Consider the following 56,981-nt stretch of genomic DNA (forward strand, 5'->3'; position numbering starts at 1 on the left):
CCTCTACGGCCGCGTCGATGTCGGGGCCAAGGTGATCGTGCTGATGCAGGGGGCGGCGCTCTACAAGGGCGTGTGACGCAGGTGCATGTGGCACAAGCGCATGTGACACAAGGGTTTGTGACGTGGCGCACCGGGAAACGTGGACATGAGCCTGGCGGACTGACCGCCACAGCGAAAAGAGAGGACGTGTCGGGGATGGATGCAAGGGGGATCACATTCGGCTGGCTGGTGCTGGCCTCGGCGGGTTTGCTCGGCGGCTGCCAGTCGTCGACGCCGGCGCCGCAGGACATGGCGCGGACCAGCCTCGGCACGGCGCCCGCCGACCTGCAACTGATGTGCGCCAGCGCCGCAGCCGGGCCATCCGGCGTCGACAGCAGCAGGATCCTGCCCACGAACTCGAGCCAGCTCGACGCGACCAACTACCGCGTCGATCTCGATGCGGCCGGCAGCAGGTTCACCTGCCTCATCGACAGCAGCGGTTCGGTGAGGTCGGTCGCGCCCGCAACGGCCGCGGCCACGGGGGCGGCGCCGGCTCCGGCCGAAGCAGGCTAGCGGCTCCACATCAAGGGCGGGAGCCGCCCGGCCGGGGCAACTGATGCGAGGGGGCTTCGATGGGCGCCACGTTTTGTGGTGTTTTGCCGGGCCTTCCGCGGCAACCTGGCTTGGCAGGCGCGCGTCCGTCGATATCGCTGATTGAAATAGTTACAGTTTTGTCACATACTTCCTCTCGTCGTTTCACGATCAGGGAGGAGAGTGCGATGACAACCTTGGTGTATCATTTCGCATGGTTCGACCTGGCGATCCTGAGCGTGATCGCCGCGCTGATCTTGGCGAGCCTGTATGGCGAAGGAAGGGCCCGGTAGATCGCCTCTCGGGCGACTGCCGAGCGATGAAGGCGCCGCCGGCGGCTGCTGGCGGAGCTGTTTCGTGCGCCATGCCGTTTGGCTGCGCTTCCGGACGGCGCTTCGATCGCTGATCGGCGGCGAGGTGTCTGTTCGCCGGTGCCATTGGGACTGTCTTCCGCTTGCCGAGCTGTTCCCGCGTTTTCCTATGGAAATTGAGCGTGTCGATGCCCGAAAGGGAATCGATTCAACGTCTTGTCCGCAAGAGTTGAAGTCTTGCAGCGCCCTCCGCGATGCGGCCGGGCGCTGCGAGAAACTGCTTTGTCGCGTCCTGATCTGCTACTTCGCCGGGACGACCAGCTTGCGATAGAGATGCCAGGTGGCGTGGCCGAGGATCGGCATCATCACGGCGAGGCCGGCGAAGACCGGTATCGATCCGATCATCATGCAGACCGCGACGATGAAGCCCCAGAAGGCGACCGGAACGGGATTGGCGATCGTTGCCCTGAGCGAGGTCTCGACGGCGGAGACGGCGCCGACGTCGCGGTCGAGCAGGAGCGGGAAGGCGACGACGGTCGTCGCCAGGACCACGGCTGCGAAGCAGAAGCCGATGGCATGGCCCGCGATGATCAGCGTCCAGCCGGCCCGCGTTCCGAGCACCTGCTGGATAAAGCTCGAAAACGACTGCGGCTGCTCGGGACCGAAGAGGCTGACATAGAGCCGGTCGGCGACGAGAAGCCAGGCGACGAACAGCGTCAGGAGCATGAGGCCGACCACGATGATCGCCGGCAGGGCCGGAGAGTGGCGCACTTCGAAGGCGTGGCGCCAGGAGGTGTCGAGCCCTGCCTCGCGCCGGCGGCTGATCTCGTACAGGCCGACGGCGAGCAGGGGACCGAGCAGCGCGAAACCCGCCGTCAGCGGAAACATGATCGGCATGAGATTGGCGCCCGAGCTCCAGATCATCAGGATGATGCCGGAGAGCGGAAACAGCAGGCAGAGGAATACGTAGTGCGAGGGCTGTTCGCGAAAGTCGTCGATGCCCAGGAGAAAGGCGTCCCAGACCTGGCCGATGGTGATCTTGTTGATCTGGGGATGGGCGACCGCGTGCTCGGCGTCCGACATCACGTGAAATGTGGCCATGCTCAGTCCTCCTTGCCGGTTGGAACCGAAAGGGCCGTCGAGGGCAGGACCTTGAACCACCGCACGGCGGTACCCTGGATCGGCTGAAGATAGCATCGTTGCGGGCGATTGTCCTGCCTTTCGACGCGATCCTCGGCGGTGGCCCTTGACACGGCGCATCGGCGAACGCACATCGCCTCACCATGAAAGCATCCGAAGCAGAGATCCTGATCGTCCCCGGCTACACCAATTCCGGCCCCGACCACTGGCAGACCCGCTGGCAGTCGAAGCTTTCGAGCGCGCGGCGCGTCGAGCAGGCGGAATGGTCGAAGCCGGTGCGCGAGGACTGGGTCGACCGCCTGGTCGAAGAGGTCGAGGCGGCAACGAAGCCGGTCGTCATCGTCGCCCATTCGCTCGGCGTGGCGACGGCCATCCATGCCGTGCCGATCGTCGGGCACAGGATCGCCGGCGCCTTCCTGGTGGCGCCCCCCGACGTCGCCAATCCGGATATCCGGCCGAAGCACCTGATGACCTTCGGCCCCTATCCGCGCGACCCGCTGCCGTTTCCGTCGCTGGTGGTGGCCAGCCGGAACGATCCGTTTGGGTCCTACGACCACGCCGACGACATCGCCAACGCCTGGGGCTCGTTGATCGTCGATGCGGGCGAATCCGGCCATATCAACGCCGATTCCGGACACGGCCCCTGGCCGGAAGGCGGCATGGTGTTCGCCCAGTTCCTGAGCCGGCTGAAGCCCTGATCCGGCTATGCCGGGCGCCGGATCTGGCGATGTGCCGACGCGGCACGACCGGCATTAATTGGAACTTCATCGAATTCCCATATACGGTTGGCCTGAGTTAGTGCGAGTAGGCGACGCGTCTATGGGGCCATCCCGATCTGCGAACACGATATCCGCCGCCGACCTTCCGGAAGAGACGGCCTTCCGCCATTCGCCGTTCGGCATGGGAACGATCGACGCCGGCTTGCGGTTCGTGTCGGCCAACCCTGCGCTGCTCCGCATGTTCGCCGCCGCCGGTGTCGAAGACCTCCCGCCGCTGGACCGGATCGCCTTTGACGACGTCGCCCTTGCGCTGCCGGAGGCCAGCCCGACGGGCGACATCGAAAAGCCCCGCGAGATGCGGATCCGGCGGCTGGACGGCAGCGCCCTCTGGTGTCTCCTGTCGATCCTCGACGTCGGCCGCGCCGATGCGCCCGCCTTCCTGCTGCAGATTGTCGACATCGACGAGCGCAAGCGCCGGGAACTCGACCTTGCCGATCGCGAGAGCCGCTGGAACCATGCGCTGGAGAGCGCGGGGCAGGGGGTGTGGGACCACGACTTTGCCAGGGGCGAACTGTTCTACTCCCGCCAGTGGAAGGCCATCCGCGGCATGGCGCCGGACGAGGCGGTGGACGGGACGCTGGAGACATGGATCCAGAACGTCCATCCCGACGATCGCGCGCGTGTGCTTGTCGAGATCGAGCGGCAGGAATCGGCGGAAGCGGTCTTCAACGTCTTTTCCTACCGCGAGCGCCATCGCGACGGGCACTGGGTCTGGATCGAAAGCCGCGGCGCTGTCGTCGAATACGGTCCCGACGGCAGGCCGTCGCGCATTGCCGGCACCGACACCGACATCACCGGGCGCCGGAAGGCCGAGGAGAGGATGGCGCAGCTGTCCCGGCGGCTGGAACTGGCACTCGACATCTCGCGCATCGGCGTGTTCGAATCGAACCTGCACGACAAGACCGTCGCCTGGGACGAGCGCATTCGCCAGATCTACGGCAAGACGACGGGCGCGATCGGGCGGACGGACTGGGAGGATTCCATCCACCCGGCCGATCGCGACCACGCAAGTGCGGTGGTCGCAAAGGCGATCGAAAGCGGCGCGGAATACAGCCAGGCCTTCCGCATCGTCCGCGGCGAGGACGAGATCCGCCACATCCGTTCGCGCGGGGTCACCTTCGTCGATGCCGACGGGGTGCCGCGGCTGGTGGGCGCCAATTGGGACGTGACCGAGGACGTGCTGCTGCAGCAGGAACTGCAGCGTGCCAAGGACCTCGCAGAGGCCCGCAGCGCTGCGCTCGAAGAAGCGCAGGCGCGGCTTCAGCACAACGCCCTGCACGATCACCTGACGCAGCTTCCCAACCGTCGCTATCTCGACGTGGCGCTGGAGGAGCGGTCGATCCGCGCGGCAGCGACCGGCACGCGCCTGTCGATCCTCCACATCGACCTCGACCGCTTCAAGGAGATCAACGACACGCTCGGCCACAGTGCCGGCGACGGCATGCTGACGCATGCGGCGCGCGTGCTTCGGGCGCATATGGGGCCGCAGGATTTCGTCGCCCGCATCGGTGGCGACGAGTTCGTGTTCCTGGTCTGCGGGCCGGAAAAGCGCAATCTCGGCGACCTTGCCGAGCGGATCGTCACGGCAATGCGCCAGCCCGTCACCTTCGAGGGCCATGTATGCCGCTTCGGCGCGAGCATCGGCATCGCCAGCGCGGCGGGACCCCTGATCGACGGCCGGCAGCTCCTGATCAATGCGGACCTCGCGCTCTACCGCGCCAAGAACAAGGGGCGAAGCCGCCACGAGTTCTTCACCAGTGAGTTCCAGGCGCAGATCATCGTCAGCAAGAAGACGGCCGACGAGATCATGGCAAGCCTCGAGCAGCGCCGCTTCCTGCCCTACTACCAGCCGCAATTCTGCGCCCGGACGCTGGAGGTGGCCGGTATCGAGACGCTGGCGCGCTGGGACCATCCCGAACGGGGCATTCTGGCGCCGGCCGCGTTCCTGCCGATTGCCGAGGACATCAACGCCGTCGGCGCGATCGACCGGCAGATCCTGGAGCGGGCGCTGTTCGACCTCGCCGCCTGGGACATGCAGGGCGTCGTCGTGCCGAAGCTCTCGGTCAACGTCTCCTCGCGGCGGCTGCAGGACCCCGATCTCTGCGCCTCGCTGCGGGCGCTGCCGCTGCAGGCCGGACGGCTGTCGTTCGAACTGCTGGAATCGATCTTCCTGGACGACTGCGACCCGAAGATCCTCGAAAGCCTGGCGGAGATCCGCAAGCTCGGCATCGATATCGAGGTCGACGACTTCGGTACGGGACATGCCTCGATCGTCAGCCTGATGAAGCTCCTGCCGCGCCGGCTGAAGATCGACCGCCAACTGGTCAAGCCGATCGTGCGGTCGCAGGCGCAGCGGCGCCTCGTCGGCACGATCATCGAGATCGGCCGCTCGCTGGACATCACCGTGACGGCGGAAGGGGTCGAGACGGCGGCGCATGTGCGGCTGCTGCAGGAGATGGGCTGCGACCTGCTCCAGGGCTACGCGCTGGCGCGACCGATGCCGGCGCTGGAGATCGTCGATTTCATCCGCTCCGAGCGCTGGCGCGAGGTGCAGGAGGCGGCGCCGGACCTGCCGGAACGGCTGACGCGCTCGTGGTAGGGGCGGGGCCATCTTGCAATGGACCGGGGATCGGAAGGTTCTGCTTGCCGCACCGGGCCGGCGGTGGTACGGCCTGCGCGGGGAGAAGGAATTTAGGTCAGTAACGTTGACTTAAATTGGCCGGCGTGTTCCTCTCCCGAACTACAAAATTCCGAGGAAACCCCCATGCTGAATTGGGAAGATATCTTTGCCACGCGTTCATCCCGGATGAAGGCGTCGGAAATCCGCGAACTGCTGAAACTCCTGGACCGCCCGGACATCATATCGTTTGCCGGCGGCATTCCCGATCCGGCGCTGTTTCCCGACCAGGACTTCAAGGCGGCCTACGCTGACATCTTCTCCGGCGCAGCCGTGAGCGCGGCCCTGCAGTATTCGGTCAGCGAGGGCTACAAGCCGCTGCGCGAATGGCTCGTGGCCGAGATGGGCAAGCTCGGCGTCGCCTGCACCGCCGACAACGTCTTCATCGTGTCCGGCTCGCAGCAGGGACTGGACTATCTCGGCAAGCTGTTCCTGTCGCCGGGCGACACCGCGCTCGTGACGTGGCCGACCTATCTCGGTGCGCTGCAGGCCTTCAATGCCTACGAGCCGACCTACGACCAGCTGACACTCTCGGGCAACCGCACGCCGGATTCCTATCGCAAGGCGGCGCAGGCGGCGGGCGGCAAGGTGAAATTCGCCTATCTCTCGGCCGATTTCTGCAATCCGACCGGCGAAACCGTCGACCGGGCCGGGCGCGAGAAGCTGATCGACCTTGCCGACGAGCTCGACATTGCCATCATCGAGGATGCCGCCTACCAGTCGCTGCGCTATGACGGCGAGCCGATCCCGCCGATCCTGGCGCTGGAACTGGCCCGCAAGGGCGGCGACATCAACCACACCCGCACCATCTATTGCGGCAGCTTCTCCAAGACGCTGGCGCCGGGCCTGCGGGTCGGCTTCGTCGTCGCCAATCACGACATCATCCGCAAGCTGGTGCTGATGAAGCAGGCCGCCGACCTGCACTCCTCGACGATCAACCAGATGGCGATCGCCCACGTTGCCGAGCGCGGCTTCGAGGCGCAGGTGGCGAAGATCAAGTCGGCCTACAGCAAGCGCCGCGATGCGATGCTGCAGGCGCTGGCCAGGTACATGCCCGAGGGCGTGCGCTGGACCAGGCCGGAAGGCGGGATGTTCATCTGGGTGACGCTGCCGGAGGGGCAGGACGGCGCGAGCCTGCTTGCGAAGGCGATCGAGAAGAAGAAGGTCGCCTTCGTGCCCGGCAAGGCGTTCCACGCCGACGGCAGCGGCGCCAACACCTTCCGCATCTCGTTCTCCTGCGCCGACGAGAAGACGATCGACGAGGGCATCTCCCGCCTCGGCGCGCTGATCCGCGAGGAGACCGGCGCCGCCTGAGGCGAAACCGGACCGGCGCCCCCGCCGGAAGGCGGTTCAGCGACGAACTCCGGCAGGGGCCGCCGATCGCGGCGCCTGTCACATCTCTGTTAAGCGACATGACTAAAGCCTCGGCACATTCCAACAGGGGATGTTCCGATGAAGACGCTTGTTTCCACCCTCGCAGCGCTCGCCGCCGCCACCTTCCTCGCCACGACGGCAAACGCCGCCGATCTCGTGCTCTATACCAGCCAGCCGAACGAGGACGCACAGGCGACCGTCGACGCCTTCAAGGCCAAGAACCCGGGCATCGAGGTCGAGTGGGTCCGCGACGGCACCACCAAGCTGATGGCCAAGCTGATGGCGGAGATCGAGGCCGGCAACCCGGTGGCCGACGTGCTCCTCATCGCCGACACGGTGACGCTGCAGCGGATGAAGGAAGCCGGCCAGCTTCTCGCCTACAAGTCCCCGGAAGCCGCCCATTTCGACGCGACGCTCTACGATGCGGACGGCGCCTACTATTCGACCAAGCTGATCACCACCGGCATCGTCTACAACACCGGCGCCGGCATGAAGCCGGAAGGCTGGAAGGACCTGACGAAGGCGGAGGCGAAGAACCTCGTCATGATGCCGAGCCCGCTCACCTCGGGTGCGGCGCTGATCCATGCGCAGGTGCTGACCGGCCTCGACGGCTACGGCTGGGACTACTACAAGGCGCTGCAGCAGAACGGGGCTGCGGCATCCGGCGGCAATGGCGGCGTGCTGAAGGCCGTCGCCACCGGCGAGAAGGTCTATGGCATGCTGGTCGACTACATGGCGATTCGCGAGAAGGCCAAGGGCGCGCCGATCGCGTTCGTCTTCCCCGCCGAAGGCGTCTCCGCCGTCACCGAGCCGGTGGCGATCCTTGGCGGTACGAAGAACGAGGAGAACGCGAAGAAGTTCGTCGACTTCGTTCTCTCCGAGGACGGCCAGCAGGTCTCGACCAGGCTCGGCTACATCCCCGCCCGCAACGGCGTCGCCATGCCGGAGGGCTTCCCGGCGCGCGAAACGATCAAGGTGCTGCCGCTCGATGCTGCCGCGGCGCTGAAGACCAGCGAAAGCGACATCAAGTCGTTCTCGGACATCTTCGGCACCAACTGATCCTGGATGCGCCGCCTGCCGCATGCGAACAGCCAGCCCGGCTGGCTGTTCGCCTCAGTCTTCCTCGTCATCCTTCTCCTGAGTGCCGTACCGCTCGGCCGGCTGGCCTATGCGGGGCTGGCCGCCACGTTCAGGAGCGGCCTGCCGCCGGTGCTTCTGGAGACCGGCACCTGGCGGGCCTTCGCCAACACGCTTTCCACCTCCGTGCTCGGCATGTTCGTTTCGGTCGCCCTCGGTGCCGCCTTTGCGCTTGCGACGTCGCTTTCCGACATCCGGCGAAAGCGCCTGCTCGGCTTCTGCTTCATGCTGCCGATGATGGTGCCGCCGCAAATCACCGCCCTTGCCTGGGTCGAGATGTCGGGGCCGGCGAGCCCGCTCCTGAAGACGCTCGGCATCGCCCCGCCGCTCGGCACGCCGCAGCCGCTCTATTCGATCGGGGGGATCGCGCTGCTTCTGGGCGTCCAGCACGCGCCGCTGGTGTTTCTGGCGATGCAGGCGGGGCTTGCCGCCATCCCGCGCGACGTCGTCGAGGCGGCGCGGCTGTCCGGGGCGGCACCTCGCCGGGTGCTGCGCGACATCGTGCTGCCGCTGGCGCTGCCGGGGCTGATCGCCGGCGCCTCGATCGCCTTCGTCTCCGGGGTCGGCAATTTCGGCATCCCGGCGATCCTCGGCATTCCCGCCTCGATCCTGACGCTGCCGACGCTCGTCTACAGCCGGCTGGCAAGCTTCGGCTCGCAGACCTTCGCCGATCTCGCCGCACTGTCGCTGCTGATGGCTGCGATCTGCGCCGTCGGGCTCGCCGTCCAGCAGCGGGCGCTGTCGGGGCGGGACTATCGCACGATCGGGCTTTCGGGCGCCTCGCCGGTCTTTTCGCTCGGCCCCTGGCGCACGCCGGTCGAGGCCGGGCTGTGGCTCGTGCTCCTCGTCATCCTCGCAGCCCCCTTCGCCGCGTTGGTGGCGAGCTCGCTGGTTCCGGCCTACGGCGTGCCGCTGACGACTGAGACCGTCTCGCTGCGCGCCTATGGCGAGATCCTGTTCCGCCAGAGCGTGACCGTGACCGCCTTCGGCAATTCGGCCTTTCTCGCCACCACCGCGGCACTCGGCCTGCTCGTGCTCTCCTTTGCCACGGCCTACCTGCTCCTGCACCGCAAGGGGGCGGCGATGGCGTTCCTGCTGGTGCTGATCGAGATCCCCTATGCGCTGCCCGGGATCGTGCTCGCGGTCGCCTTCATCCTGCTCTTCGCGGCGCCGCTGCCGGGGCTCGGCTTTTCGCTCTACGGTACGATCTGGATCATCCTGATCGCCTATCTCTCCAGCTTCTTCGCCGTCAGCCTGAAGCCCGTGCTGAGCGCCTTCCGCCAGATCGATCCGGCGCTGGAGGAGGCGGCACGGCTGTCCGGTGCCGGTCTTGGCCGGCGCATGCGCGACATCCTGCTGCCGATCATGGCGCCGGCGGCGGGCGCGTCCGTCGTCCTCGTCTTCCTGATCGCCTGCAACGAACTGACCGTCTCGGCGCTGCTGTGGTCGGCCGGGACGCAGACGCTGGGGGTGGCGATCTTCAATCTCGACGACAGCGGCAGTTCCGACCTGGCATCGGCGCTGTCGGTCCTGGTCGTCGCCATGATCGTCGCGCTCATGGCGCTGCTCGAGGTCCTTGCCCGCTACCTGCCGGACGGAGTGCTGCCGTGGCGACGCTGATCCTCAACCACCTTTCGAAGGCCTATGACGGCGGGCGCGCGGCGGTGAACGGCGTCTCGCTCACCGTGCGCGACGGCGGCTTCCTGGCGCTGCTCGGCCCGTCCGGCTGCGGGAAGACGACGCTGCTGCGCATGATCGCCGGCTTCGAGCAGCCGAGCGACGGTTCGATCGTGCTCGGCGAGCGGGTGATCTCAACGGCCGAGGGGGTGTTGCCGCCGGAACGGCGGAATATGGCCATGGTCTTCCAGTCCTACGCGCTCTGGCCGCACATGACGGTGGCCCAGAATGTCGGCTACCCGCTGAAGCTGCGCGGCGTGAAGGGCGAGAAGCTGCGCCGCAAGACGATGGAGGCGCTCGACGTCGTGCGCCTTGCCGACCTTGCCGAGCGCAGGCCTGCGGCGCTGTCCGGCGGTCAGCGGCAGCGCGTGGCGCTGGCGCGCTGCCTGGTGACGTCGCCGGACGTCGTGCTTCTCGACGAACCGCTCGCCAATCTCGACAGGCACCTGCGTGCGGCGATGGAGGAAACCTTCCGCGATTTCCACGCCCGCTCCGGCGCCACGATGATCTATGTGACGCACGACCAGGCCGAAGCGATGGCGCTTGCGACCGAGATCGCGGTGATGTCGGAGGGGCGGCTTTTGCAGGTCGCCGCGCCGAACGAGATCTATGCGCGCCCGGAGGGAAGGGTAGTCGGCGGGCTGATCGGGCAGGGCAGCATCCTGTCGCTGCCGGTCGGCGCGGGGCGGGAGCGGAGCCTCGACCGCGCCGCCTGCCATGCCCTGCTTCTCGGCGAGGCGGGCGGAGACCTGCGCGACGTCCTGATCCGCCCCGAGCATGTCCGCCCGGCTGCCGACGGCATCGCGCTTCAGGTGTGCGACTGCGTGTTCACCGGCGAGCGCCACGCGCTGACGCTGGCACGCGCCGACGGCACGCTGCTGAAGGCCTATTCCGCCGAGCGCCTTGCGCCCGGCTCCATGGCGGTGTTCTCGGTCGAGCGCGGCTGGCGCCTGTGAGCGCCGCCCGTGCTCCTGCCGTATAGCTCAAGGCATGCGAACGTCGATCTCCCGGCCCGAACTGTCATAGACGACGCGCCCGATCCGGCTGCCGTCGGCGTTCTCCAGTCGCACCTGCAGCGTCGGGCGACCGTCGGGCGAGGGGACCATGTAGGTCCCGTCGGGTCCCATGATCTGGCCGATGGCAAAGGCGTAGCGGACCTGCGGCATGCTTTCCTCGTCTGCCTGCAGCCGCCGGTAGGTGCGCGCCGTGAAGTCGGCGAGACCGTCGCCAGATGTGAAGACGGTCAGGGCCTTCAGGTCGAACAGGCGTTCCTTGCGAAACTGCTCGTCCCAGGGCATCAGCCTGCGAGTGCGCGACAGGCCGGCCGCATCGGCCTCGAACCCGGCCATGGCGCCGGGATGCGCCGGATCCTCGCCGAGGATGCGGGCCTTGTCGGCGTCGAAGACGATTTCCGCGAAGCGGCCGCCGGGGCCGAAGTCCTTGCCCAACTGTCCAAGCGTCGCCGATATCGAGGCCGGCGCCAGCCAGTCCGCGGCCGAAGCGCGGCCGGCGGGGAGGGCGACCTTGCGCACCGTGCCGTCCGGCGTGACCTCGACGCTGCCCGAGCCGGCGGCCTCGCCCGCCTTCGTGCCGAGTTCGGTGAAAGTGACGATCCAGCGCAGTTCCGGCTTTCCCGTCGTTTCGCCGACGCGCCGGAGCGTCATGTAGTCGAGTTTCGCGCTTTCGTGGCCCCAGGCGTTGCGGGCGATGGCGCGGATGCGGGCGAGCGCGGTGAAATCGACCTCCTGCAGCGAGAACAGCTCGGCTTCGCTCGCACCATGCATCAGCGGCGAGAGCAGCGGCGAGCGGGTGACGCCGGAGATCGTCCAGTTGTAGTCTTCCTTGCGGCCGGGGGCATCCGGGTGATCCGCGGTGACGGAAATCGCGCGCGGCCGCACGGTGACATCGCGCAGGCGCCGCTTGTCGCCGAAGACGGCGAAAAGCGCGTCCCTGGCCTCCTTGTGCGGCCAGTCGCCGTCGCCGAGCAGGTCCATGTTGCGGGCGCGGTTGGTGTTGGCGAGGTCGGCGCCGATGATATTGCCGGCGGCGTCGGTGCGCACGATCGCGCTCTCGCGCCCCGAGGTCACGTAGATGGACCAGCGGATGTCGCCATAGGCGGGCTTGGGAAGGATCTCGACCTGGCGGGATATCTCGATCGACTGGACATGGGCTTCCTCGTCCAGCCTGGCATAGGCGATCGCGCTTGCCGCGACCTCCGGCACCTTTTCCAGCGCGATCTCGCTGCGGTCGAAGAAGCCGCTATCGGTGTCGCCGACGAGGCCCGCCGACCGGACCGGGCGGGGGCCGACGATCGTCTCGAACTCCAGGAACAGTCGCGTCACCCGGCCGATCTGCCATTCGTCCATATCGCCCGGGCGCTTGCCGCGGGTGTCGATGGTCAGGCGCCGGTCGGAGAGTTCCAGCGCGTGCATGCGGGGTTTGCCGCCCGTTTCGGCGACGAGGGCGTCGAAGGCGCGCGCCGCCTCGCCGGGATCGGCGATATAGGAACTGTCGGCGCGGGCCGGGCCTGCCACCGACAGAAGCACGGCGAAGAGGCCGGCGACCAGAAAGCGCGCCGCAATCGTCGTCGCCCGCATTCCGATCCTCCCCCGGTCGCTGAATCGCAGCGTCGATTCCGGCGCCGATCATGGTGCCGTAGCGCCCGGCAGACAAGCCGCTTTTTGCCCGCTGCCTGTCTGTCCGTAACGGCTCGCTTCTGTCCCGGGAGACGATTTAATCGCTTCCCAACGGCCCGGCGATCGTTAAACTCCCAGTCGATTCAATGGTTGAGTGCCCGATGTCCCTTCGCCTTGCCACCTTCAACGTCGAGAACCTGCTGTCCCGGTTCGATTTCACCGGATTTCGCAACCAGACCCGGCAGGACCGGGTGCTGCGGCTGTTCAGTATCCGCTCCGAGGCCGAATTCCAGCGGCTGGAGGAGGCGCGCGCGATTTCGCTCGCCGACGATGCCCGCCAGCAGTCGGCGCTGGCGATCGCGGATGCGGATGCGGACGTGCTCTGCCTGCAGGAAGTCGACAACATGGAATCGCTGCAGGCCTTCGAATACGGCTACCTGTTCAAGATGGTCGGCAACGGCTACCGGCAGCGTTACCTGATCGAGGGCAACGACAAGCGCGGCATCGACGTGGCCGTCCTGATGCGCGAGCAGACGCGTGACGGCCAGAAGATCGAGTGCGTCGACGTGCGCAGCCATGCCGGCGTGACCTTCTCAGACTTCGGCCTGCATGCGCCGGAGCTTGCCCCGCTCCTGCCGACCGACCGCATCTTCAAGCGCGACTGCCTGGAACTCGACCTGCGGATCGGCGGCCGCCCGCTGACGCTCTACGTCGTGCACCTGAAGTCGATGGGGCCGGGTCGCGAGGGGCTGGACGGGCGCTCCTCGACCATGGCGTTGCGCACCGCCGAGGCGCGGGCGGTGCGCCGCATCATCGAGGACCGCTTCGGCGCCGGCGGCACCGCCAGCAAGCAGTTCGCGATCTGCGGCGACATGAACGACTACCAGGAGCGGCTCGTCGTCGAGGGCGACCGGCGCAACGGCTACACCTTCCGCCGGGTGGTGGAGGACAGGAGCGCGCTCGACGTCTTCACCCGCGACGGCTTTGCCGAGAACCCGGTCGAGAAGCGCCCCGAGGACGACCGCTGGACGCTCTACCACAACATGGGGCCGCAGGACCGGCATCTCTGCCAGCTCGACTATATCCTGCTGTCGCCCGCGCTGGCGCGCCGCAACCAGCAGCGGGTGCCGGAGATCATCCGCGCCGGGCAGCCCTATCGCACCGTCTTCCCGCCCGGGCAGGAGGTGGAGCGCTATCCCCGCATCGGCTGGGACCGGCCGAAAGCCTCCGACCATTGCCCCGTCGTCATGACCCTGGACGTGTGATGAACCGTTCCATCGAGGAGACCCCCGCCGCCTGGCCGCCCGAGGGTGCGATCTTTCCGATCGAGCGCATCGAGATCCGCGTCTCCCGCACGCCGCATCCCTTTTTTGCCGGTCGGGAAGGGGCGATCCGGGACAACTGGCGCACGGAGATCGCCGCCAATCCCGCCCTCTTCGACGGCCAGATGCTGCTGCAGGGCGACGTCTCGATCTCGGAGGCGGGCATCCGCACGACGGCGCATCCGGTCTCCTTCTCCACCTTTCTCCTGTGGCGCAAGAGCAGGCCGGATGTGGTCGGCCACCACCTGTTCGGCCTGCCGGTGATCGTGTCGTCGGACGGCGCGGTGATCGCGATCCGGATGTCGCAGCACACCGCAAATCCGGGCAAGGTCTATTGCGCCGCCGGCTCGCTCGACGAGAACGACGTCGTCGACGGCGTCTGCGACCTGGAGGTCAACATGGTGCGCGAAGTGGCCGAGGAGACGGGGCTGGACCTGCGCCGGGCCGTCGCCGATCCCGGCCTGCACGCCCTTCATGTCGACCGTATCATCACGATCTTCCGTCCCTATCGCTTTGCCGCGACGGCCGAGGAGCTTCTCGCCGTCATCGACCGTCACATGCGCACCGACGCCGAACAGGAGATCGACGGGGCCGTCGCCATCTTCGACAGCGATCCGGGCCGCCACACCTATGCCGCCTTCATGCCGCCCGTGCTCGCCTGGCTGTTCGACAGGCGCCAGGGGTGAGGGGCAGGGATGAGGAGACAGGGGCGAGAAGGACAGGATGGGGGCAAGACGGGGATGATTTGCGCTTGCCCGGCGCGGGGGCGTCGTGCAGGTTGCGGGTCGGGACGATCGTGCGAAGGAGCAGGCCGTGTCGCGTCGATACGCCGTCTATGACGTTTTCACCGACCGCAGGCTGGCCGGCAATCCGCTGGCCGTCGTGTTCGATGCCGATGGGCTGGACGATGCAGCCATGCAGGCGATCGCCGGCGAGTTCAACCTGTCGGAGACCGTGTTCGTCAGGCGGGCGCAGAATCCCGCTCACACGGCGCAGCTCAGGATCTTCACGCCGGTGCACGAACTGCCCTTTGCCGGGCACCCGACGGTCGGAGCCGCGGTCGCGATCGCCGAGAGCCTGAACGGCGAGACGGGCCGGCCGCACGACTTGGTCTGCGTGCTGGAGGAGAACGTCGGCCCCGTGCGCTGCGCGGTGAAGCTTCCCGAAAGCGGGGCGGCCTTCGCCGAGTTCGACCTGCCGCGCAAGTCGATGCGGCTCGATGCCGTCCTCGACCGCCAGGCGCTCGCCGACGCCTTCGGGCTGAAGGCCAGCCAGATCGGGTTCGAAAACCACGTTCCCTCGCTGTGGAGCGCCGGCGTCGCCTTCGTGCTGGTCCCGGTCCATGATCTCGCGGCAGCATCGGAGGCGGAGTTCGATCCCGTGCTCTGGCAGCGCTGCGTTCCCTTCGCCGAGGGCCGGCTCGCCTCCGCCTATCTCTACTGTCGCGGCGCGGTCAACCATCTGGCCCGTTTCCATGCCCGGATGTTCTCGTCCGACAGGGGGATCGAGGATCCGGCGACAGGCTCGGCGGTGGCGGCTCTTTCGGGCGCGATCCAGTTCTTCGACCAGTTCGTCGACGGCCATCATCCGATGCTGGTGGAGCAGGGGGTGGAGATGGGCCGGCCTTCGATCGTCCACCTGCATCTCGACATCGCCGCCGGGCAGATATCCGGCGCGCGCATCGGCGGCCAGGCGATCCGCCTTGCCGCAGGTCTGCTCGATATCTAGCTTGCGCCTTCCGTTGTTCGATAAATCTCAATGCCTTATCGATTCCATGCCATCAATTGTACTTGGTCGCGGGCGAAGCCGGCCGGGGTCCGCCCACCCATCCCGGGAAAAATCGCAGCGATCGAAAGAAAAATTCCGCCGATGGCTAGACAAGGTTCGCGAAGGCCATTATACGCCCCTCCAGACCGCAGCGACGCGGTCCTGGACGGGTGATTAGCTCAGTTGGTAGAGCAGCTGACTCTTAATCAGCGGGTCCACGGTTCGAGCCCGTGATCACCCACCAAAAACTCTTTTACTTCAATGATATGGTCTCCGCCCCTGGGCGGACTTTAGCGTGAGATTTTTGGGAAAGTCGCACGCCGGTCGCCCGATTCCCTTGGCCTGGACCTGTACAGACACCGACCGCGCGTCGATCATCGCCGCCGTCCGGCCGGCCGGCCTGTGCATGTCACCCGGTTGCGGCCGTCGTCTCGTTGCGGTTGCGCATTCTGTCGCGAAGCTGTTTGGGGGTGATGCCGAAGTTGGCGCGGAAACGCCTGCAGAAGTGGGAGCTGCTCGCGAAACCGACATCCAGGGCGATTTCGATCATCGACTTGGAGGTCCGTTCGACCAGCAGCGCCGCCTTCTTCATGCAGACCTTCTCGTAGGCTGAGGCCGGCGAGATGCCGGTCTTGCTGCGAAAGATCCGCTCCAGCTGCCGTCGGGACAGGCCCACATGGCCGGCGATCTTCTCGATGTCCCATCGGTCGTCGATGTTTTCCTCCATGCACAGCAGCGCGGCGCGAATGCGGTCGTCGCTGTGAACGGGCAGGGCGATCGGCGTGCGGCTCTGCAGGTTCGAGCCCTCCCTGCGGCGGTCGAGATGGAGGATCTCCATGGCATTGCGTTCCGCCACCTCGCCGACATGACGCCGGACAAGAAGGGCGGCCAGATCGGCGACAGCGCTTCCGCCGGCGCAGGTCGTCACCTTCCCGTCCTCGACGAAGATGCGCTGCGAGGTCAGCCGGATCTTCGGAAAGCGCGCCTTGAACTCGGAATGATGCAGCCAGCTCACGCAGGCTTCCTTGCCGGCAAGCATCCCCGCCTGCGCGAGGATGAAGCTGCCGGTGCAGACGCCGATCAGGTTGACGCCCTTCTGGGAGGCGCGCTGCAGAAAGCGCATCGCCTCATGGGACAGCGGCTCCTCGACGCCGAGAAGGCCGCCGATGACGACGATGTAGTCGAAACGCTCCGGATCGCCGAGGCTTGCCGTCGGAGCGACCTGGATGCCGCAGCTGGCGCGGATCAGATGCGTGCTCGGGCTCACCACGTCCCAGTCGCACAATAACCGGCCCGACTTGTCGTCGACGTCGCTGGCGAGCCGGAGCGTATCGACGAAGAGGGCGAACGCACTCATCGTGAACTGCCGGGCCAGGAGGAAGCCGACCTTCAGCCGCTTCTCCGACGGTGCAGGCGCGCTGCGATCCCGCCCGCCTCCGGCGACGACATAACCGATACCATTCACATTCACGGGCTGCACCTGCTTCTCGGACATCTCGACTGTGTTCGTCCCGGCCGGGACAAGACATATACCGGGTGGCGCGACGGCGCCGCAACTATGGATCCCTCGGGGCGCATTGGAACGTCCAATTCCACGGTCCAAAACGCCTGTTGTCAGGGAAGTGGATCATACGGGGCCGATTTGATCAATGGATCGACTGGATATTGATCCTGAAGCGGCAGGCCCGGCGGGCACTGTCCGGTTCGGCTTCCGGACGAGCTGCCCGCCCGGCAACCGCCGAGCTTCTTTGCGAAACCGGCGGCGCAAGGTGGCTCTCCGCCCTTGCGCGCTTCGGTCAAACCAGTCTATGTTCACTTGTAGGATATCCTTCAAATAGCTTGGGAAAGATCGTGCGATGCGGCTGGTTTTCTTTGGTGTCGGGCACTGGCATGCGGAGATGCATGCCCATGCGGCGCAGGCGGCGGGCGCGGAGATCGTCGGGGCGTGGGACGGCGATCCGGCCCGTGCCGCCGCATTCTCCGCCCGGTTCGGCGGGCAGGCGGCGCACGGTATCGAGGCGGCCCTGGCCCTGAAACCCGACCTGGCCGTCGTGATGGGGCGTCCGGGCGAAATGGCCGAACTGGCGCAACGTTTCATCCTTGCGGGCGTGCCGATGCTGATCGAGAAGCCGGTCGGTGTCTCGGGTACGGTGCTGAAGCCGGTGGCCGAGCTCGCGGCGGCGCACGGGGCTTTCGTCTCGGTGGCGCTGGCCCACCGCTTCAGCCCGGTCCTGCGGGAGGCTGCGGCCTTGCGCGAGGCGGACCGGCTGGGACCGATTTCGCATTCGCATTTCCGGCTGATCAACGGTCCGCCGCAGCGCTATCTCGACGATGGCGTGGCCTGGGTGCTGGATCCGGCCGTCAGCGGCGGCGGCGCGTTGCGCAACCTCGGCATTCACGGCGTCAACGCCTTCCTCAACCTGTGCGGCGAACAGGCGGTCGAGGTCGAGCACGTCGCGTTCGGCCGGCCCCTGCATGGCACGCCGGCCGAGGACTACGCGCTCGTCGTGCTGCGGGCGGCCGACGGGAGCATCGGGACGGTGGAGGCGGGCTACACCCATGCGTCGATGACGCAGGGCCTCTTCGAGTGGCGTGTCAATGCCCGCAATGCGAGCCTCGCCGACCGCGACGGCCGCCTGCACGTCGCCACACTGGACGACGGCGGCTCGCGCGAACTTGCCGCCACGCCCGTGGCCCGCCGCTACGACGACATGATGGCCGACACGATCGATCGCCTGAGGGGCGGGCTGGCGCCGGCGGTCACGCTCGGTGATCTCTGGCGGGCGATGGACATCATTGATCGCTGCTACGCTATGGCCGGAAACAGGGGAGACTGAGCATGCTGGGCATTGGCATCATCGGTGCGGGGCACTTCGGCGCCGAACACGCAAGGGCGCTCCGCTCGGTCAAGGGAGCGAGGCTGGTGGCCGCATGCCGCAACGACGCGGACGGACTTGCGGCCTTCACCGCCGCGTTCGGCGGCAAGGGCTATGCCGACTATCGCGACCTTCTCGCCGACCCGGATGTCGACGCGGTGGTGGTGGCGCTGCCGCATCACCTGCACACCGAGGCCGCGATCGCCTGCGCGCAGGCGGGCAAGCACCTCATGGTCGAAAAGCCGCTGGCACCGACCGTTGCCGAATGCCGGGCGATCCTCGCCGCAGCGCAGGAGGCGGGCGTGGTGCTGATGCCGGGTCATACGATGCGCTTCACCCTGCCATATCTCGTCGCCCGCGGGCTGATCGAGGATGGCGGGCTCGGACGGATGCGCTACGGATCGAGCCGCATGATCAAGCTCTGGATGGAGGGCAACCGACGCGACTGGCATCTCGACCCGGCGACCGGCGGCGGCATGCTGTTCACCGCCGGAATCCATGCGCTCGACCGGCTGCTGGCCTTTGCCGGGCAGCGCGCCACCCATATCAGCGCCATCACCGCCACCAGCTTCCATGAGCAGAAGGCCGACGACGCGGCCCTGCTGCTCCTTCGTTTCGGCGACGGGGCGGCAGGCCAGGTGGCCAGCATCGGCTATGCCGACGGCGCCTTCATCTCGGGGGACGAACTGATCTTCGACAAGGGCGTTCTGAGCGTCGACTTCTTCAAGGGCGTCACGCTCGGCCGGGCGCTGACGTGGCAGCCGGTGGAGCAATCGATCGAGCAGGACGTCGCCGGTCGCGGGCTCGTCCGCCAGTGGCAGGCTTTTGCCGACGCCATCGTCCACGGCACGATACCGCCCGTGACCGGGGCCGACGGGCTGCATGTGGTGGCCTGTATCGAGGCGGCCTTTAAGGCCTCGCGCGAGCGCCGCGAGGTGGCCGTCGAAAGCTGAACGCGGGCCGCCGTCGTCCGGTGCGGCCCGTCTCTCCACCATGAAGATCGCGAAACGAACGGCCCCGCTGCCCCGGGCGGGCGGCGAGGCCGTCCGTTTGCCTTGGGAGGCGGGATAGCCATCCGCCCGGGGGCCGGCTCCACGCGAAGAGATCAGGCGCCGGGCGACGCCAGGCTGCCCTCCAGATCGTCGCGGATGCAGGCCTTGAAATGACCCGGTGCCACCTCGCGCAGGTCCGGCACAGCGGCAGCGCAGGCGTCGAGCGCATTCGGACAGCGCGTGCGGAAGACGCAGCCGCTCGGCGGGTTGGCGGGGCTCGGAATGTCGCCCTTCAGGATCTGGCGCTGCTTTTTGGCCTCGGGGTCGGGTGAGGGGATCGCCGACATCAGCGCCCGGGTATAGGGGTGCTGGGGCCGGGCATAGAGATCCTCGGCCGTGGCGATCTCCATGATGCGGCCGAGATAGAGCACGATGACGCGGTCGCAGATATATTCGACGACCGCAAGGTCGTGCGAAATGAACAGCATGGTGAGCCCGAGCCGCTGCTGCAGGTCGCGCAGGAGATTGACCACCTGCGCCTGGATCGACACGTCCAGTGCCGAGACCGGCTCGTCTGCGACGATGAAATCAGGCGCGAGCGTCAGCGCCCGGGCGATCCCGATGCGCTGGCGCTGGCCGCCGGAGAACTCGTGCGCGTAGCGGTCGATGGCATCCGGCGGCAGTTCGACCTGCTCCAGCGCCTTCCGGGCGCGCTGCAGCCGTTCAGCCCTGGTGCCGATCTTCTGGATCTTCAGGCCCTCGGTGAGGATCTCACCGATGGTCATGCGCGGCGACAGCGAGGCGTAGGGGTCCTGGAAGATATATTGCATGCGCGGGCGGCGGCGGCGCATTTCGCCGGCCGAAAGCCCCGTCAGATCGGTGCCGTCGAAGACCACTTCGCCCGCGGTCGGCTCGATGAGCCTCAGCACGGAGCGGCCGATGGTGGTCTTGCCGCTGCCGGATTCACCGACGAGCCCGACCACTTCGCCTTTGGCGATGTCGAAGGAAATGTCCTGCAGGATCTTCAGCGTAGCGCCGCGCGTCTGGTAGTGCTTGGCGAGGCCGCGAACGGAGAGGAGGGGGGCGGTGGTCATGCTGTGATCTCCTGCCAGCGGATGCAGCGGCTGCCATGACCCTCGTCGACGGCGGCAAGTTCGGGCACGGCGGTGCGACAGGCATCGATCGCGAAGGGACACCGGGGCGCGAAGGCGCAGCCGGCCGGTAGCTCGGCAAGACTTGGCACCATGCCGGAAATGGCCGGCAGCTTCTCGCCGCTGCGCTTCATCGCGGTCGCCTTGCCGAGACGCGGCATCGAATTGAGCAATCCCATCGTGTAGGGATGGCGGGGTTTCCGGAAGACCTCGGCGACGGCGCCGGTCTCCACGATGCGGCCGGCATACATGACCACGACGCGATGGGCGATCTCGGCGACGACGCCGAGATTGTGGGTCACGAACAGCATGCCCATGCTGCGCTCGCGCTGCAGCTTCTGCATGAGGTCGAGGATCTGCGCCTGGATGGTGACGTCGAGGGCGGTGGTCGGCTCGTCGGCGATGAGCAGCGTCGGGTCGCAGGCGAGCGCCATGGCGATGGTGACGCGCTGGCGCATGCCGCCCGACATCTCGTGCGGATATTGCCCGGCGCGGCGACGGGCGTCCGGAATGCCGACCTTCTCCAGCAGGGCGACCGCGGCTTCCAGCGCCTCGCGCCGGCTGGTGCCGCGATGGACGCGCAGCGATTCCGATATCTGGTCGCCGACCGTGTAGACCGGGTTGAGGCTCGTCATCGGCTCCTGGAAGACCATGCCGATGTCGTTGCCGCGGACATGGCGCATCTCTTCCTCGCTCAGCGCGACAAGGTCCTTGACCTTGCCGTCCTTGCCGCGGAAGCGGATCGAGCCGGCATCGATCGAGCCGATCTTGCGGGCCAGGAGCCGCATGACCGACAGGCTCGTCACCGACTTGCCCGAACCCGATTCGCCGACCAGCGCCACCGTCTCGCCGGGGTGGACGACGAGATCGATTCCGTTGACGGCGGCGATCTCCCTCCCGCGTACGCGAAAGACGGTTCTGAGGCCCTCGATCTGGAGAATGGGTTCGGGTGCCATCGGTATCCTCAGTCGAGCAGGCCGGTCGAACGCAGGATCTCGTCGACCTTGCGCGCCTCGGCATCGTTGAGCGGCGCGCGCGGACGCGCCATGACATTGGTGGAGATGATGCCCAGGCTGCGCATCGCGGTCTTGAAGCCGCCGACGCCCGTTGCCCCGCCGCTGACGCGGCCGGCTGCGACCCAGACGATCTCGAACAGGCGGCACAGGCGCTCCTGCTCCTTGCGGGCGGCGTCCCAGTCGCCGCGCTTGGCATGGTCCCAGAGGCGGACGTAGCCGGCCGGATCGACATTGGCGAGCCCGGGGACGACGCCGTGCGCGCCCATGTGCAGGGCGCTGTCGACGACGATCTCCGAGCCGGTCATCAGGAACACGTCCTTGTTGCCGGAAAGGTCGCTCAGCGCGTAGCGGAAGTTGCCGTCGTCGCCGGAGGAATCCTTCAGGCCGATGATCGTGCCCTCGTTGGCGAGTGTCACCACGGTCTGGCGGGCGAGCTTGGCGTGGACGCAGACCGGAATGTCGTAGGCGATCAGGGGAATGTCGACCGCGTCGCGGATCATGCGGAAATGGTCGATCGTCTCGGCCTGGCTGGTGATGGTGTAGAAGGGAGCGGTGACGACGACGGCGTCGGCGCCGACATCCCTGGCCGTGCGGGCATGACGGATGACGCGATCGGTCGTCGGGTCGATGACGCCGGCGATGACCGGCACGCGGCCATTGGCGACCTTGACGGTGTGCTCGAGGATCTTGCGGCGTTCCGCATCGTCGTAGAACACCACCTCGCTGGTCGATCCGAGGGCGAACAGGCCATGGCAGCCGTTATCGATCAGATGTTCGAGGACGCGGGTGTAGGAGGCGTAGTCGACCGAGAAATCCTCGTTGAGGGGGGTGACGACGGGAGGAACGACACCGAAGAATTTGGACATGGTTTGCTTCTCTTCCAGGGGTTAATTGAGTTCGGATCGGGGGTCGAAGGCATCCCTCAGGCCGTCGCCGATGAAGTTGATGGCAAGTACCGCGAGCACGAGGGCGCCGCCGGGAAACAGCCATTGCCAAGGGAACTGCTCGAGGACCGCCGTGGAGCGCGCCGCGTTCAGCATGTTGCCCCAGCTTGCCGCCGGCGGCGGTACGCCGAGGCCGAGGAACGACAGCCCGGCCTCGAGCAGGATCGCGTTGGCGACCTGCAGGGTGGCGTAGACGACCAGGATGTCGATCGAATTGGGCAGGCCGTGGCGGAACAGCAGATGGCCGATGCCGGCGCCCATGCCGCGCGAGGCCATGACGAATTCGCGTTCACGCAGTTCCAGCAGGCGGGCTCGGATCATCCGCGACAGCACCGGCCATGACAGGAGCGCGATGACGACGACGGTCGTCCAGATGCCGGAGCCAACGATGGAGGCGAGCACCAGCAGGAAGATGACCGGGGGCAGCGTCATGGCGAGATCGACAGAGCGCATGGCAAGCGCATCGGCCCAGCGGCCGCCGAAGGCCGAGATCGCGCCGACGAGAAAGCCGATGGCCGTCGACAGCACGACCGAGGAGACGGCGACCATGAGCGAGATGCGGCCGCCTTCGAGCGTGCGGGCGAGCACGTCGCGGCCGACCCCGTCGGTGCCGAACCAGTGCTTCCCGGACGGCCCGGCGTTCATGGCCAGAAGATCGATGTCGTTCGGCTTGTAGGGCAGCCAGAGAGGATAGGTCAGGACAGCCAGGAGCAGGGGGACGAGCAGGACGACCCCGAACAGGGCGGCGTTGTTCTGGGTGAAACGGCTGGTGGCGCGGGCCAGCGGGCCGGAAGAGGAGGAGAGGGCGAACAGGCTCATGTCAGGCCACCTCGATGCGCGGGTCGATGACCGCATAGGCAAGGTCGGTCAGGATATTGACGATGATGACGCAGGCGCCGATGACCAGCGTCGCCCCCATGATGACGGGATAGTCGCGGGTCTCCACCGCGCTGATGAGCAGCAGGCCCATGCCCGGCCAGTTGAAGACGCTCTCGATGAAGATGGCACCGCCGACGGCAAGCCCGATGGTCGAGCCGATCAGGGTGACGACCGGCAGCAGCGCGTTGCGCAGCGCATGCTTGGTGACGACCCAGAATTCCTTGATGCCCTTCGCCCGCGCCGTGCGCACATAGTCCTGGTTCAGAACCTCGAGCATGGAAGCGCGCATGTAGCGCATGATCAGCGCCGCATGGCCGATCGACAGCACGACCGCCGGCAGGATCAGATGGTGCAGCAGATCGGCGAGCGAGAACTCGGTCGCCGGCGTCAGCATGCCGCCGGAGGGCGCCCATTTCAGCCGCACGGAAAAGACGTAGAGCCCCAAAAGCGCCGTCAGGAATGCCGGGCTCGAGATGCCGAGCAGCGCCAGCACCGAGAAGGAATAGTCCGGCAGCGAATTGCGGCGCACGGCGCTGAGGATGCCGGCGGCGATGCCGACGACGATGGCGATCGCGAGGCCTGCGCCCATCAGCAGCAGGGTCGGGCCGATTCGCGAAATGATCAGGCCGGCCACGGTCTCGTTGAAGCGCTGCAGCGAATGGCCGAGATTGCCCTGCACGGCCTGCGACAGCCAGGCGAGATACTGGACGGGCAGGGGCTGGTCGAGGCCGAGCCGCGCCCGTAAGGCATCCATCGCCTCCTTCGTCATGGCGACGTTGGGATCGATATAGGCGTCGATCGGGTCGCCGGGCGTCAGCTGCAACAGCACGAATATCAGCACGGTCAGCGCGAGCAGCATGCCGAGCCCGATCACCAGGCGATGGAGACAGTAGCGAAGCATAGGTCGTCAGCACCCTTTCCAGGGAGTTCCGGAACGTCCGAAAAAGGGGGGTGACCGATGGGACGGCCACCCCGGGGAGGAAATTGGCCTATTCGGCGATCGCCCACTTCTCGGGATGGGCCTGGTAGGGGCCGCCGGCCGGCGCAGGCGTCCAGACGAAGTCGTTCAGCTTCGTCGAGGCGACGCCGTAGCGATTGGCGACCCACATGGTGCCCCACGGCAGGTTGGCGTTGGTGGCCTTGCAGACGTCCTGGTAGCGGGCGTCGTGCTTGCTGGCGTCCGTCTCCGCCAGTGCCGTATCGAGGGCATCGGTCACTTCCGGCATGCGGATGCGCATGAGGTTGGCGCCGGCCGGCGGGATCTGCTTCTCGTTCAGGCCGATGTTGATGTTGGACGCGTCGGGGCCGTTCTGCAGGCCGGCGAAGATCAGCGGAAACTCGCCGGCATTGCCCGACTGCTGGTAGACGATCGAGTTGTAGGTCGGGGTATCGACGGCGCGCGGCACGATATTGATGCCGACCTGGCCGAGCATGGCCTGCATGGCGGCGAGCACGTTGGCCACGAGCGGAGAGGTGTAGTAGGTCAGGATGGTGATCGGCTTGTCGCCGTTGATCTTGTCCCAGCCGGCCTCGGCCAGCAGCTGCTTGGCCTTCTCGGGATCATAGTTGTAGGTATCGATGCCCTGCGGCACCAGCCGATCGGCGACATAGACGCAGTTGGCCGGCTTGGCGGCTCCGCCATAGAGGCTCTGGATGATGGCGTCTCGGTTGATGGCGTGCATGAAGGCCTGGCGGACCTTCAGGTCCTTCCACAGCGGAACTTCCTGGTTGAAGCCGACATAGTTGACGACATAGGAGTCGCCTTCGATCACCCGGAAGGCACTGTCGTCCTTGAAGGTGGAGACGTCGTTGGAATCGACATAGGTGAACTGGATCTCGCCCGAGCGCAGGGCGGCAATGGCCGCGGCGGGGTCGGCGAAATAGCGGTTGATCAGCTTCTCGGCCGCAGGCTTGCCGCCGCGGTAATCCGGGTTGGCGGCGAGCTCGACATACTGGTCGGCGACGTATTTGGTGAACTTGAACGGGCCGGTGCCGATCGGCGAGGTCGACCACCAGGCGTTCTTGGCGATCTGCTCGACCGGGATGGAGGCCAGGGCGTGCTCGGGCAGCACCATGAGCTTGGTGAGGGTGTCGAGCATGCTGGGCGTCGCCGCCGACAGCGTGATCACGACGGTGCGGTCGTCGGGCGTCTCGACGGACTGGATGGCGCCGAGACGGGCTGCGAAGACCGAGCCTGCCTTGTCGTTCTTGGCCAGATCGATGGTGAACTTGACGTCCTTGGCGGTGAAGGGCTTGCCGTCATGCCACTTGGTGTCGGCGAGCTTGAAGGTATAGGTCTTCTGGTCGTCGCTGATCTCGTAGGTGTCGGCCAGCGCACCCACAACCTTTTCGAGCTTGTCGTCGTAGATGACCAGCGGTTCGAAATAGGTGACGAGCCAGGTGAAGCCGCTGGTCGCGGCGAGCGGGTTGAAATTGCCCTGGAAGCCGCCGGGGCCGACGTCGAAGCCGCCGGTGATGGTGCCGCCGTCGGCAAATGCCGGCGTTGTCGTGGCGGCGAGGCCGCCGAAAAGCGCTGCCGACAGGGCAAGCGCCGAAATCTTGGTCTTCAGGTTCATGTAGTCCTCCCTACAGGTGTGATTGTCTTGCTTTGGGCGATCACCCGGTTGATGCCGGCGTAGTGCTTGTCGAGCCGGTCCCTGGCGGCCACGGGGTCGCGCGCCTCGACCGCATCGACGATCGCGGCATGGTCGCGCCAGGTCCGCATCGGATCGGCATTGTCGAGGTTGACGAAGTCGGACGCCTTGTAGAAGGCGAGCCAGAAGACCTCGAGCAGGCGCAGCAGCACCTCGTTGTTCTGGCAGCGGAACAGCAGCTGGTGGAAGTGCCGGTCCTCGTCGGGGAAGCTCTCGCCCCGCTCGGCACGTTGTCTCATCTTGTCGCAGGTCTCGCGCAGTTCGCGGATGTCGTCCGGCCCGATGAGTGCGAGCGTCCGGTCGATCAGGCCGACTTCGAGGGTGCGGCGGATGCTGATGACCTCCTCGATCTGCTTCAGCGCGCCGCCCAGGCCATAGGCCAGGTTTTCCAGCAGGGGCTCAAACGAGAAGGCCTTGACGAAGACGCCGATGCCGCGGCGCGACTCCAGCACGCCGACAGACTCCAGCGCCTTGATACCCTCGCGCACCGAGTTGCGGCTCACGCCCAGCTGGCTGGCGAGCTCTCCTTCGGGTGGCAGCGGCGCGCCGGGATCGAGGCGGTTGTCCTCGATATAGGCACGCAGGCTTTCCTGCACCGATACATGCAGGAGAGGGGCGCGCTTCAGGGGCTTGATCGACTTCACGTTCATCTTCGTCTCCGGTTGCCTTCATGACTCCGAAAAGACAGTGGGCGGATATTTATCCACTTGTAGGATATCTGTCAATCGGATATTGAAATTGCCAATAACTGCAGCTTGCCCGGAGATACCCGAAATGCTCGCATTCGCGAACGGGAAATCGCGCTCCGGGCGTGTCGCGGCCCGGATTCGTCGCAGAGTCAGCAGACGATCCGCGTTGTCCGCGCCTTGAACAGGGGAGGTCCGCCATGAACGCCGGACGCGATATCATCGAAGGCCTGCGGGGCAGGCTTGTCATCTCCTGCCAGCCGGTTCCCGACGGCCCGTTCGACACCGTCGCATCGGTCGTCGCCTATGCGCACGCCGCCGAAGCCTCCGGGGCCGCCGGACTGCGCATCGAGGGCGGCGCCAACGTGGCCGCGGTCGCGCAGGCGAGCCGGCTGCCGGTGATCGGTCTCGTCAAGCGCGACCTCGAAGACAGCGCGGTACGGATCACGCCGTTCCTGAGCGACGTCGTGGACCTTTGCGAGGCCGGCGCTGCCATCGTCGCGGTCGACGCCACGGACAGGCCGCGCCCGGTGCCGGTGGCCGACCTGCTTGCTGAAATCAAGCGTCGCGGCCGGCTGGCGATGGCCGACATCTCGACCGAGGCCGAGGCCCGCGCCGCTCTTGCGGCCGGGGCCGACATCGTCGGAACCACCATGTCCGGCTATGCCGGCGACGCGCTGACGCCGAAGGAGCCGGACCTCGAGCTCGTGCGGTGCTGCGCCCGCCTGGGGGCGCCGGTGTTTGCGGAAGGGCGCTACAACAGTCCGGAGTTGGCCGCGGCGGCGATCCGGGCCGGCGCCGATGCCGTGGTCGTCGGTTCGGCGATCACACGCCCCGAACACATCGGCGACTGGTTCAGGCAGGCGGTGGAGGGGGCCGCGCGCCCCACGGCACCGGTGCTCGCCTTCGATATCGGCGGCACCAAGACGCTTGCCGCCCTGGTACAGGGAGAAGCCGTGCTCGAACGTCGTGTCGTGCCGACACCGGCGGATGTGGGCAGCGGGGATTGGATCGCCGCGATCGCCGATCTGGCCCAAGGCTGGGACGGCCGCTATGAGCGCGCCGCAGCGGCGGTGACCGGCCGGATCGACGGCCATGTCTGGTCGGCGCTCAATCCCGGTACGCTCGCGATACCGCAGGGGTTTTCGCTGGCCGATACGCTCGGTGCCGCGCTCGACACCCCCGTTCTGGCCGTCAACGATGCGCAGGCGGCCGCCTGGGGAGAATATCGCTTCGGCGCGGGGCAAGGGCGGGACATGGCGTTCCTGACGGTCTCCAGCGGCATCGGTGGCGGCATCGTCCTTGGCGGCCGGCTGCTCCGTGGCGCGCGCGGTATTGCCGGCAGTCTCGGGCAGGTGCCGATCGAGACGGCAACCGGCCCCGTTCGTCTGGAAACGCTGGCATCCGGGTTCGGGATTGCCCAAGCCGCCGGGCGCCGTGGCCATGACGGCGACGCCCGCGCGGTCTTTGCGGCCGCCGGTGCCGGCGAAGGCTGGGCGCAGGAGACCTTGCGCGAGGCGGCGGGCCGGCTCGCGGCCGCCATCGCCGGCCTGCAGGCCGTCGTGGACCCCGAATGCATCGTGATCGGCGGCGGCGTCGGCCTGGCCGAGGGCTTCCTCGACCTGCTGCGCGATGCGCTCGCCGTTCATCCGGAAGCGGTCGTGCCCGTCCTGGCGGCCGCCGAACTCGGCGCCGATGCCGGCATCATCGGCGTGGCCGACATGGCCGCTGCGCCATGATGCGCGTCGGCCGTGACGCTTCCCAGACCTTGTCGACCGATGGAGAGGAGACGATGAATGCCTGGAGTGACCCTTGGAAAACGGTTGGCGGCCGGCGTCGCCGTCGTCGCGCTATCGACCGGTGCCGCTATGGCCGCTGAGACCTGGCCGGACCTGCCCGTCGCCGTCAAAAACGGGGTCGCCGCGCGCGTCGGCGACGTGGCCTATGTCGGACTCGGCTCGGCTGGAGCCGATTTCTACGCACTCGACCTCGCCGATCCGGCGAAGGGCTGGGTGAAGCGCGCGGCCTTCACCGGGCCGTCGACGAACGGCGCGGCCGTGGCCGTCTCGGGCAAGACGATCCTGACCTTCAGCGGCAACGGCAAGCCGGACGCCGCCGCCAGCTCGCCGATCATCTTCGACACGGTCTATGCCTACGACACCGAGGCGGACACCTGGTCGAAGCTGGAGACGCGCACACCCGCCGGCCTCTCGGGCGCGAAGGCGTTGACGCTCGACGACGGGCGCATCGCCATCGTCGGCGGCTACAACAAGGACCTGTTCGACAAATACTTGGCCGACGTGAGCGCCATCGACAAGGACAAGGATCCGGCAGGCTTCAAGACGCTCGTCGACGGCTACATGGGCATGCAGCCGAAGGACTATCGCTGGAACGACAAGGTGCTGGTCTATGACCCTGCCGGCAACAGCTGGGGCACGCTGGGCGACAATCCGTACCTGCCCAACTGCGACCCCGCCGTGGTCGCCCAAGGCGGGGACCGCTTCATGGTGATCAGCGGCGAGATCAAGCCGGGCCTGCGCACGCCGGAGGTCAAGCTGGTGCAGGTCGAAGGGGAGGAGGCGTCCTGGGAGAAACTCGCGGACCTGCCGCCGGTCTCAGGTTCCGAACCGCAGGAAGGGGTGGCGGGAGCCTATGCCGGCATGGCCGGCAACGACGTCCTTGTTGCCGGCGGCGCGAACTTCAAGGGCGCGCAGGCCAATGCGGCGGCGGGAAAGTGGTTTGCCCATGATGGGCTGATGAAAGGCTGGCGCGACGAGGTCTATGCCTTCGACGGCAGCAGCTGGCGGCCGGTGGGCAAGCTGCCACGCGGACTGGCCTACGGCGCCTCGTTTGCCGTGCCCGGCGGCGTTCTTGTCGTCGGAGGCGAAGACGGCGAGGGCAAGCCGCGCACCGAAGTCTTCCTGCTCCGGTGGGACGGGCAGACACTGGCGGTCGAGAACTGAGGCGGTCGAGAACTGTACCGTTCGACCATGGCGGGAAGCCGTCTTTCCGCCATGGCCTCGGCGCGTGACGGTCAGGGCTGCTCGCGGGTCCCGGGAGCGGCTTCGCGCTGGTCGGCGTCTTCCAGGTCCGTCTTGACGATATAGGCGTCCGCGTGTTGCCGGGCGGCCTCGCGAAGGGCCTGCAGGCTCGGCAGATCGTCGCCCTCGATTTCGCCTTCGCCCTGGTCGATCTCGCGGGCGGCCAGTTCACGCTCGGCCACCTCGCGTTCGGCTTGGGCCCAGTGCTCGAGCTCGCGGCCGAGCGGCCGGCCTTCGCGGTCCCAGATCTCGTAGGCGCGTTCGCGGATCTTCTGTTCGCGGTCTTGCATGACGATCCCTCCGGATTGGTTCAGGATTCGCCCGAAGGCGCCGCGCTATCGGACCATGAAGCCAATGACGAGCGCGTTGGCGATGTCGATAAAGAAAGCAGAGACGAGCGGCAGAATGATGAAGGCCGTGGGCGCGGGGCCGTGGGCCTTGGTGACGGCGGTCATGTTGGCGATCGCCGTCGGCGTGGCGCCGAGGCTGATGCCGCTGAAGCCGGCCGAGATGACGGCGGCCTGGTAGTCGCGGCCCATGGCCGGGAACACGATGAAGATCATGTAGAGCACAGCCACGATCGTCTGGATGCCGAGGACGATGACGAGCGCCGGCCCGAGGCCGCCCAGCGTCCAGAGCTGCATGCTCATCAGCGACATGGCGAGGAAGATGTTCAGCGACAGGTCCGAGACCAGCGCAAGCGAGCGTGAGCGGGACGGCCAGAACATATGCGGGAAGAGGCGGGGGATGGTGTTGGTCATGACGATGGCGACCAGCAGGCAGACGACGAAGAGCGGCAGCTTGATCCCCGTCTCCGCGACGATCTCGTCGAGCGCGAAGCCGATCAGGATCGCGACGTTGAGGACGAGCACCGTCCGCAGCAGGTTGACGTGGTTGATGCTGCTTTCGCGTTCCGTCGCAGGCGCGTCGGGCAGGCCGATGCTCGGCGGCTCGGCCGGCTGCCCGCTCAGGTGATGGCGATTGATCAGGACGCGGGCGACCGGGCCGCCGACGAGACTGGCGATGACGAGGCCGAGCGTCGCCGAGGCGATGCCGATCTCCAGGGCGTTGCCGAGGTCGAAGCGGGCGGCGATCAGCGGCGCCCAGGCGATCGTGGTGCCGTGGCCGCCGATCAGCGAGACCGAGCCGAGCAGGGCGGCGATGCCCTCCGGCAGGCTCAGCAGGGTCGAGCTTCCGACCGCGATCAGGTTCTGCAGGAGAAGGTAGGTCAGGGTCAGCACCAGCAGGACGACGAGCGGCTTACCGCCGGCCCTGAGATCGCTGAAGCGGGCGTTCAGGCCGATGCCGGTGAAGAAGTAGAGGAGCAGCATGTCGCGGGCGGCGAGATCGAACACAACCTCGGCGCCGAAGAAGCGGTAGGCGGCAAGCGTCAGTAGTGCCGCCACCAGTCCGCCGGTCACGGCCTCGGGGATGTTCCAGCGCTTCAGCGGGGTCAGGATCCTGTTGAGGCTGGAGCCGACAAAGAACACGATGATGGCGATGGTGAAGGTCACGAAACCCGGTATCTGGATCGTCGTCATCCGTCGGTCGTCTCCCGATGGCCGGCATCACATGACCGGCTTGCCTCGCACTCGCCAGAGTTACACCGGGACGGGTCTCAGGTCTAGGTGACGGTGAAGGGCCAGACCGGAGCCGTCGGGCCGAAGCAGCCTCTCTGCCGACTTGTGCTGCCGCTCGAGGTGGCGGGGTGGGAGCCGTCTTGTCCTTGAATTCGCGTTTCTTATCCGGAACATCGCCCGATACGGCCGGCTTGCGGGCTGTCACGGGATCGTTGCGACGGTGTGCGCCTTTTTAGCTTAACCGTCGGTTAGGCCTGTCCGAAATCAGGGCAAGGCCCGTACTGCCGCCGGTTGCATCCTTCGGCGGAATCTTTCTATAAGCGAATGAGCGAATAAGCAGATAGGCGGAGTGCAACAATGAGCAAGATCACGATCAAGGGTTTCAACAGTGGCAAGGGTGCGAGCTTCCGGGAGTTCGTGTCCCTGCCGCTTGAAACCTTGCTCGACTACGACGACGAGAAGGCGACCTCGACCACCCTGAAGTTCTTCGACGATTCCAAGAACTACATGACGTTCGGTGGCAAGGGCCTGAAGTACGAGTATGTCGACGGCTATGTGTACGGTGCCACCGCCGGGACGATCACGTCCTTCAAGGTCGTGTCCGACGGCGTCGCGCTCGTGGCAGCGACCGACCTGAAGATTTCCGCCAAGGCTGTGTCGGCGGCCGTCGAAAGCGGTAGCACGGCGAAGTTCATCAACGCCGTCCTGGCCGGGAACGACGTCATCAAGGCGACCGGACGTGCCGACGTCTTCTGGGGCGGCGCCGGCAACGACACGCTCTACGGCTACAACGGCAACGACACTATCTCTGGCGGCGCCGGTGCGGACAAGCTCTATGGCGGCAACGGCAACGATACGCTCAAGGGCGACGGCGGCAAGGACAAGCTTTACGGCGGGGCAGGGGCAGACAAGCTCTATGGCGGCTCCGGGGCCGACACGTTCGTGTTTACATCGACGAAGGACAGCACGGTCGGAGCCTCGGGGCGCGACAAGATCTACGATTTCAGCCGCTCCCAGGGCGACAAGATCGACCTGAAGGCGATCGACGCCAACAGCAAGGCCGGCGGAAACCAGGCGTTCAAGTTCATCGGTAACGACGATTTCCACGGGAAGGCGGGCGAGCTTCGCTTCCAGAAGAAGTCGGGCGATACCTGTGTCTATGGCGACGTGAACGGTGACGGCAAGGCGGACTTCTCGATCGTCCTCGACCCGAGCCTGTCGTTGACCAAGGGCGATTTCATTCTCTGAACGGACGGCGGGCGCGTGAGCGCGCGCCCGCTGCCTCCCGTCCGGCCTTCACAATGTCGTGACCTGCGTGCTGCGGCGGCACAAATTGCCGTATGATGCGTTTGCCTTTTCGATAGGCAAGGTGACGCACATGAAGATGCTCGCAATCATTGGGCTTTCACTGGCGACCGCCGTTTCTGGCGTGCTGCCGGCGCAGGCGTTTCCCTCGTTTTCCGCTCCCCGGATAGACGCTTCCGATATCATTCAGGTCAGGGACAGGGGACGCGGATACGGCAACCGGCACTGGCGCGGTGGCGGCGACCGCTGGCGCAACGACGGCTACCGCTATGGCCGCCGCTACGGTTCCTATAACGGCCGCTATTACCGACCGTCCTACGGGCGTTATTATCGTCCCTATTACGGGGGCTACTATCGCCCGTACTACGGGGGCGGCTACTATCGCGGCTATGACGACTTCGGCGCCGCACTCGGCGGTTTTGCCGCCGGAGCGATCATCGGCGGACTGGCCGCGCAACCGCGCTACTACGCGCCACGCTACTATGGCGGCAACGGTCATGTCAGCTGGTGCTATGCACGCTACCGATCCTACCGGGCCTATGACAACACGTTCCAGCCCTATTACGGGCCGCGGCGGATTTGCGTCTCGCCCTACTGACCACGACCGGCGAGATGACGGGCAGGGCGTTTGCCAGTGGCACGGACCGCCTCATCTATCGCAAGAGAGAAATCGCGCGACCTGTTGAAGCCGCGCGAACAATCATGATTGGTCATCAACGCAAATGGCCGCCGTATCGGGGGCACATGCCGTCGTGGCGCGGGTAGTCCGGCCTAGCTCACATAGTTCCGCCAGCTGTGTTCGGGGCGGAAGCCCAGCATTTCCTTCGCCTTGCTGTTGGACAAAAGCGTCTCGAACTCGCCGAGTTCGCGCCTGAGCGGCACGCCGGGATAGAAGCGGTCGAGGAGTTCGCGGGTCGGCAGGTCGGAGGAGGTGTCGTCGTTGACGGCATTGAAGACCTGATAGCCCAGCCCGTCGGTCTCGATTGCGCGCGCGGTGATCTGGCCGAGGTCGCGCGCGTCGACATAGCTCCAGGCGATGCGCTTGCGGAAGCCGGGATCGGCGAACCACTTCGGAAACAGTTCGTATTCGTTCGGTTCGATCACGTTGCCGATGCGCAGCGCATAGATGTCGATGCCGCTCCTGAGCGCGAAGGCGCGGGCGGTCTTCTCGTTGACGACCTTGGAGAGCGCGTAGCTGTCCATCGGGTCGACGTCGTAGTCCTCGTCCAGGGGGAAATAGGCGGGGTCGCGCGGTTCGTTGGCGAAGACAAGGCCGTAGGTCGTTTCGCTGGAGGCGATCACGACCTTGCGGATGCCGAGTTTCACGGCCGCTTCGATCACGTTGTAGGTGCCGAGCGCGTTGATGCGGAAAAGCTCGTTGTCGGGCGTGATCATGATGCGCGGGATCGCGGCGAAGTGCACGACGGCGTCGACGGGCTGCGGTCGCAGAGACGGGTCGAATTCGTGCAGGCCCATATAGCTCGACAGCGCGTTGAAGACCTGGCCGCTGTCGGTGATGTCGGTGATCAGCGTGCGCACGCTCGGATTGTCGAGCGGTCGATTGTCTAGGTTCAGGACCTGGTAGCCCTTGTCGACGAGGTAGCGAACGACGTGCCGTCCCGCCTTGCCGCTTCCGCCGGTGAACATGACCCGCTTCGCCATCGACTTTCTCCGTCCCGTTTCCTGCGCCGGCTTGAGGCCGGCCATCTCCTCATGCGGCGCTGCCCGCGCCCGCCGCCACAGGAGAGCAAAATTGCGTCGAGGGCAAGCGGCAAGATCGGGGCGCCGCAGGCGCGACGCCCCGAAAGGGCGCTATTTCTGGATGCAGGTATCGGCCGTGTCCTTGGTGCATTCGTCGAGGCCGGTGAAGACCGGGTCCTCCACCGTCTTGCCCTCGATCAAGTCGATCATCACCGACGGTGCCTTGTAGCCCATCTCGAACGGCCGCTGCCCGACCAGTGCCGTGACGAGCCCCTCCTTGGCGATCGCCACTTCCTCGCCGATCGTGTCGGCCGCGCCGATGACGAACTCGTTGGCTGCGATCTTGTCGGCCATGGGCTTGAACAGATCGCGATAGGGCTGCGGGGCGCCGAACAGCGGCCAGCCGCCCATGATGCCGAACGCGTCCAGGTCAGGGTTGGCGGCGAGGATGTCGGTCATCGCCTGCACGCCCTTGGCGCCGTCGTCATTGGTGAAGACCGGGCAACCGGCGACTTCCGTCCAGCCGCCTTCGCCCTTCAGTTCGGTCAGTCCCTTCTGGCCGGTCAGCGCGTCGCGCATGCCCTGGGCGCGGCGCAGGATGTTGTCGGCGCCCGGGTTGCCCTCGATCGTGCAGATCTTGCCGCCGTCCGGCTTGCCCTTCTTGATGTATTCGCCGATGCGGAAGCCCATCAGGTAGTTATCGGTGCCGAGATAGGTCTTGCGGAGTGCGGAGTCCTCGGCGGCGAGGTCGGCGTCGAGCGTCATGACGGGCACGGTCGGGTTGGCGGTCTTGATCGTCTGGGCGATCAGCTTCGCGTTCGAAGGCGAGATTGCGATGGCGACGGTGCTGGCCTTGCCGAGCATGTCCTGGACGATCTGTGCTTCGCCCGCCTCGTCCGAGGTCGAGGCCGGTCCGGTGTAGAAGCACTCGTATTCGGAACTGGCGTTTTCGTTGTTCCACTTCTGGCAGCCCTGGTTGATCGCCTCGAAGAACGGGTTGTCGAGCCCCTTCACCACGATCACCAACTGCTTCTTTTCCTGTGCCCCGGCCTGACTGGCTGCAAGCGCCAGCGCCGCGACTGCAAGCAACAATGCTTTCCTCATCTGTCTTCCTCCCGTTGAAACAGGCGGGTCTGACGTGCCCGCCGGGCGATCGATCCGGGTACCAGAGGATGCGAGGGTCGGTCTTCGAGCGCTCGTATCGCCGGGCCAGGTCAATGAGCATTTCGAGGTCTTGGCGCGGGCGCCGGCCCAGCGGGGCCTTCGCCTTGCAGTTGTCCATCCAGTCGGAGGACTGGCCACCGGTTATGTCGAAAGGGCGTGCGAATGCGCTTCGGCAAACGCGGCGTGTCGAGCAGGGCCGTGATGAAATGCTGCCGACCTTGCCCGCGGGGCCGGTCACGGGGATCGGCAGGTTCTCCTCCTGTCACAGCTAATCATCCGCCGGCTTCGGGCGTCAACTCGTATTTGTCATACTATAAAAATTTCGTGCCGGAGGCCGTTGCGCGACGTACGTCATTGACGGTTTTGCAGCCGTTTGCGTAAATATGCCGATCGCTTCCGGGGAGGAACGCAGGAGGCGAGATCGCCAGGCCGTCCGGGACGCGATGATCCGGCCGGTCGGCGAGCTCCAGTTTCCGGGAGGAAGTCCGCTGGTGGCCGCACTCGAGCTCACCAATATCTCCAAGCATTTCGGGGCCATCCAGGCCGTCAACGACGTGTCGTTTTCGCTTCAGGCGGGCGAGGTGCTCGGGCTGATGGGCGACAATGGCGCCGGCAAGTCGACGCTGGTGAAGATGATCGCCGGCAACTTCCGGCCGAGCAGCGGCACGATGGCGCTGGAGGGGCAGGAAATCGTGCTGCACAAGCCGCTGGACGCGCGCCGGCACGGCATCGAGATCGTCCATCAGGACCTGGCGCTCTGCGACAACCTGACGGCGGCGGCCAACGTCTTCCTCGGCCGCGAGCTGCGCCGCGGCATCGGCCCCCTCAGCATTCTCGACTACCGCTCGATGTATCAGCATGCGGGCGCGCTGTTCCGCGAGCTGAAATCCGAAACGCGGCCGCGCGACGTGGTCCGGCAGATGTCCGGCGGGCAGCGCCAGGCGGTGGCGATCGCGCGGACCATGCTGTCGAAAGCCCGGATCGTGCTGATGGACGAGCCGACCGCGGCGATCTCCGTGCGCCAGGTGGCCGAAGTGCTGAACCATATCCGGCACCTGCGCGACCGGGGCATCGCGGTGATCCTGATCAGCCACCGCATGCCCGACGTCTTTTCGGTCGCCGATCGCGTCGTGGTGATGCGGCGGGGGCGGAAGGTGGCGGACAAGCCGATCGCTCGCAGTTCGCCGGAAGAGGTGACCGGGCTGATCACCGGCGCCATCGAAATGGTATGATGAACCGCTCGCCCGGGGCAGAAACCGGAGCAGGGACACGAGGTGGCGGATGGCTGTTACCCTAGACCAGACCATCGAGCAGAAGCAGAAGACGGTATGGGCGTCCATCCTCGGCCACCAGACCTTCTGGGTGCTGGTGGCCGTCATCCTCGCCTGCGTCTTCCTGTCCTTTGCGACCGACGCGTTCGCGACCTCGAAGAACCTCTACAACATCACCCGCAACGTCACCTTCGTCGCCATCATCGCGCTCGGCATGACGCTGGTCATCATCACCGGGGGCATCGACCTGTCGGTCGGCTCGGTGCTGTGCCTGTGCAGCATGATCCTGGCCGTGGTGATGAATGCGGGTTACAGCATCGAGGCCGGCATCGCCGCCTCGGTCGCAACGGCGCTCGTGATCGGGGCGTTCAACGGCGTGCTGATCGCCTATCTCGGCTTTCCGCCCTTCGTCGTCACGCTCGGCATGCTGTCGGTAGCGCGGAGCCTGGCGATGGTCGCCTCCAACAACACCGTGGTCTTCGAGTTCGGTCCCGACCACGACAAGCTGCTCGCGCTCGGCGGCGGCGCCTGGCTGTTCGGCATCGCCAATCCGGTGCTCTACATGATCGTGCTGGCGCTCCTGACCGGCTTCGTGCTGCGCTGGACGCGCTTCGGGCGCTATCTCTTCGCCATCGGCGGCAACGAGCACGCCGCCACGCTGACCGGCGTGCCGGTCAAGGCGATCAAGGTCGCAGTCTACATGATCTCGGCGCTGTCGGCGGGGATCGCCGGCATCATCCAGACCGGCTGGCTGGGCGCCGTCACCACCAATATCGGCGCGGGAATGGAATTGCAGGTGATCGCCGCGGCGGTCATCGGCGGCGCCAACCTCGCCGGCGGGGCGGGAACGGCGCTCGGCGCGCTGGTCGGGGCGGCACTGATCGAGGTGATCCGCAACAGCCTCGGCCTGCTCGGCATCAACGCCTTCTGGCAGGGAACCTTCATCGGCGGGGCGACGATCCTGGCCGTCCTGTTCGACCGGATCCGCAATTTCCGGCAGAGCGAATAGGAGAGGCGGGTTCTGCGCGGCATTCCGCACTGCTACGGGCAGGCGGATGGGCCGCATGCGCAGGCGTGCGGATGCTGCAGCGGCGACATCAGCCGGCGGGGTCCTTCAGGTAGCTGATCACGGCGTCGGCGATCATCCCCTTGTGGCGCGTCATCGTTTCCTTCTCGGAGAGGTCGCGCCGGAAGATCGTGCCGAAGGTGTAGCGGTTGGAGACGCGGAAGAAGCAGAAGGCGCTGATCAGCATGTGCACGTCGATCGGATCGGCCTTGCGGCGAAAGGCGCCGCTGGTGTGGCCGCGTTCGAGGATGCCGGCAATCGTCTCGATGACGGAAACGTTGAGGTCGCGGATCGCCTCGGACCGCAGCATGTGGGCTGCGTGGTGGATATTCTCGATGCTGACCAGCCGGACGAAGTCCGGGTTCGCCTCGTCGTGCTCGAACGTGGTGAAGATCAGCGTCCTCAGCGCTTCCTCCGGCTCGAGGTCGGACAGGCGCAGGTCGGCCTCGAGCGTGCGGATCTTGCGGTAGGAGCGCTCGAGCACGGAAAGGTACAGGCCCTCCTTGCTGCCGAAGTAATAGTAGATCATGCGCTTGGAGGTGCGGGTGCGCTCGGCGATGGCGTCCACCCGGGCTCCCGCCAGCCCGTGGGTCGCGAATTCCTCGGTGGCGACGATCAGGATGTCCTCGCGCGTCCTTTGCGGATCATTCTTCCTGCCGTTCGCCGATCGCGGAGCCATTTCGCCGTCTTCCTCCAAAGTTCTGTTCGGAAAGGCATTTTCGCCGTTCCGTTCCGCCGGACGAGACTCTCCTCCCGGTCCTTCCCCAATTTCTATTGAGCCTCACGTCTTGTTTCAAGACTTGCCGCTTGACTTCCTAACTAGTTCGTACATTTTTGACGAAGCGCATGAAAGCTTGGAGGAGTGGCCAGCGCGGGTGCATTCTCGGGACCGTCCCGGCCGCAGTGCCGTGAAATCGCGAGGCGCCATACGCCTGGGGAGGATTAATGGCCAAGACAATCGATTTCTGCTTCTTCGTGTTGAAGGCGGCGATCGCACTCCTGCTCCTGACGATGGTGATCCTCGTCTTCGGCAACGTGGTGCTGCGCTACGCCTTCAACACCGGCATCACCTACTCCGAAGAACTCTCGCGCATGTGCTTCGTGTGGCTGACCTTCCTGGGCGCCGTCGTCGCGATGCGCGAGCATGCCCATCTCGGCATGGATGCGCTGCTTACGCGGCTGCCGCCGGCGGGTGCCCGGCTCGCAGCACTCGTCGGTCAGGCGCTGGTGCTGTGGGCCACGTGGCTGATGATCAGCGGAAGCTGGACGCAGACGCTGATCAACTGGCACGTCTCCGCGCCCGCCACCGGCATCTCCATGGGCCTATTCTACGGGGCCGGCCTCGCCTTCGGCATTCCGGCGGCGCTGATCGTGCTCTGGGACATGTTTGCGATCCTCACCGGACGGCTGGACGTCCGGGCCGGCGGGATGGTCCAGGAGAGCGAGGACGAGGCGGGGCACGTCGCCCACGCCACGCCCGAACTCTCCAATCCTGCGATGAAGCACTGAGGGCGGCGCGATGACGGTCACGATCTTTCTCGGCGCCCTGCTCGGTCCCATGGCGCTCGGCGTTCCGATCGCCTTCGCCCTGATCATCAGCGGCGTCGCGCTGATGATGTATCTCGGCCTGTTCGACGCGCAGATCGTCGCGCAGAACGTGCTGAACGGCGCGGACAGCTTTCCGCTGATGGCGGTGCCGTTCTTCATGCTGGCCGGCGAGGTGATGAATGTCGGCGGCCTGTCGCGCCGCATCGTCAACCTGGCGATGGTCATGGTCGGCCATATCCGCGGCGGGCTCGGCTTCGTCGCGATCTTCGCCGCCTGCGTCATGGCAAGCCTTTCAGGCTCGGCCGTGGCGGATGCGGCGGCGCTCGGGGCGCTGCTGCTGCCGATGATGATGAAATCCGGCCACGATCCGGCACGGGCCGGCGGCCTGCTGGCGTCCGCCTCGATCATAGCACCGATCATTCCGCCGTCGATCGGCTTCATCCTCTATGGCGTGGTCGGCGGCGTCTCGATCACCAAGCTCTTCCTCGCCGGCATCTTTCCGGGGCTTCTGATCGCGGCGGCGCTCTGCGTCACCTGGCTGATCGTGTCGCGCAAGGAGCAGTTCCAGCTGCCACCGCGGCAGGGGGTCGCGGTCCGCTGGAAGGCCTTCGTGGAAAGCATCTGGGCGCTGATACTGCCGCTGATCATCATCGTCGGGCTGAAGTTCGGCGTCTTCACGCCGACCGAGGCCGGCGTCGTGGCCGCCGTCTACTCGCTGTTCGTGTCGATGGTGATCTACCGCGAATTGCCGCCGTCGAAGCTCTTCGAGGTGTTCGTGTCGGCCGCCAAGATCACTGCGGTCGTGATGTTCCTGGTCGCCTGCGCGGCGGTGTCGGCCTGGCTGATCACGGTTGCCGACGTTCCCGGCGAACTGGCCAGGCTGCTCGAGCCGCTGATGGGCAACCAGACGCTGCTTCTGATTGCGATCATGGTGCTGGTGGTGGCCGTCGGGACCGCGATGGACATGACGCCGACCATCCTGATCATGACGCCGGTGCTGATGCCGATCATCAAGCAGGCAGGCATCGATCCGGTCTATTTCGGCGTTCTCTTCATCATCAACAATTCGATCGGGCTGATCACGCCGCCGGTGGGCACGGTGCTCAACGTCATCTGCGGCGTGTCGAAGCTGAAGATGGAGCAATTGATGAAGGGCGTCATGCCGTTCCTGATCGCCGAACTCATCGTCCTTTTCCTGCTCGTCCTGTTCCCGCAGCTGGTGACCGTGCCGGCTGCCTGGTTCGCGCGCTAGGGACTGGCCGCGTCCGTATCTGGCGGACATTCAACCGGCACCAGCGGGGCGCTGGGCCATACTTGGGAGGAAAGCATGTTCAACAGATTGATGAAAGTCGCGCTCGGCGTTGCCTTGCCGATCGCAATCCTGGCCGGTTCGCCGGCCGCGGCCGAGATCCGCGAGCACCAGCTGAAGTTCGCCTCGGCCAACAACAAGGGCCATCCTCAGGTCACCGGAATGGAGAAATTCGCCGAGCTGGTCGCCGAAAAGAGCGGCGGCAAGATCGAGGTGAAGCTGTTTCCGGGCGGCGTGCTCGGCGGCGACGTGCAGACCGTCTCGGCCCTGCAGGGCGGCGTGATCGAGATGACGGTGCTCAACGCCGGCATCCTGGCCAGCAACGTCAAGCAGTTCGGCGCAGTCGACCTGCCGTTCCTGTTCGGCAGCGGCGAGGAGGCCGACAAGATCATGGACGGCGCCTTCGGTACGGGCCTGATGGAGCTCCTGCCCGATACCGGGCTGGTCGGGCTCGGCTACTGGGAGCTCGGCTTCCGCAACCTGACCAACAACCGCCATGCGGTGACGAAGCTGGAGGATATCCAGGGCCTGAAGATCCGCACGATCCAGTCGCCGATCCCGATCGAGCTGTTCAACGCGCTCGGCGCCAATGCCGTGCCGCTGCCCTATACCGAACTCTACACCGCGCTCGAGACCGGAACGGTGGACGGCCAGGAGAACCCGGCCGCCAACATCATCAATGCCAAGTTCTACGAGGTGCAGAAGTACATGACGGTGACGCGGCACCAGTACAATCCGCAGATCGTGCTCGTCAGCAAGAAGTTCTGGGACGGCCTCAACGACGAGGAGAAGGCCGTCTTCCAGGCTGCCGCCAACGAGGCGCGCGACTACCAGCGCCAGGTCTCGCGCGAGTTCGACGCCAAGGCCATCGCCGATATCAAGGCGACGGGCATGCAGGTGGACGAGCTTTCGCCCGAGGAGACGCAGAAGCTGCGCGATGCGGTCAAGCCGCTGATCGACAAGTTCAGCGCCGAGATCGGTCCGGAGACCGTCGCGGCACTGTTCAAGGAACTGGAAACCGTTCGCGGCAACTGAGGCCGCTGCCGGCCCGCAGGCGGACCGCGGGCCGGCTCTTTTGCGATGAAGGCAGCCAGATGGCCGAAACACTGCTGAAACCGTTCAGGGCCGGCCTGATAGGCGCCGGTATCCAGGCGTCGCTGACGCCGGCGATGCATATGCGGGAAGGCTCCGCGCAGGGGCTCGCCTACGAATACGAACTGATCGATCTGAACGAGATTGGCGCCTCGGCCGACGACCTGCCGCAGCTTCTGGCCGATGCCGAGGCCCGGGGGCTCGGCGGCCTCAACATAACCCATCCCTGCAAGCAGGCGGTGATCCCCTATCTTGACGAGCTTTCGGGCGAGGCGCGGGACCTGCGTGCGGTCAACACCGTCGTGCTGAAGAACGGGCGGCGCTACGGACACAATACCGACTGGTGGGGCTTTGCCGAGAGTTTCCGCCGCGGCCTGCCCGGCGCCGACCTCGGCGCGGTCGTGCAACTGGGCGCAGGCGGTGCGGGCGTCGCCACCGCCTATGCGATGCTGTCCATGGGCGCGCGTTCGCTGGTCGTGTTTGACCGCGAGCAGGGGCGGGCGGAGGAGCTCGCTTTCGGCATGGCGGCGATCTTCCCCGAGGCCCGGATCGAGGCCGGCAGCGACCTCGAGGCGGCGATGGGATCTGCTTCCGGACTGGTGCACGCCACGCCGACCGGCATGGCGAAATATCCCGGCCTGCCGCTGGAGGCTTCCCTGCTCGAGCCACGCCACTGGGTCGCAGAGATCGTTTATTTTCCGCTGGAGACGGCGCTGTTGAAGGCAGCGCGGCAGCGCGGTTGCCGGACGCTCGACGGCGGCGGCATGGCGGTATTCCAGGCGGTGGGGGCGTTTCGCCTGTTCACCGGGCTCGAACCCAGCGCGGAGCGGATGCTGGCGCATTTTCGCGCGATGACAGCCTGACGGGCTTCCCGCTCAGGCCTGTCGGCCGGCGATGCCATGATACAGCCTGGCGATGCGCCGGCGGAAGACGAGGCCGAGGGCCAGCAGCAGCGCACAGGGGACGATCACTGCTGCCACCAGATGGTGCGGTAGCGGCAACCGCCCGAACAGCTCCTCCACGCCCTGGCCGAAGAAATAGCCGATCGCCGTGAACAGCGGTCCCCAGACGGCTGCGGCAATGGCATTCAGCAGCATGAACTTCGCCGTCGGGATCTGCGTCGTGCCGATTGCGATCGGGCTGATCGTGCGCAGGCCGTAGATGAAGCGGAAGGCGAAGACGAAGCCGGTCGGGTGGCGCTCCAAAAGGTGCTGGACGGAGGCCACGGCCGGCTTAGCCAGCATCCTGCCGACGAACCGGTTGGAGCGCATGTGGCGGCCGGCGAAGAAGAAGATCTGGTCGGCGAGGAAGGAGCCGAGCGTGGCCGCCACCGCGACCGACCAGAACGGCAGCAGAGCACGGTGCGCCAGGATGCCGCCGAGGATGACCGCCGTCTCGCCTTCCAGTCCGGCGCCGAGAAAGACGGCCAGCGCACCGTATCGTTCGATCAGGACTTCGATGGACAATTTCCGGTTCTCCGCGGGAGGATCAGGTGCAGCGCGTGCATCGCGCGGTCATCCTTCGACGACCAGGAGCAGATAGGTGACGAAGAGCATCAGGTGCACGAAACCCTGCATCACGTTGGTGCGCCCGCTGGCGAAGGTGATCATGCTGACGGCGAGGGTGAGCACCAGCATGACCGTTTCTGCACGGCCGAGGCCGAGCACGATGGAATGACCGCTGAGGTGGCTGATCGCGAGCATGGCGGGCACCGTCAGCCCGATCGTGGAGAGCACCGAGCCCAGGAAGATGTTGACCGAGCGCTGCAGATGGTCGGCGACCGCCGCGCGCACGGCGCTGATGGCCTCGGGCGTGGCGACCAGCACGGCCATGACGACGCCGCCGAGCGCCACCGGCGCGCGCAGGGTCTCGATGACGTAGTCGATCGGTCTTGCCAGGTGATCGACCAGATAGACGACCGGCACCATGTAGGCGAAGAGAAGTGCCGCGTGCCGGATCAGCGGCTGACCGGAGGACCGGTGCGCGGGGGCAGGCCCGGGGGCAGATGCGGGGCCGGCGGCGTGCGACTGGCGGCCGTTGGTGAAGAAGAGCTTGTGCCGGCCTGTCTGCAGCACGAGGAAGGCGACGTAGAGGGCGATCGACATGACGACGAGGACGGCCTGGTGTGCGCCGGAGATCGCAGGGCCCGACGGCGACGGCTCGTATTCCGGCAGGATCAGGCTCAAGGTCGCCAGCGGCACGATCAGGCCGAGATAGGCATTGGCGCCCTGCAGGTTGTGGCGCTGTTGCGGCCGGCGCCAGGCGCCCAGGAGCAGCGACAGGCCGACCATGCCGTTGAGGATGATCATGACGACGGCAAAGAGCGTGTCGCGCACAAGCGTCGGGTTGTTGTCGCCGTGGAACATCACGGCGGAGATGGCGACGACCTCGATCGCGGTGATCGTCAGCGTCAGGATGAGCGTGCCATAGGGCTCGCCCAGGCGTTCGGCCAGTTCGTCGGCATGCCGGACGACCGAGAGTGCGGCCGTGAGGATGACGCCGAAGAGCCAGGCGAAGAGCACCGCCAGCAGGACCGGGTTGGCCAGGCCGGAGGAGAGGCGGTCACCATAGGCGGCGAAGGCCAGCGTGGTCAGTGCCGCGACGGGCAGGGCGCGCTCCCTGCGGAAAAGGCCGGCCATGCCTGCCCGCTCCTTGCGGACGGCGGCGTCGACCGGGTCCATGGTGTCGGGATCGCTCATGACGAGCAGCCGGTCCTTCGTGACAGGGTTGCCGTGACAGGGTTGCCGCGACAGGGTTGCGCGCCATTCTGCTGAGGCCGTCCGGCGCGGTCAACCTCCGCCTGCGCCGCGTCACGCCCGCTCCGGCCGGTCGACCTTCGCGGCGCGATTGCCCCTCCAAAGGGATACACGGTGAAGGGGTGGTCCGCCAGCGGCGAGTATGGTAATTTTCCGATCTCATCGGGCTTTGGGGGAAGCTTATGCGGCGTGCAGGGGCAGGACTGATCGCGATCGCAGCCGCAGTGGGTCTTGCGATCTCGATCTATAACTACCTCATGCCGGTCAGCCTTCTGGAGCCGGACAGCAGCGTCACGGGAACGGCCGGCGCGCTTCTGGTCGTGGCCTCCTCGGCGATCATCCTCGTTGCCGCGCTCGTGCTGGCAGCCGGGTCCGGCGGGCGGGGGCTGAGGGGTTTTCTCATCTTCGGCTGTCTCGTCGGCGTGCTCGGTACCGGCTTTGCCGCCTATCTCCTCGACACCCTGCCGCTCCTGATCGCGATGGCGGTCTGCCTGATCGGCTGGCTGGCGATGTTCGCAATGCGCAGAAATCCCTATTCCGCCTGATTTCCCGAAGCTCCAGCCCGGTGCCGTGCATGAGACAGCTTCTACGCCAGATCGCTTTGTCGGCCGTCCTCGTCGCCTGTGCCGGAGGTGCGGCGCGAGCGCAGGACGCCACATGGTCCACCTTCAACGGCGACCTGGCGGCGCAGAAATATTCGCCGCTGACGCAGATCACGCCGAAGAACGTCGGCGATCTCAGGGTCGCCTGGGAGGTCCATACCGGCGACGTCTCCTCCGGTGGGCCGCCGCCCGGCGGGTTTCACATCCGCCCCGACAGTGCGGCGGCCGGCGCCGCCACGCCGCCGACGGTGTGGTCGGCCACGCCGCTCTTCGTCAACGACACGCTCTACCTCGGCACGCCGTTCTACCGCATCTTCGCGCTCGAGCCGGACACGGGCCGGGTGAAATGGACCTATGAGAGCAAGGCGGTGCTGGAGGCGCTGACGCAGCCCGACCTGAAGAACCGCGGCGTCGCCTACTGGCAGGCGGCGTCGCCGGTCGCCGACCAGCCGTGCCAGAAGCGCGTCTACATCGGCACGATGGACGCCAAGCTGCATGCGGTCGACGCCGACACCGGCAAGGCCTGCGCCGATTTCGGCAATGGCGGCATCGTCGATATCGACCAGTGGAACGTCGAGAACGCCAGGTGGCCGCTGTCGATCCTGCAGCCGCCGACGGTCCATGGCGATCTTCTGTTCGTCGGCTGGGCCGGCAAGGACTGGGCCGAGGCACAGGCGCCGCCCGGCACCGTCTTTGCGCTCGATGCCCGCACCGGCGCCCTGCGCTGGACGTTCCATGCGCTGGCCCCTGCGGCAGCGGCGCAGAGCGGCACCGGAAACGTCTGGGCGAGCATGTCTGTCGATACCGAGCGGGGGCTGCTCTACCTGCCGGTCAGTTCACCGAGCCCCAATTTCTTCGGCGGCAACCGGCTGGAGCCGGTTCCGCTCGCGACCTCAGTGACGGCGCTGCGGGCGGAGACGGGCGAGGTGGTCTGGACCCGCCAGCTCGTCCATCACGATCTCTGGGACCTCGACACGAATTCCGCGCCGACGCTCATCGACATCCAGAAGGACGGGCAGACGATTCCGGCGCTGGTGCAGACCTCCAAGCAGGGTTTCCTCTACGTGCTGAACCGGGAGACCGGCGAGCCCGTCTATCCGATCGAGGAGCGGCCGGTGCCGGCCTCGACCATCCCCGGCGAGAAGGTCGCCCCGACCCAGCCCTATGTCGCGCTGCCAGAGGCGGTGGTGGCTGATACCTGGCCGGGTGTCTCCACGCTCGCGGATGCGGTCAGCTTCGGCTATTGCAGCCGGACGGCGGCACGGCTGCGCGACGAGGGACGGTTCACGCCGCCGAGCCTCGAAGGCTCGCTCGTCTATCCCGGCACGATCGGCGGCGTCGAATGGGGCGGCGGGGCGGTCGATCCGAGAAGCGGCATCTTCGTCGTGAACTATTCGAGCGCCGTCCAGATCTACAAGCTGATCCCGCGCTCGGACTACGACGCCGCCGCCAAGGCGGGCTCGGAGACCGGCGGCTTCTTTCCGATGAGCGGCGCGCCCTACGGCATCCAGCTCCTGACCTTCCTCAACCCGCTCGGCATGCCCTGCTGGAAGCCGCCCTATGGCTCGATCGCGGCCTATGACCTGAAGACCGGCGCCCAGCTCTGGGACGTTCCCTTCGGCCAGGTGCAGCGCTTCGGCTTCTACATGCCCGAATCCTGGGGCTCGATCACCATCGGCGGACCGGTCATCACCGCCAGCGGGCTGGTCTTCATCGGCGCCTCGATGGATTCGCGCGTCCGGGCGCTCGATATCAGGACCGGCAAGGTGCTCTGGAAGGCGCTGGTGGACGCGCCGGCCGTCGCCCTGCCGGCGGTCTACGCATACAAGGGCAAGCAATATGTGGTCTGGGCGGCGGGCGGAAACTCGATCCTGACGCCGAAGGTCAGCGACCAGATCGTCGCCTTCAGCCTGCCCGACTGATCACGCCGACAGCCGGTCGACGATCATGTCGGCGATCGGGATGGCGGAGGTCGCGGCCGGCGAGGGGGCGTTGCAGACGTGCAGCATGCGGTCGGTGCCGGCAAACAGGAAGTCGTGCACCAGCGTGCCGTCGCGCCTGACCGCCTGCGCGCGGATGCCGGCGGCATGGGGAAGCAGGTCGGAGAGCGACAGGCCGGGGCAGTATTTTCGGCATTCCTCCAGGTATCCGCGCTTCCACAGCGAGTTACGCAGCTCCGACAGGGCCGATTTCCGGTTCTTCAGCACCGTCCTCCAGAAGCCCGGAAAGGCGACGTAGTCGGCAACGTCCTTCGGGGCGAGCGACAGGCGCGGATAGCCTTCGCGGGCAAAGCCGATGACGGCGTTCGGACCGACGGTAACGCTGCCGTCGATCATCCGCGTCAGGTGGATCCCGAGGAAGGGCAGGTCGGGATCGGGGATCGGATAGATCAGGTGGCGGACGATGCCGTTCTTTTCGGCCGGCAGCCGGTAGTATTCGCCGCGGAAGGGGACGATGCGGTGGTCGATCGGCAGGCCGGCGAGCACCGCCAGCCGATCCGACTGGAGGCCGGCGCAGACGACGAGCTTTCGCGCCTGCCAGCTCGAACCTTCCGAGGCTATGGTGACGGCATCGACGGCCTCGGAAATGGCGGTGACCCGCGTGGAAAGGCGCAACTCGCCGCCGAGTGCCGCAATGACGCGGCCCATCGCGCGGCAGACCTCGCCGTAGCCGACGATGCCGGTCGAGGGCACGAGCAGGGCGCCGAGCCCGATGATGGCCGGTTCGCGCTCGCGCAGTTCGCCCTGGCCGACCTGTCTCACCTCAATCGCATTCGATTTCGAGCGCTCGAACAGCGCCTCCATCCGCTTGACTTCCAGGGGGCTGGTGGCGACCAGGAGCTTGCCGCAGACGTCGAAGGGGATGCCGTGCTCGCCGCAGAACGCCTTCGTCGCCTCGGCGCCCCTGCGGCAGAGCTCGGCCTTGAGGCTTCCGGGCGGATAGTAGATGCCGGCATGGATCACGCCGCTGTTGTGGCCGGTCTGGTGGCGACCGAGGCCGTCCTCCTTCTCGAGAAGAATAAGGCTCGCGCCCGGATGCCGCTGCAGAAGCCGCATCGCCGTTGCCAGGCCGACGATGCCGCCGCCGATGACGCAGTAGTCGTATTGCATGTGCTGCCAGTTCCTCCGGTCCGCCGTGACGGCAGCATATCCGAAACGCGGCCGCATGCGAGAGCCGCCCTTCGGCGGATGCCGACGGACCGGATCAGGCGTTGGGGCGGGTGAGGATGAAGAGGACCGGGAGCGCCATGAAGGCGGCGACGATCGCAGCCGTCGATCCGGCGGGGGCGCGGACATAGAGGAACACGGCGAAGCTGGCCGCGATCATGGCCACCGCCATCGCCTTGGCGCGTGGGGCGATCGCACCGTTCTCCCGCCAGCGGCGGATGGGGTCGCCGAAGACGCGGTGGTTCAGGAGCCAGGTCTCGAATCGCGGCGAGGAGCGGGCGAAGAGACCGGCGGCCACCAGCAGGAAGGGCGTGGTCGGCAGCAGAGGCAGGAAGATGCCGACGACGCCGACTGCGACCATGAGCCAGCCGAGGCAGAGGCAGAGGATGCGCAGGGGTTGTTTCATCGGGTTTCCGCGGGGCCGGGTCGGTGACTGATCGGCGGCGTTGATACCACGGTTGCGGCAAAGCCGACAGTTGCAGGAAAGCCGCATCCCGTGACGGTTTCGCGACCGTGCACGGAAAACGTGTGGGCGGACAAGGGGATGGGTTCCCAAGTCGCCGGCCAGTGACTAGTCTGTCGCCGCAACGGGAAAACATGTTCGTGTCGTGCAGGAGGGTGTCGCATGCGAGTTCCGGGAATTGCCACGAGCATCGCTTTCCTCAGTCTTTCCTGCATGGCGCTGTCTGCCGCCCAGGCGCAGGCGCCCGCCGGGGCACCGGCGCCGGCTGTCGTCGTCGCGCCGGCCAAGATCATGGACCTGCGTGAGAGCGTCGATCTCACCGGACGGCTGGTGGCGATCCAGAAGGTCGACATCAGGGCCCGGGTATCCGGGTTTCTCGAAAAGCGAAACTTCACCGAAGGGCAGAAGGTGACGGCCGGAACCGTTCTTTACGAGGTCGAGGACGGCTCCTACCAGGCGGCGGTGCAGGAGATCGATGGCCAGATTCAGGCCGCCGAGGCGCAACGCGACCTGGCGGTGATCGAGTTCAACCGCTCCAACCGGCTGCTGGCCAGCAATACGGTGCCGCAGTCGCAGGTCGACATCGCCAATGCGCAGGTGAAGAAGACCGAGGCGGACCTCGTCCGGCTCAGCGGCAGCAGGGAGCAGGCGGCGCTGAACCTCTCCTATACGAAGATCACCGCACCCTTCGACGGCGTGGCGGGGCTTTCCACGGTGGATGTCGGCGCGCTGGTCGGGCCGGAGGCCGGCGCGCTCACGACGCTGACGCGTCTCGACCCGATCTATGCCGAATTCTCGGTCGCGACCGCGCTCTACATGACCTATCGCGAGCAGGTGCGCGCCGGCCAGATCAGTGCCGGCGCCAATGTCCGCATCGTCCTGCCGAACGGAACGGAATATCCCGAAAAGGGGACGATCGATTTCGTTTCCAGCAATGTCTCGCAGGGCACGGACACCGTGACGGTGCGGGCCGAATTCGCCAATTCCGACGGTCTCCTGCTCGACGGCACGCTGGTGCGCGTCGAGCTGGAGCAATCCAACGAGCAGGACGTCCTGGTGGTCCCGCAGCAGGCGGTGCAGCGCGACCAGCAGGGCGCCTTCGTGATGCTGGTCGGCGCCGATTCCAAGGTCGAGCTCCGGCGGGTCGACATCGCGCGGTCCTCGCGCGGGCAGTCGGTCGTGGTCTCCGGGCTGAAGGAAGGAGACAGGGTCATCACCGACGGCATCGGCAAGGTCCGGCCGGGAATGGTGGTGGATGCGGCTCCGGCAGCGGGTGGCTGAGCGATGATCTCTGAAATCTTCATCGATCGCCCGCGCTTCGCCGCGGTCATTTCCATCGTCCTGACGCTTGCCGGCCTGATCGCGATGACGCAGCTGCCGGTGGCGCAGTTCCCCGACATCGTTCCGCCGCAGGTCAGCGTCACGGCGAGCTATTCGGGTGCCGGCGCCGACGTCGTCGAGGCGACGGTGGCCCAGCCGATCGAGAGCAAGGTCGTCGGCGTCGACGACATGATCTACATGAAATCCACCAGCGGCGCGGACGGGTCCTACAACCTCACCGTCACCTTCGCCGTCGGCACCGATCCCGATATCGCCACCGTCAACGTGCAGAACCGGGTATCGCTCGCAGAGGCCGGCCTGCCTTCGGAAGTGCAGCAGTCCGGCGTCAGCGTGCGCAAGAAATCCTCGGCGCTGATGCAGGTGATCACGATCTACGGCGAGGAGGGGAAGGACTTCGACAACCTCTTCCTGTCGAACTACGCGACCATCAACGTGCTCGACACGATCAAGCGCGTTCCCGGCGTCGGCGACGCGTCGCTGTTCGGCGCCGAGGACTATTCGATGCGGATCGTCCTCAACGTCGACCGCCTGACGAGCCTGAAGCTGACGCCGACGGACGTCATTGCGGCACTCAGGGCGCAGAACGTCCAGGCCGCGATCGGCCGGATCGGCGCCCAGCCGATGACCGACGACCCGCTGTTCCAGCTGAATCTGCAGACCCAGGGACGCCTGACCGATCCGTCGCAGTTCATGGACATCGTGCTGCGCGCCGAGGCGGACGGTTCGTTCGTGCGCGTGCGCGACGTGGCCGATGTGCAACTCGGTGCGGCGAGCGCCGATTCGAGTGCGCGCTTCAACGGCCGGCCGGTGGCGATGATCGGCACCTACCAGGCGCCCGGGGCCAATGCGCTGGCGGCCGCGCGCGGCGTCAACGAGGCGATGGAGCGGCTGTCGCACAATTTTCCGGAAGGGCTGACCTATTCGGTGTCCTACGACACCGGCCAGTTCGTCGAGGCGAGCGTCGAGAACGTCGAGCACACGCTGATCGAGGCCTTCGTGCTCGTCATCATCGTCGTGTTCCTGTTCCTCGGCAGCTGGCGGGCGGCGCTGATCCCGCTGATCGCCGTTCCTGTCGCCCTGATCGGCACCTTCGCCGTCATCCTGGCGCTCGGCTTTTCGCTCAACACCGTCTCGCTGCTGGCGCTGGTGCTGGCGATTGGCATCGTCGTCGACGACGCGATCGTGGTCGTCGAGAACGTCGAGCGGGTGATGGAGGAGAACCCCGGCATGGGGGCGGCGGAAGCGGCCCGGCTCGCCATGGGCGAGATTACCGGCGCGATCGTCGCCATCACGCTGGTGCTGCTCTCGGTCTTCGTGCCCGTCGCCTTCATCCCCGGCCTCAGCGGGCAACTGTTCCAGCAGTTCGCCGTCGCCGTCTCGGTGTCGATGGTGCTGTCGGCGATCAACGCCCTGACACTGAGCCCGGCGCTCTGCGCCATCCTGCTCAAGCCACACCACGGGCCGAAGCGCGGCATCCTCGGCTATATCTCGCGCGGCATCGACAAGGGCCGGGACGGCTATGCCTTCGTCGCCGGCCATGTCGCCCGGCGGGTCGTCATCGGACTGGTGCTTCTGGCGGTCGCCGCGGCGTCTGCCGGCTGGCTGTTCCGCGTCGTGCCGACCGGCTTCCTGCCGGCCGAGGACCAGGGCGCCTATTTCACCGAGATCCGGCTCCCGGAAGGGGCGTCCTTCAACCGCACGGACGCGGTGGTCAAGCGGGTCGAGGGAATGCTGTCGGAGATCGAAGGCGTCGCCGACGTTATCACGGTCACCGGCTACAGCTTCCTCGACGGTCTCGCCAAGTCTAACAGCGGCTTTGCCGTCGTCACCATGAAGCCGTTTGCCGAGCGGACCTCGGCTGCGGCCTCGGTCGACGCTGCCGTCAAGACGACCATGATGAAGGGGTCGGCGATCCGCGAGGCGCAGATCTTCGCCTTCAACCTGCCGCCGATCATGGGGCTCGGCACCGGATCCGGCTTCGAATACCAGCTTCTCGACCTGCAGGGGCGGCCGCCGGCCGAGCTTGCCGCGACGGCGGGCGGACTGATCATCGCCGCCAACCAGAACCCGCTCCTGGGGCCGACCTTCACCACCTATTCGGCGACGGCGCCGCAGCTCTACCTCAACCTCGATCGCGACCGGCTGCAGGCGCTCGGCGTCTCGGTCAGCGACCTGTTCGCCACGCTGCAGGGAACGCTCGGTTCCTACTACATCAACGACTTCAACCTCTACGGCCGCAGCTGGCGGGTGACGATGCAGGCCGCGCAGGCCGACCGGCGCTCGGTCAACGACATCAACCGCCTGCATGTGCGCAATGCCTCGGGCGATATGGTGCCGGTGGCCTCGGTCGCCAGCGTCGACTACATCGTCGGCCCGCAGTCGATCGTGCGCTACAACAACTACCGCTCGATCACGCTGAACGGCCAGCCGGCGCCGGGCGTTTCCTCCGGGCAGGCGATCGCAGCGATGGAAGCCATCTCGGCGGCGACGCTGCCGGCAGGCTACAGCTTCGAGTGGACCGGCACGGCGCTGCAGGAACTGGAAGCGGCCGGCAAGACGCCGGTGATCCTGGCACTCGCCGTGCTCTTCGCCTATCTCTTCCTCGTGGCGCTCTACGAGAGCTGGACGATCCCGGTGCCGGTTCTGCTGTCGGTCGTCGTCGGCGTCCTCGGCGCGCTGGTCTCGATCCTCGTGACGGGGCTGTCCTTCGACATCTACGCGCAGATCGGCCTCGTCGTTCTCATCGCGCTCGCCTCGAAGAACGCGATCCTGATCGTCGAATTCGCGAAGTTCCGGCGGGAGAAGGGCGAGACCATCGTTAACGCGGCGATCGACGGCGCGCGCGCCCGCTTCCGCGCGGTGATGATGACGAGCTTCGCCTTCATCGTCGGGCTGATCCCGCTGGTGACGGCGACGGGGGCGGGCATGCTCAGCCGCCGGGCCGTCGGTACCGGTGTTGCCGGCGGCATGCTGGCCGCCTCGCTGGTCGGCATCTTCCTGATCCCCGCCCTCTACGTCACCTTCCAGTGGCTGCGCGAACGCGCCCACCGCTTCGCCGGCATCGGCGGCGCGCGGGCTCAGGCGGCCGAGGCGAGGGAACACCCGACGCCGCCCGAAGGCGAACAGGCCGCGCAGTAGCGGCCGCACCCGGCTCGATCCGGGCGGTCAGGTGGAGGGAAAGACCGAGCGGCGATCATCCTGTCAGCGCCGGTCGTGGCGCCGGCTCCACGGCGCTACCGGCTGCAAAGCGTCCTGACGTTCAGCAGTCCCCAGCCATAGGTGGCGTCCTTGCCCGGCGTGCCGATATCTTCGGCCGAATTCGCCAGTTCCGCTTCGAGCTCGGGTAGCGTCAGGTCGGGTCTGGCGGCGAGCAGGACGGCGGCTGCGGCGGTCACGAAAGGCGCTGCGAAGGAGGTCCCGCTCTTCTGGCGCACCCCGGACACCGATGCCGCCGTCCAGACGCCGACCCCCGGCGCCGCGATGTCGATATGCTCGCCGCGAACGGCGCGGCGGTAGGGCTTTCGCGCACTGTCGACGGCAGTGACGGCAATGACGCCCGGATAGGCGGCCGGATAGACCGGCTTGGCGTTCGGCCCCTTGTTTCCGGCGGCCGCCACCAGGATCGCGTCCTTTTCGATCGCGGCCTGCACTGCCTTTTCCAGAAGCAGGTTGGGCGGTCCCGACAGGCTGAGGTTGATGACCCTGATGTCGCGTGCGAGCAGAAGATCCAGCGCCCGGACGAGATCGAAGACATTGGCGATGTCGGCCGTCTTGCGGAACCGCTGGAAGGCGTCCACGGCGACCAGTTCCGACGCCGGCAGGAGGCCGGGCACGCGGCTGCCCGCGCCGCCGACGAGAAGGGCGGCGACGGCCGTTCCATGCTGTTCGCCCGATTTCGGCCGCTCCGCGTCGTCGAGCCGCAGCACCTCCAGCCGGCCGTCCGCAAAGGCGGAGTGGTCGGCATTGATCGCCGTATCGACGAGCCCGATGCGCGGCAATGCCGGGCAGGTGCCGGTGCGCTCCTCCCCGGCCGCCGGCCAGCCGACCATGTCACGCATCAGCCTGCAGTCAACGCACGGGGGGCTGACGAGCGACTGGGGCTGATAGTAGTGGTTGAAATCCACCGCGGCCGACGCACTCCTCGCGGTGACCGCCTGACGGGCGGCATCGAGCGTGACGCCCCGCGGCACGATAAGCCGGACCATCTCGCTGCCGGTCAGGGCGATCCCGGTGCGGCTGTCGACGACGTAGCCCTCCTGCTCCAGGCTGGAGATCGACGCGTCATCCAGGCCGATGGCCACGATCTCGTTGGGCGCGCGGGAGGGAAGTTCCGCCTGACGGCGGACCGGAGCGCGGCGCGCCGGTTCGCGTTTCGCCCGTTGCCAGGGCCAGCGGAATGACGGGTTCACACGCCGGATCATGTCGCGATCGCCACCGCTGCGGCTCCCGTATCCGCCGGATCCCCGGCTGCCGCCGTCGTCGTCCCCGCCGTCGTCGTCATCGGCCATCGCAACGGATGTGCCTGCGACAAGACCGGTCTCCTGAAGCGGCGGCGTCGCAACGACCACGGCGAGGCCGAGGCAGAGCACCAGGGAAAGCCTGGTATGGCATGTGAAGAGCTGCAGCACGTTCAATCTCCGATGCAGAAGGTCGTGGGAGCCCGCATCCCGGGCGTCTGTCCTTTCCAGACGTTTGACTCGACAGGTTATTCCCCGCCGTGGCAAAGGTTTCGCATGATTGACGACACGCGTACAGTGCCGCAAAGGCTGGTCGCTTTCCTGCCCAATCTCAGGCGGTTTGCGATCTCGCTTTGCCGTTCGCCCGAGCTTGCGGACGATCTGGTCCAGGCCGCCTGCGAACGCGCGATCCGCTCGGCCGGCAGTTTCTCCCCCGAAAGCCGCTTCGATGCCTGGATGTTCCGGATCCTGCGCAATCTCTGGATCGACCACCTCAGGCGCGCGAAGACGGCGGGTCCGCACCAGGAACTGGACGAGGCGGGCGATATTCTCGGGCCGGACGGGCAGGTCGTATCCCATGCGCGCCTGGATCTGCTCGAGGTGACGGCGGCGCTGATGAAGCTGCCGGAGGAGCAGCGGGAAGTCCTGGTGCTGGTGTGCGTGGAGGACCTCAGCTACCGCGAGACGGCCGACGTGCTCTCGATCCCGATCGGCACGGTCATGAGCCGGCTTGCCCGGGCGCGGAAAAATCTTGCCCGGCTGACGGGAATAGATGCCGGCGACGAACGTTCGTCCGGTACGAAAGGCGGCATGGCATGACGAGAGAGGACTTCGACGACGAGACCTTGATGGCGTTCGCCGATGGCGAACTGGACGAGGCGACGAGTGCACAACTGGAGACGGCGCTTGCGGCAGACGATGGCCTGGCGGCCCGTCTAGCGGTTTTCCTTGATTCCCGCCGCACGGTCGCCGATGCACTGAAGCCGCTGATCGACGACGAGGTTCCCCCGCGTCTGGCTGAAGCCGTGGCGCGCATGGTCGCGCGTGCGGAGGGCGGAGCCGGCCCGGACGAACAAACCGGTGCGCCGGACAATGTGGTTGCCCTGCATCCGCAACGGAGGCGACCGGAACCGCAGAGATGGTTCATGCAGGTCGCTGCGGGCCTTGTCGCCGTCGTTGCCGGCGTGGCCGGGTTCGCCATCGGCCGCAGCACGGACAACGCCGCCCCGGATGCGCACCAGGACCTCGCCGCCGCACTCGACAGCCAGGCGTCCGGCATGGACGTGCCGCTCGGCAGCGACGCCGTGCTGCACGTGGTGTCGACGTTTCGCGACGAGCGCGGCGAACTCTGCCGCGAGTACCAGTTGACCGACCGGGGAAACAGCACGCTCACCATCGCCTGCCGGCGGGACGGCGCGTGGCTGCCGCAACTTGCGCTGACGTCGCAGCAGCCCGCCGACGGCTATGTGCCGGCGTCGTCGCAGGAGACGATCGATGCCTATCTCGCGTCGATCCACGCCGGCGCGCCCCTGTCTGCGGACGAGGAACGCGCGGCCCTTTCCGGCGATGCCAAAAATATTGCCGGAGACGGGGAATAGTCCGATCGCGACCACGTTCTTCTCGATGAAGCCAAGAGGAGAACAGCGATGGCACTCACGCTCCTGCGGAAGACGCAACCCAAACTGACCTTTCTCTGCCGCAAGGAAGACGAAGGGGTGATCCCGCTGCCGGTGCGCGCCAAGACGGCGCTGCCCGACTGGTTCCGCAAGCTGCCTGCCGTGACCGAGCAGCAGGTGTCGCCCACCAACAGCGGGCTGACTGTCAAGCGCTGCATGCCGTTTCTCGACGCCATGGCCGCCGGTTGGGTGATCGGCCTGGCCGGGACCGTGCGCATGGAGATTTCGGACGGCGGCAGGCAGGTGGATTGCGGCTGGGATCTTGACCGGACGCTGGTCAGCAACCATGCCTCCCATCAGGTCGCCGGCAATCCGCGCGAACCGCTGCCGCCGTGCAAGTTCCACAATTTCTGGACGATCCGCACCCCGCCCGGCTGGAGCTGCCTGTTCGTGCCGCCGCTCAACCGCCCCAACGGGATTTTCGAGGTCGTCGCCGGCATCGTCGACACCGATACCTATCAGTCGGAGATCCATTTCCCCTTCTTCGCCACCGGCGAGGACGGCCTGCACGTGCTGGAACGGGGCACGCCCATCGTCCAGGTCATCCCGTTCCGGCGGGAGACGACCGATCTGGCGGGCGAGATCCGCACCGAGACCGAGGAGGAAGGCGCGGTCCGCCAGAACATCTTCCGGAAGACGCTCGCCGCGGACGGCTGGTACCGCAGGTTCGCCCGCGCCCAGCGCTGAAAGGATGCCTTCGGCCTGCGCCTCCGCTCGCCGCTGCCACGCGCAGCGGCGACGAACCCGTTTGTCTCGGGTTCTTGTCGTAACTAATTGAAAATATTTGTATTTGTTGGGAATAGTTTCCGGCGGCGCACGTTTCTCCATGGCAGCCGAAAGGGCTGCTGAAGACG

General features: G+C 66.7%; 50 protein-coding genes and 1 tRNA gene (1 of these 51 only partly in view). 31 read left to right on the top strand and 20 right to left on the bottom strand.

Annotated elements, in window-relative coordinates:
* On the top strand, positions 1–76 hold the 3' portion of the coding sequence (locus OCK02_RS11895) for a L,D-transpeptidase (protein ID WP_412178818.1). Its footprint begins 578 nt before the window's first position; 76 of the gene's 654 nt are visible here — the last part of the coding sequence; its start codon lies beyond the left edge, outside the window; its stop codon occupies positions 74–76.
* 119 nt (positions 77–195) lie between these two features.
* Positions 196–552, top strand: coding sequence for a hypothetical protein (locus OCK02_RS11900; protein WP_263813239.1), 357 nt, complete (start codon positions 196–198; stop codon positions 550–552).
* 629 nt (positions 553–1,181) lie between these two features.
* Here OCK02_RS11900 and OCK02_RS11905 read toward each other — a convergent pair.
* Positions 1,182–1,982, bottom strand: coding sequence for a DUF2189 domain-containing protein (locus OCK02_RS11905; protein WP_263813240.1), 801 nt, complete (start codon positions 1,980–1,982; stop codon positions 1,182–1,184).
* 182 nt (positions 1,983–2,164) lie between these two features.
* Here OCK02_RS11905 and OCK02_RS11910 point away from each other — a divergent pair, with 182 nt between their 5' ends.
* From OCK02_RS11910 to OCK02_RS11935, 6 genes are all read left to right on the top strand, one after another.
* Positions 2,165–2,719 (top strand): alpha/beta hydrolase, encoded by a 555-nt coding sequence (locus OCK02_RS11910; RefSeq protein ID WP_263813241.1) that lies wholly within the window; start codon positions 2,165–2,167, stop codon positions 2,717–2,719.
* A gap of 121 nt (positions 2,720–2,840) precedes the next feature.
* Positions 2,841–5,399, top strand: a complete 2,559-nt coding sequence (locus tag OCK02_RS11915; protein WP_263813242.1) for an EAL domain-containing protein — start codon at positions 2,841–2,843, stop codon at positions 5,397–5,399.
* Positions 5,400–5,564: 165 nt separating this feature from the next.
* The gene (locus tag OCK02_RS11920) at positions 5,565–6,791 is read left to right on the top strand and encodes a PLP-dependent aminotransferase family protein (protein WP_263813243.1); all 1,227 of its coding nucleotides are present in this window, start codon (positions 5,565–5,567) and stop codon (positions 6,789–6,791) included.
* 138 nt (positions 6,792–6,929) lie between these two features.
* On the top strand, positions 6,930–7,910 hold the full coding sequence (locus tag OCK02_RS11925) for an ABC transporter substrate-binding protein (RefSeq protein ID WP_263813244.1): 981 nt from the start codon (positions 6,930–6,932) through the stop codon (positions 7,908–7,910).
* Between the two features lie 6 nt (positions 7,911–7,916).
* On the top strand, positions 7,917–9,608 hold the full coding sequence (locus OCK02_RS11930) for an ABC transporter permease (RefSeq protein ID WP_263813245.1): 1,692 nt from the start codon (positions 7,917–7,919) through the stop codon (positions 9,606–9,608).
* Positions 9,596–10,621, top strand: coding sequence for an ABC transporter ATP-binding protein (locus tag OCK02_RS11935; protein ID WP_263813246.1), 1,026 nt, complete (start codon positions 9,596–9,598; stop codon positions 10,619–10,621). Before OCK02_RS11930 ends, OCK02_RS11935 begins: the two co-directional genes overlap by 13 nt.
* 27 nt (positions 10,622–10,648) lie before the next feature.
* Here the strand turns inward: OCK02_RS11935 and OCK02_RS11940 are convergent, their stop codons facing one another.
* Positions 10,649–12,262, bottom strand: coding sequence for a hypothetical protein (locus tag OCK02_RS11940; protein ID WP_263813247.1), 1,614 nt, complete (start codon positions 12,260–12,262; stop codon positions 10,649–10,651).
* Positions 12,263–12,462: 200 nt separating this feature from the next.
* Here OCK02_RS11940 and OCK02_RS11945 point away from each other — a divergent pair, with 200 nt between their 5' ends.
* The 4 genes from OCK02_RS11945 to OCK02_RS11960 all read left to right on the top strand — a co-directional run bounded on the left by OCK02_RS11945 (position 12,463) and on the right by OCK02_RS11960 (position 15,634).
* Positions 12,463–13,566, top strand: a complete 1,104-nt coding sequence (locus OCK02_RS11945) for an endonuclease/exonuclease/phosphatase family protein (protein ID WP_263813248.1) — start codon at positions 12,463–12,465, stop codon at positions 13,564–13,566.
* Positions 13,566–14,309 carry an NUDIX hydrolase gene (locus tag OCK02_RS11950; RefSeq protein ID WP_263813249.1) on the top strand — a complete coding sequence of 248 codons (744 nt, stop codon included), beginning with the start codon at positions 13,566–13,568 and terminating at the stop codon, positions 14,307–14,309. The genes OCK02_RS11945 and OCK02_RS11950 overlap by 1 nt, the downstream gene beginning before the upstream one ends.
* Positions 14,310–14,436: 127 nt before the next feature.
* On the top strand, positions 14,437–15,351 hold the full coding sequence (locus OCK02_RS11955; protein ID WP_263813250.1) for a PhzF family phenazine biosynthesis protein: 915 nt from the start codon (positions 14,437–14,439) through the stop codon (positions 15,349–15,351).
* A 207-nt stretch (positions 15,352–15,558) separates the two neighbouring features.
* Positions 15,559–15,634, top strand: a tRNA-Lys gene (locus OCK02_RS11960).
* 165 nt (positions 15,635–15,799) lie between these two features.
* Here the strand turns inward: OCK02_RS11960 and OCK02_RS11965 are convergent.
* Positions 15,800–16,885, bottom strand: coding sequence for a GlxA family transcriptional regulator (locus OCK02_RS11965; protein ID WP_412178812.1), 1,086 nt, complete (start codon positions 16,883–16,885; stop codon positions 15,800–15,802).
* A gap of 361 nt (positions 16,886–17,246) precedes the next feature.
* On the opposite strand from OCK02_RS11965, the gene OCK02_RS11970 reads away from it, so the two are divergent.
* Entirely contained in the window at positions 17,247–18,227 is a 981-nt protein-coding gene (locus OCK02_RS11970) for a Gfo/Idh/MocA family protein (protein WP_263813251.1), read from the top strand.
* 2 nt (positions 18,228–18,229) lie between these two features.
* The gene (locus tag OCK02_RS11975) at positions 18,230–19,219 is read left to right on the top strand and encodes a Gfo/Idh/MocA family protein (RefSeq protein WP_263813252.1); all 990 of its coding nucleotides are present in this window, start codon (positions 18,230–18,232) and stop codon (positions 19,217–19,219) included.
* A 152-nt stretch (positions 19,220–19,371) separates the two neighbouring features.
* On the opposite strand, the gene OCK02_RS11980 is transcribed toward OCK02_RS11975, so the two are convergent.
* The 7 genes from OCK02_RS11980 to OCK02_RS12010 all read right to left on the bottom strand — a co-directional run bounded on the left by OCK02_RS11980 (position 19,372) and on the right by OCK02_RS12010 (position 26,552).
* Positions 19,372–20,352: an ABC transporter ATP-binding protein gene (locus OCK02_RS11980; RefSeq protein ID WP_263813253.1), complete on the bottom strand. Its 981-nt coding sequence runs from the start codon at positions 20,350–20,352 to the stop codon at positions 19,372–19,374.
* Positions 20,349–21,365 carry an ABC transporter ATP-binding protein gene (locus tag OCK02_RS11985; RefSeq protein WP_263813254.1) on the bottom strand — a complete coding sequence of 339 codons (1,017 nt, stop codon included), beginning with the start codon at positions 21,363–21,365 and terminating at the stop codon, positions 20,349–20,351. The genes OCK02_RS11980 and OCK02_RS11985 overlap by 4 nt, the downstream gene beginning before the upstream one ends.
* Positions 21,366–21,373: 8 nt before the next feature.
* Positions 21,374–22,291 carry a dihydrodipicolinate synthase family protein gene (locus OCK02_RS11990; protein ID WP_230804953.1) on the bottom strand — a complete coding sequence of 306 codons (918 nt, stop codon included), beginning with the start codon at positions 22,289–22,291 and terminating at the stop codon, positions 21,374–21,376.
* A 21-nt stretch (positions 22,292–22,312) separates the two neighbouring features.
* Positions 22,313–23,224, bottom strand: a complete 912-nt coding sequence (locus tag OCK02_RS11995; protein ID WP_263813255.1) for an ABC transporter permease — start codon at positions 23,222–23,224, stop codon at positions 22,313–22,315.
* Positions 23,190–24,149: an ABC transporter permease gene (locus OCK02_RS12000; RefSeq protein ID WP_230804957.1), complete on the bottom strand. Its 960-nt coding sequence runs from the start codon at positions 24,147–24,149 to the stop codon at positions 23,190–23,192. Before OCK02_RS12000 ends, OCK02_RS11995 begins: the two co-directional genes overlap by 35 nt.
* A gap of 88 nt (positions 24,150–24,237) precedes the next feature.
* Positions 24,238–25,824, bottom strand: coding sequence for an ABC transporter substrate-binding protein (locus tag OCK02_RS12005; protein WP_263813256.1), 1,587 nt, complete (start codon positions 25,822–25,824; stop codon positions 24,238–24,240).
* Positions 25,821–26,552 (bottom strand): FadR/GntR family transcriptional regulator, encoded by a 732-nt coding sequence (locus OCK02_RS12010; RefSeq protein WP_263813257.1) that lies wholly within the window; start codon positions 26,550–26,552, stop codon positions 25,821–25,823. Before OCK02_RS12010 ends, OCK02_RS12005 begins: the two co-directional genes overlap by 4 nt.
* A gap of 236 nt (positions 26,553–26,788) precedes the next feature.
* Between OCK02_RS12010 and OCK02_RS12015 the strand changes: the two genes are divergently transcribed.
* A complete protein-coding gene (locus tag OCK02_RS12015; RefSeq protein WP_263813258.1) occupies positions 26,789–28,327 on the top strand; it encodes a putative N-acetylmannosamine-6-phosphate 2-epimerase in 1,539 nt (512 codons plus the stop codon).
* Positions 28,328–28,384: 57 nt separating this feature from the next.
* Positions 28,385–29,551 (top strand): N-acetylneuraminate epimerase, encoded by a 1,167-nt coding sequence (locus OCK02_RS12020; protein ID WP_263813259.1) that lies wholly within the window; start codon positions 28,385–28,387, stop codon positions 29,549–29,551.
* A 71-nt stretch (positions 29,552–29,622) separates the two neighbouring features.
* Here the strand turns inward: OCK02_RS12020 and OCK02_RS12025 are convergent, their stop codons facing one another.
* Positions 29,623–29,919, bottom strand: a complete 297-nt coding sequence (locus tag OCK02_RS12025) for a DUF2934 domain-containing protein (protein ID WP_263813260.1) — start codon at positions 29,917–29,919, stop codon at positions 29,623–29,625.
* Positions 29,920–29,964: 45 nt separating this feature from the next.
* A complete protein-coding gene (gene gltS / locus OCK02_RS12030; RefSeq protein WP_263813261.1) occupies positions 29,965–31,170 on the bottom strand; it encodes a sodium/glutamate symporter in 1,206 nt (401 codons plus the stop codon).
* Positions 31,171–31,566: 396 nt separating this feature from the next.
* Here gltS and OCK02_RS26135 point away from each other — a divergent pair, with 396 nt between their 5' ends.
* Positions 31,567–32,457, top strand: coding sequence for a hypothetical protein (locus OCK02_RS26135; RefSeq protein ID WP_318530103.1), 891 nt, complete (start codon positions 31,567–31,569; stop codon positions 32,455–32,457).
* A gap of 130 nt (positions 32,458–32,587) precedes the next feature.
* Positions 32,588–33,112, top strand: coding sequence for a BA14K family protein (locus tag OCK02_RS12040; RefSeq protein WP_230804971.1), 525 nt, complete (start codon positions 32,588–32,590; stop codon positions 33,110–33,112).
* Positions 33,113–33,285: 173 nt separating this feature from the next.
* On the opposite strand, the gene OCK02_RS12045 is transcribed toward OCK02_RS12040, so the two are convergent.
* Both OCK02_RS12045 and OCK02_RS12050 read right to left on the bottom strand, forming a co-directional pair.
* Positions 33,286–34,176, bottom strand: coding sequence for an NAD-dependent epimerase/dehydratase family protein (locus tag OCK02_RS12045; RefSeq protein WP_230804973.1), 891 nt, complete (start codon positions 34,174–34,176; stop codon positions 33,286–33,288).
* A gap of 150 nt (positions 34,177–34,326) precedes the next feature.
* On the bottom strand, positions 34,327–35,319 hold the full coding sequence (locus tag OCK02_RS12050; protein ID WP_263813262.1) for a sugar-binding protein: 993 nt from the start codon (positions 35,317–35,319) through the stop codon (positions 34,327–34,329).
* Between the two features lie 503 nt (positions 35,320–35,822).
* On the opposite strand from OCK02_RS12050, the gene OCK02_RS12055 reads away from it, so the two are divergent.
* The gene (locus OCK02_RS12055) at positions 35,823–36,611 is read left to right on the top strand and encodes an ATP-binding cassette domain-containing protein (protein WP_263813263.1); all 789 of its coding nucleotides are present in this window, start codon (positions 35,823–35,825) and stop codon (positions 36,609–36,611) included.
* Positions 36,612–36,660: 49 nt separating this feature from the next.
* Positions 36,661–37,659, top strand: coding sequence for an ABC transporter permease (locus OCK02_RS12060; protein ID WP_263813264.1), 999 nt, complete (start codon positions 36,661–36,663; stop codon positions 37,657–37,659).
* A gap of 88 nt (positions 37,660–37,747) precedes the next feature.
* Here OCK02_RS12060 and OCK02_RS12065 read toward each other — a convergent pair whose 3' ends face one another.
* Positions 37,748–38,395: a TetR/AcrR family transcriptional regulator gene (locus OCK02_RS12065; protein ID WP_263813265.1), complete on the bottom strand. Its 648-nt coding sequence runs from the start codon at positions 38,393–38,395 to the stop codon at positions 37,748–37,750.
* Positions 38,396–38,661: 266 nt separating this feature from the next.
* Between OCK02_RS12065 and OCK02_RS12070 the strand changes: the two genes are divergently transcribed.
* The 4 genes from OCK02_RS12070 (at position 38,662) to OCK02_RS12085 (ending at position 42,528) form a co-directional block, all read left to right on the top strand.
* Positions 38,662–39,225: a TRAP transporter small permease gene (locus OCK02_RS12070; RefSeq protein WP_230804983.1), complete on the top strand. Its 564-nt coding sequence runs from the start codon at positions 38,662–38,664 to the stop codon at positions 39,223–39,225.
* A gap of 10 nt (positions 39,226–39,235) precedes the next feature.
* The gene (locus tag OCK02_RS12075) at positions 39,236–40,516 is read left to right on the top strand and encodes a TRAP transporter large permease subunit (RefSeq protein ID WP_263813266.1); all 1,281 of its coding nucleotides are present in this window, start codon (positions 39,236–39,238) and stop codon (positions 40,514–40,516) included.
* Between the two features lie 75 nt (positions 40,517–40,591).
* Positions 40,592–41,608 (top strand): TRAP transporter substrate-binding protein, encoded by a 1,017-nt coding sequence (locus OCK02_RS12080; RefSeq protein WP_263813267.1) that lies wholly within the window; start codon positions 40,592–40,594, stop codon positions 41,606–41,608.
* Positions 41,609–41,667: 59 nt separating this feature from the next.
* A complete protein-coding gene (locus OCK02_RS12085; protein ID WP_263813268.1) occupies positions 41,668–42,528 on the top strand; it encodes a shikimate dehydrogenase in 861 nt (286 codons plus the stop codon).
* Positions 42,529–42,540: 12 nt separating this feature from the next.
* Here OCK02_RS12085 and OCK02_RS12090 read toward each other — a convergent pair whose 3' ends face one another.
* Positions 42,541–43,131: a DedA family protein gene (locus OCK02_RS12090; RefSeq protein ID WP_263813269.1), complete on the bottom strand. Its 591-nt coding sequence runs from the start codon at positions 43,129–43,131 to the stop codon at positions 42,541–42,543.
* Positions 43,132–43,179: 48 nt separating this feature from the next.
* A complete protein-coding gene (locus tag OCK02_RS12095; RefSeq protein ID WP_412178820.1) occupies positions 43,180–44,346 on the bottom strand; it encodes a calcium:proton antiporter in 1,167 nt (388 codons plus the stop codon).
* A gap of 257 nt (positions 44,347–44,603) precedes the next feature.
* Between OCK02_RS12095 and OCK02_RS12100 the strand changes: the two genes are divergently transcribed.
* Positions 44,604–44,966 (top strand): hypothetical protein, encoded by a 363-nt coding sequence (locus OCK02_RS12100; protein ID WP_263813270.1) that lies wholly within the window; start codon positions 44,604–44,606, stop codon positions 44,964–44,966.
* Between the two features lie 29 nt (positions 44,967–44,995).
* The gene (locus OCK02_RS12105; protein WP_263813271.1) at positions 44,996–46,945 is read left to right on the top strand and encodes a pyrroloquinoline quinone-dependent dehydrogenase; all 1,950 of its coding nucleotides are present in this window, start codon (positions 44,996–44,998) and stop codon (positions 46,943–46,945) included.
* Here the strand turns inward: OCK02_RS12105 and lhgO are convergent, their stop codons facing one another.
* Both lhgO and OCK02_RS12115 read right to left on the bottom strand, forming a co-directional pair.
* A complete protein-coding gene (gene lhgO, locus OCK02_RS12110; protein WP_263813272.1) occupies positions 46,946–48,133 on the bottom strand; it encodes an L-2-hydroxyglutarate oxidase in 1,188 nt (395 codons plus the stop codon).
* 94 nt (positions 48,134–48,227) lie between these two features.
* A complete protein-coding gene (locus tag OCK02_RS12115; RefSeq protein ID WP_412178821.1) occupies positions 48,228–48,584 on the bottom strand; it encodes a YbaN family protein in 357 nt (118 codons plus the stop codon).
* 231 nt (positions 48,585–48,815) lie between these two features.
* On the opposite strand from OCK02_RS12115, the gene OCK02_RS12120 reads away from it, so the two are divergent.
* Together OCK02_RS12120 and OCK02_RS12125 are read left to right on the top strand one after the other, a co-directional pair.
* The gene (locus tag OCK02_RS12120) at positions 48,816–49,934 is read left to right on the top strand and encodes an efflux RND transporter periplasmic adaptor subunit (protein ID WP_412178813.1); all 1,119 of its coding nucleotides are present in this window, start codon (positions 48,816–48,818) and stop codon (positions 49,932–49,934) included.
* A gap of 3 nt (positions 49,935–49,937) precedes the next feature.
* Entirely contained in the window at positions 49,938–53,132 is a 3,195-nt protein-coding gene (locus OCK02_RS12125; protein ID WP_263813274.1) for an efflux RND transporter permease subunit, read from the top strand.
* A gap of 95 nt (positions 53,133–53,227) precedes the next feature.
* On the opposite strand, the gene OCK02_RS12130 is transcribed toward OCK02_RS12125, so the two are convergent.
* The gene (locus OCK02_RS12130; RefSeq protein WP_263813275.1) at positions 53,228–54,622 is read right to left on the bottom strand and encodes a S8 family serine peptidase; all 1,395 of its coding nucleotides are present in this window, start codon (positions 54,620–54,622) and stop codon (positions 53,228–53,230) included.
* Positions 54,623–54,727: 105 nt separating this feature from the next.
* Here OCK02_RS12130 and OCK02_RS12135 point away from each other — a divergent pair, with 105 nt between their 5' ends.
* The 3 genes from OCK02_RS12135 to OCK02_RS12145 are packed head-to-tail and all read left to right on the top strand — an operon-like array spanning position 54,728 to position 56,814.
* On the top strand, positions 54,728–55,270 hold the full coding sequence (locus OCK02_RS12135; protein ID WP_263813276.1) for an RNA polymerase sigma factor: 543 nt from the start codon (positions 54,728–54,730) through the stop codon (positions 55,268–55,270).
* A gap of 29 nt (positions 55,271–55,299) precedes the next feature.
* Positions 55,300–56,049 (top strand): hypothetical protein, encoded by a 750-nt coding sequence (locus OCK02_RS12140; protein ID WP_263813277.1) that lies wholly within the window; start codon positions 55,300–55,302, stop codon positions 56,047–56,049.
* Between the two features lie 48 nt (positions 56,050–56,097).
* On the top strand, positions 56,098–56,814 hold the full coding sequence (locus OCK02_RS12145) for a DUF6065 family protein (RefSeq protein ID WP_263813278.1): 717 nt from the start codon (positions 56,098–56,100) through the stop codon (positions 56,812–56,814).
* The last annotated feature ends 167 nt before the right edge of the window (positions 56,815–56,981 follow it).

Origin of the sequence: Rhizobium sp. TRM96647 (genome assembly GCF_025780115.1) — a bacterium.
In the GTDB taxonomy this organism is placed as follows: Bacteria; Pseudomonadota; Alphaproteobacteria; order Rhizobiales; family Rhizobiaceae; genus Mycoplana.

Coding starts and splice junctions, on each gene's coding strand:
- OCK02_RS11900 (WP_263813239.1), top strand. CDS start 196: ATGGATGCAAGGGGGATCACATTCGGCTGGCTGGTGCTGGCCTCGGCG.
- OCK02_RS11905 (WP_263813240.1), bottom strand. CDS start 1,982: ATGGCCACATTTCACGTGATGTCGGACGCCGAGCACGCGGTCGCCCAT.
- OCK02_RS11910 (WP_263813241.1), top strand. CDS start 2,165: ATGAAAGCATCCGAAGCAGAGATCCTGATCGTCCCCGGCTACACCAAT.
- OCK02_RS11915 (WP_263813242.1), top strand. CDS start 2,841: ATGGGGCCATCCCGATCTGCGAACACGATATCCGCCGCCGACCTTCCG.
- OCK02_RS11920 (WP_263813243.1), top strand. CDS start 5,565: ATGCTGAATTGGGAAGATATCTTTGCCACGCGTTCATCCCGGATGAAG.
- OCK02_RS11925 (WP_263813244.1), top strand. CDS start 6,930: ATGAAGACGCTTGTTTCCACCCTCGCAGCGCTCGCCGCCGCCACCTTC.
- OCK02_RS11930 (WP_263813245.1), top strand. CDS start 7,917: ATGCGCCGCCTGCCGCATGCGAACAGCCAGCCCGGCTGGCTGTTCGCC.
- OCK02_RS11940 (WP_263813247.1), bottom strand. CDS start 12,262: ATGCGGGCGACGACGATTGCGGCGCGCTTTCTGGTCGCCGGCCTCTTC.
- OCK02_RS11945 (WP_263813248.1), top strand. CDS start 12,463: ATGTCCCTTCGCCTTGCCACCTTCAACGTCGAGAACCTGCTGTCCCGG.
- OCK02_RS11950 (WP_263813249.1), top strand. CDS start 13,566: ATGAACCGTTCCATCGAGGAGACCCCCGCCGCCTGGCCGCCCGAGGGT.
- OCK02_RS11965 (WP_412178812.1), bottom strand. CDS start 16,885: ATGTCCGAGAAGCAGGTGCAGCCCGTGAATGTGAATGGTATCGGTTAT.
- OCK02_RS11970 (WP_263813251.1), top strand. CDS start 17,247: ATGCGGCTGGTTTTCTTTGGTGTCGGGCACTGGCATGCGGAGATGCAT.
- OCK02_RS11975 (WP_263813252.1), top strand. CDS start 18,230: ATGCTGGGCATTGGCATCATCGGTGCGGGGCACTTCGGCGCCGAACAC.
- OCK02_RS11980 (WP_263813253.1), bottom strand. CDS start 20,352: ATGACCACCGCCCCCCTCCTCTCCGTTCGCGGCCTCGCCAAGCACTAC.
- OCK02_RS11985 (WP_263813254.1), bottom strand. CDS start 21,365: ATGGCACCCGAACCCATTCTCCAGATCGAGGGCCTCAGAACCGTCTTT.
- OCK02_RS11990 (WP_230804953.1), bottom strand. CDS start 22,291: ATGTCCAAATTCTTCGGTGTCGTTCCTCCCGTCGTCACCCCCCTCAAC.
- OCK02_RS11995 (WP_263813255.1), bottom strand. CDS start 23,224: ATGCGGTCATCGACCCGCGCATCGAGGTGGCCTGACATGAGCCTGTTC.
- OCK02_RS12000 (WP_230804957.1), bottom strand. CDS start 24,149: ATGCTTCGCTACTGTCTCCATCGCCTGGTGATCGGGCTCGGCATGCTG.
- OCK02_RS12005 (WP_263813256.1), bottom strand. CDS start 25,824: ATGAACCTGAAGACCAAGATTTCGGCGCTTGCCCTGTCGGCAGCGCTT.
- OCK02_RS12010 (WP_263813257.1), bottom strand. CDS start 26,552: ATGAACGTGAAGTCGATCAAGCCCCTGAAGCGCGCCCCTCTCCTGCAT.
- OCK02_RS12015 (WP_263813258.1), top strand. CDS start 26,789: ATGAACGCCGGACGCGATATCATCGAAGGCCTGCGGGGCAGGCTTGTC.
- OCK02_RS12020 (WP_263813259.1), top strand. CDS start 28,385: ATGCCTGGAGTGACCCTTGGAAAACGGTTGGCGGCCGGCGTCGCCGTC.
- OCK02_RS12025 (WP_263813260.1), bottom strand. CDS start 29,919: ATGCAAGACCGCGAACAGAAGATCCGCGAACGCGCCTACGAGATCTGG.
- gltS (WP_263813261.1), bottom strand. CDS start 31,170: ATGACGACGATCCAGATACCGGGTTTCGTGACCTTCACCATCGCCATC.
- OCK02_RS26135 (WP_318530103.1), top strand. CDS start 31,567: ATGAGCAAGATCACGATCAAGGGTTTCAACAGTGGCAAGGGTGCGAGC.
- OCK02_RS12040 (WP_230804971.1), top strand. CDS start 32,588: ATGAAGATGCTCGCAATCATTGGGCTTTCACTGGCGACCGCCGTTTCT.
- OCK02_RS12045 (WP_230804973.1), bottom strand. CDS start 34,176: ATGGCGAAGCGGGTCATGTTCACCGGCGGAAGCGGCAAGGCGGGACGG.
- OCK02_RS12050 (WP_263813262.1), bottom strand. CDS start 35,319: ATGAGGAAAGCATTGTTGCTTGCAGTCGCGGCGCTGGCGCTTGCAGCC.
- OCK02_RS12055 (WP_263813263.1), top strand. CDS start 35,823: ATGATCCGGCCGGTCGGCGAGCTCCAGTTTCCGGGAGGAAGTCCGCTG.
- OCK02_RS12060 (WP_263813264.1), top strand. CDS start 36,661: ATGGCTGTTACCCTAGACCAGACCATCGAGCAGAAGCAGAAGACGGTA.
- OCK02_RS12065 (WP_263813265.1), bottom strand. CDS start 38,395: ATGGCTCCGCGATCGGCGAACGGCAGGAAGAATGATCCGCAAAGGACG.
- OCK02_RS12070 (WP_230804983.1), top strand. CDS start 38,662: ATGGCCAAGACAATCGATTTCTGCTTCTTCGTGTTGAAGGCGGCGATC.
- OCK02_RS12075 (WP_263813266.1), top strand. CDS start 39,236: ATGACGGTCACGATCTTTCTCGGCGCCCTGCTCGGTCCCATGGCGCTC.
- OCK02_RS12080 (WP_263813267.1), top strand. CDS start 40,592: ATGTTCAACAGATTGATGAAAGTCGCGCTCGGCGTTGCCTTGCCGATC.
- OCK02_RS12085 (WP_263813268.1), top strand. CDS start 41,668: ATGGCCGAAACACTGCTGAAACCGTTCAGGGCCGGCCTGATAGGCGCC.
- OCK02_RS12095 (WP_412178820.1), bottom strand. CDS start 44,346: ATGGACCCGGTCGACGCCGCCGTCCGCAAGGAGCGGGCAGGCATGGCC.
- OCK02_RS12100 (WP_263813270.1), top strand. CDS start 44,604: ATGCGGCGTGCAGGGGCAGGACTGATCGCGATCGCAGCCGCAGTGGGT.
- OCK02_RS12105 (WP_263813271.1), top strand. CDS start 44,996: ATGAGACAGCTTCTACGCCAGATCGCTTTGTCGGCCGTCCTCGTCGCC.
- lhgO (WP_263813272.1), bottom strand. CDS start 48,133: ATGCAATACGACTACTGCGTCATCGGCGGCGGCATCGTCGGCCTGGCA.
- OCK02_RS12120 (WP_412178813.1), top strand. CDS start 48,816: ATGCGAGTTCCGGGAATTGCCACGAGCATCGCTTTCCTCAGTCTTTCC.
- OCK02_RS12125 (WP_263813274.1), top strand. CDS start 49,938: ATGATCTCTGAAATCTTCATCGATCGCCCGCGCTTCGCCGCGGTCATT.
- OCK02_RS12135 (WP_263813276.1), top strand. CDS start 54,728: ATGATTGACGACACGCGTACAGTGCCGCAAAGGCTGGTCGCTTTCCTG.
- OCK02_RS12140 (WP_263813277.1), top strand. CDS start 55,300: ATGGCGTTCGCCGATGGCGAACTGGACGAGGCGACGAGTGCACAACTG.
- OCK02_RS12145 (WP_263813278.1), top strand. CDS start 56,098: ATGGCACTCACGCTCCTGCGGAAGACGCAACCCAAACTGACCTTTCTC.